Annotated in this window: 35 protein-coding genes (2 of these 35 only partly in view); 17 read left to right on the plus strand and 18 right to left on the minus strand. The window is 43.2% G+C overall.

Annotation, left to right across the window (positions count from 1 at the left end):
- On the plus strand, positions 1-1,083 hold the 3' portion of the coding sequence (locus FN961_RS25995; RefSeq protein ID WP_143562665.1) for a helix-turn-helix transcriptional regulator. It extends 1,341 nt beyond the left edge of the window; only the last 1,083 of its 2,424 coding nucleotides appear in the window; its start codon lies beyond the left edge, outside the window; its stop codon occupies positions 1,081-1,083.
- Between the two features lie 66 nt (positions 1,084-1,149).
- Here the strand turns inward: FN961_RS25995 and FN961_RS00905 are convergent, their stop codons facing one another.
- The 9 genes from FN961_RS00905 to FN961_RS00945 all read right to left on the minus strand — a co-directional run bounded on the left by FN961_RS00905 (position 1,150) and on the right by FN961_RS00945 (position 14,284).
- Complete coding sequence (locus FN961_RS00905) at positions 1,150-3,261, minus strand: TonB-dependent receptor (RefSeq protein ID WP_143562666.1); 2,112 nt, start codon at positions 3,259-3,261, stop codon at positions 1,150-1,152.
- A 27-nt stretch (positions 3,262-3,288) separates the two neighbouring features.
- On the minus strand, positions 3,289-4,371 hold the full coding sequence (locus FN961_RS00910; RefSeq protein WP_143562667.1) for an S-methyl thiohydantoin desulfurase family protein: 1,083 nt from the start codon (positions 4,369-4,371) through the stop codon (positions 3,289-3,291).
- On the minus strand, positions 4,371-5,984 hold the full coding sequence (locus FN961_RS00915) for a hydantoinase/oxoprolinase N-terminal domain-containing protein (protein WP_143562668.1): 1,614 nt from the start codon (positions 5,982-5,984) through the stop codon (positions 4,371-4,373). Before FN961_RS00915 ends, FN961_RS00910 begins: the two co-directional genes overlap by 1 nt.
- 204 nt (positions 5,985-6,188) lie before the next feature.
- Entirely contained in the window at positions 6,189-6,617 is a 429-nt protein-coding gene (locus FN961_RS00920) for a nitrate reductase cytochrome c-type subunit (RefSeq protein WP_143562669.1), read from the minus strand.
- Positions 6,618-6,643: 26 nt separating this feature from the next.
- Positions 6,644-9,127, minus strand: coding sequence for a nitrate reductase catalytic subunit NapA (napA, locus tag FN961_RS00925; protein WP_143562670.1), 2,484 nt, complete (start codon positions 9,125-9,127; stop codon positions 6,644-6,646).
- An 88-nt stretch (positions 9,128-9,215) separates the two neighbouring features.
- Positions 9,216-9,470 (minus strand): chaperone NapD, encoded by a 255-nt coding sequence (locus FN961_RS00930; protein WP_143562671.1) that lies wholly within the window; start codon positions 9,468-9,470, stop codon positions 9,216-9,218.
- 369 nt (positions 9,471-9,839) lie between these two features.
- On the minus strand, positions 9,840-11,006 hold the full coding sequence (locus FN961_RS00935; RefSeq protein WP_143562672.1) for a lipocalin-like domain-containing protein: 1,167 nt from the start codon (positions 11,004-11,006) through the stop codon (positions 9,840-9,842).
- A complete protein-coding gene (locus tag FN961_RS00940) occupies positions 11,006-13,531 on the minus strand; it encodes an ABC transporter permease (RefSeq protein WP_143562673.1) in 2,526 nt (841 codons plus the stop codon). The genes FN961_RS00935 and FN961_RS00940 overlap by 1 nt, the downstream gene beginning before the upstream one ends.
- A gap of 36 nt (positions 13,532-13,567) precedes the next feature.
- Positions 13,568-14,284, minus strand: coding sequence for an ABC transporter ATP-binding protein (locus FN961_RS00945; protein WP_143562674.1), 717 nt, complete (start codon positions 14,282-14,284; stop codon positions 13,568-13,570).
- Between the two features lie 645 nt (positions 14,285-14,929).
- On the opposite strand from FN961_RS00945, the gene FN961_RS00950 reads away from it, so the two are divergent.
- Together FN961_RS00950 and FN961_RS00955 are read left to right on the plus strand one after the other, a co-directional pair.
- Positions 14,930-16,168 carry a diguanylate cyclase gene (locus FN961_RS00950; RefSeq protein ID WP_143562675.1) on the plus strand — a complete coding sequence of 413 codons (1,239 nt, stop codon included), beginning with the start codon at positions 14,930-14,932 and terminating at the stop codon, positions 16,166-16,168.
- A 264-nt stretch (positions 16,169-16,432) separates the two neighbouring features.
- Positions 16,433-16,849: a BLUF domain-containing protein gene (locus FN961_RS00955; RefSeq protein WP_143562676.1), complete on the plus strand. Its 417-nt coding sequence runs from the start codon at positions 16,433-16,435 to the stop codon at positions 16,847-16,849.
- 272 nt (positions 16,850-17,121) lie between these two features.
- Here FN961_RS00955 and FN961_RS00960 read toward each other — a convergent pair whose 3' ends face one another.
- Entirely contained in the window at positions 17,122-17,559 is a 438-nt protein-coding gene (locus tag FN961_RS00960) for a GFA family protein (RefSeq protein WP_229814587.1), read from the minus strand.
- Between the two features lie 483 nt (positions 17,560-18,042).
- On the opposite strand from FN961_RS00960, the gene FN961_RS00965 reads away from it, so the two are divergent.
- From FN961_RS00965 to FN961_RS00980, 4 genes are all read left to right on the plus strand, one after another.
- Positions 18,043-19,425: a Na+/H+ antiporter NhaC family protein gene (locus FN961_RS00965; RefSeq protein WP_143562677.1), complete on the plus strand. Its 1,383-nt coding sequence runs from the start codon at positions 18,043-18,045 to the stop codon at positions 19,423-19,425.
- 214 nt (positions 19,426-19,639) lie between these two features.
- Positions 19,640-20,230 (plus strand): RNA polymerase sigma factor, encoded by a 591-nt coding sequence (locus FN961_RS00970; protein ID WP_229814588.1) that lies wholly within the window; start codon positions 19,640-19,642, stop codon positions 20,228-20,230.
- Positions 20,227-21,297, plus strand: coding sequence for a FecR family protein (locus FN961_RS00975; RefSeq protein WP_143562679.1), 1,071 nt, complete (start codon positions 20,227-20,229; stop codon positions 21,295-21,297). Before FN961_RS00970 ends, FN961_RS00975 begins: the two co-directional genes overlap by 4 nt.
- 232 nt (positions 21,298-21,529) lie before the next feature.
- A complete protein-coding gene (locus tag FN961_RS00980; RefSeq protein WP_143562680.1) occupies positions 21,530-24,370 on the plus strand; it encodes a TonB-dependent receptor plug domain-containing protein in 2,841 nt (946 codons plus the stop codon).
- Positions 24,371-24,452: 82 nt separating this feature from the next.
- Here FN961_RS00980 and FN961_RS00985 read toward each other — a convergent pair whose 3' ends face one another.
- Positions 24,453-25,922, minus strand: a complete 1,470-nt coding sequence (locus tag FN961_RS00985; protein ID WP_143562681.1) for a DEAD/DEAH box helicase — start codon at positions 25,920-25,922, stop codon at positions 24,453-24,455.
- A gap of 295 nt (positions 25,923-26,217) precedes the next feature.
- Here FN961_RS00985 and FN961_RS00990 point away from each other — a divergent pair, with 295 nt between their 5' ends.
- Positions 26,218-26,421, plus strand: coding sequence for a DUF3565 domain-containing protein (locus FN961_RS00990; RefSeq protein WP_143562682.1), 204 nt, complete (start codon positions 26,218-26,220; stop codon positions 26,419-26,421).
- A 148-nt stretch (positions 26,422-26,569) separates the two neighbouring features.
- A complete protein-coding gene (locus FN961_RS00995) occupies positions 26,570-26,917 on the plus strand; it encodes a DUF3622 domain-containing protein (protein WP_143562683.1) in 348 nt (115 codons plus the stop codon).
- Between the two features lie 571 nt (positions 26,918-27,488).
- Here the strand turns inward: FN961_RS00995 and FN961_RS01000 are convergent.
- Positions 27,489-29,489: a PKD domain-containing protein gene (locus FN961_RS01000; RefSeq protein ID WP_143562684.1), complete on the minus strand. Its 2,001-nt coding sequence runs from the start codon at positions 29,487-29,489 to the stop codon at positions 27,489-27,491.
- A gap of 1,181 nt (positions 29,490-30,670) precedes the next feature.
- Here FN961_RS01000 and cydD point away from each other — a divergent pair.
- Together cydD and cydC are read left to right on the plus strand one after the other, a co-directional pair.
- Entirely contained in the window at positions 30,671-32,479 is a 1,809-nt protein-coding gene (cydD, locus tag FN961_RS01005) for a heme ABC transporter permease/ATP-binding protein CydD (RefSeq protein ID WP_143562685.1), read from the plus strand.
- Positions 32,476-34,251 (plus strand): heme ABC transporter ATP-binding protein/permease CydC, encoded by a 1,776-nt coding sequence (cydC, locus tag FN961_RS01010; RefSeq protein ID WP_143562686.1) that lies wholly within the window; start codon positions 32,476-32,478, stop codon positions 34,249-34,251. The genes cydD and cydC overlap by 4 nt, the downstream gene beginning before the upstream one ends.
- A gap of 139 nt (positions 34,252-34,390) precedes the next feature.
- Here the strand turns inward: cydC and FN961_RS01015 are convergent, their stop codons facing one another.
- The 5 genes from FN961_RS01015 to FN961_RS01035 form a co-directional block, all read right to left on the minus strand.
- Positions 34,391-34,567: a helix-turn-helix domain-containing protein gene (locus FN961_RS01015; RefSeq protein WP_143562687.1), complete on the minus strand. Its 177-nt coding sequence runs from the start codon at positions 34,565-34,567 to the stop codon at positions 34,391-34,393.
- A 122-nt stretch (positions 34,568-34,689) separates the two neighbouring features.
- Complete coding sequence (gene putA / locus FN961_RS01020; protein WP_143562688.1) at positions 34,690-37,869, minus strand: bifunctional proline dehydrogenase/L-glutamate gamma-semialdehyde dehydrogenase PutA; 3,180 nt, start codon at positions 37,867-37,869, stop codon at positions 34,690-34,692.
- A 323-nt stretch (positions 37,870-38,192) separates the two neighbouring features.
- Positions 38,193-38,768, minus strand: coding sequence for a TIGR04211 family SH3 domain-containing protein (locus FN961_RS01025; protein WP_143562689.1), 576 nt, complete (start codon positions 38,766-38,768; stop codon positions 38,193-38,195).
- Between the two features lie 258 nt (positions 38,769-39,026).
- Positions 39,027-40,295 (minus strand): inorganic phosphate transporter, encoded by a 1,269-nt coding sequence (locus FN961_RS01030; RefSeq protein ID WP_143562690.1) that lies wholly within the window; start codon positions 40,293-40,295, stop codon positions 39,027-39,029.
- A gap of 24 nt (positions 40,296-40,319) precedes the next feature.
- Positions 40,320-41,000 (minus strand): TIGR00153 family protein, encoded by a 681-nt coding sequence (locus FN961_RS01035; RefSeq protein ID WP_143562691.1) that lies wholly within the window; start codon positions 40,998-41,000, stop codon positions 40,320-40,322.
- A 288-nt stretch (positions 41,001-41,288) separates the two neighbouring features.
- On the opposite strand from FN961_RS01035, the gene FN961_RS01040 reads away from it, so the two are divergent.
- Positions 41,289-42,791, plus strand: coding sequence for a CYTH domain-containing protein (locus FN961_RS01040; RefSeq protein WP_143562692.1), 1,503 nt, complete (start codon positions 41,289-41,291; stop codon positions 42,789-42,791).
- 51 nt (positions 42,792-42,842) lie between these two features.
- Here FN961_RS01040 and FN961_RS01045 read toward each other — a convergent pair whose 3' ends face one another.
- Positions 42,843-43,637, minus strand: a complete 795-nt coding sequence (locus FN961_RS01045) for a potassium channel family protein (protein ID WP_143562693.1) — start codon at positions 43,635-43,637, stop codon at positions 42,843-42,845.
- A 714-nt stretch (positions 43,638-44,351) separates the two neighbouring features.
- On the opposite strand from FN961_RS01045, the gene FN961_RS01050 reads away from it, so the two are divergent.
- The 5 genes from FN961_RS01050 to FN961_RS01070 all read left to right on the plus strand — a co-directional run.
- Entirely contained in the window at positions 44,352-45,497 is a 1,146-nt protein-coding gene (locus tag FN961_RS01050; protein ID WP_143562694.1) for a tetratricopeptide repeat protein, read from the plus strand.
- 120 nt (positions 45,498-45,617) lie between these two features.
- Positions 45,618-47,375: a LamG-like jellyroll fold domain-containing protein gene (locus FN961_RS01055; protein WP_143562695.1), complete on the plus strand. Its 1,758-nt coding sequence runs from the start codon at positions 45,618-45,620 to the stop codon at positions 47,373-47,375.
- A complete protein-coding gene (locus FN961_RS01060; protein ID WP_143562696.1) occupies positions 47,375-48,841 on the plus strand; it encodes a LamG-like jellyroll fold domain-containing protein in 1,467 nt (488 codons plus the stop codon). Before FN961_RS01055 ends, FN961_RS01060 begins: the two co-directional genes overlap by 1 nt.
- Entirely contained in the window at positions 48,838-50,241 is a 1,404-nt protein-coding gene (locus tag FN961_RS01065; protein ID WP_143562697.1) for a LamG-like jellyroll fold domain-containing protein, read from the plus strand. The genes FN961_RS01060 and FN961_RS01065 overlap by 4 nt, the downstream gene beginning before the upstream one ends.
- 78 nt (positions 50,242-50,319) lie before the next feature.
- On the plus strand, positions 50,320-57,671 hold the beginning of the coding sequence (locus FN961_RS01070; protein ID WP_185972679.1) for a DNA/RNA non-specific endonuclease. The gene runs 8,359 nt beyond the window's last position; 7,352 of the gene's 15,711 nt are visible here — the first part of the coding sequence; it begins with the start codon at positions 50,320-50,322; its stop codon lies off the right edge, out of view.

The following is a 57,671-nucleotide window of genomic DNA, read 5'->3' on the forward strand; positions in this document are numbered from 1 at the left end:
CAGGGGGCGGTAGAGGAGGCTGAAAGGTATTTAGCCGCTGCGCGTGCTTATTATCAACAAGAGTTAGACGCGGATTACGGTGAAGCTTTTCTTGATATTCATCAATCCCATATCTCTATGTTGAAAATGGAACCAGAGGTCAGTTCAGCGTATCTAACGCGGGTATCGACCCGAGTACAGAGTGTATTCAGCCAAGATAAAAGCATTCGGGTGGCAATGTTGGCGGTGAAGCGTGAGTTGGCATTTTATCGAGGATTAATTCCCTCATTGGCGGTGATGGACAAGCTGGTGCGAGAAGTTAATCACAGTGAGGCTTGGTTTGACCTTTATGCCGCTGTCTATACGTTAGCAGCCAAAACAGCCTTGCACTACAACAAGCCAGAATCACTAGAGCTGTGGCTAAAGGCGGCAGGGGAACATAGTCAAAAGCACCGCCTAGCCCACTTAGAATTGCTGTTGAATTATCTGGCTCGTTTAGCTCAATTTAGCCATCCCACGGTTAAGGATAAGTTTGAGTCATACATTCATCCACTGCCGGATGATCCTATCTCGTTACCTTGGCGTTTACTGCAACTACACCTTGAATTACAGATGCAGTCATCCAGTTTGCGGGATGAGTTATTAACGCAAGCCTTACAGTTTTCAGAATCCCAACAGCATGGTTTATTAGCCTGCCAATGCCGTTTAATGTTAGCGATTAATCAAGGTGATGAAGTGAAGTTGACCCATGAGGTTGCCATTGTTGAAGCGAGCGGTTATTTGCAATTAGTGTGGCAATTGCGAGCTTGGATTCCCAAAGATCAATTAACGGATATATTGAATCGACATAACAGAACACGCTTAATTCAGGAACCCAAAAAGCAGGAGAAAAGCACTTTACTCTCTGTTAAAGAAACGGCGGTAATGGCCTTAGTATCGTGTAAAAGACGCAATAAAGAGATTGCCATTGAACTGGATATTTCAGAACAAACAGTGAAATTTCATCTGAAAAGTGTCTATAAAAAACTGGGGGTGAGTAGCCGGAAACAGGCTGTAACTGCACTGGCAGCGAGCTTGGCGAGGAGTAAAAAGCTGGAAGCATAATAGCAATCGATATTAGCCTCCAGAAAGGGAACAACGTCCTTGTTTTCGATAAAGCAAAAGGTCTTTTTAGAATTTGTACTCGACAGATGCACCTATCTGACGGCCAGGGGTATAAGCTCGAATGATGCCGGTTACGGTACCCAATAACCCATTAACGTATGAAGCATTGGTCGTGGTGTACTCGTCGGTGATGTTTTCTCCGTAAACGGTAAAGCGCCAATCTTGCCATTCAAGTGCAGCGGTCAGATTCACAAACTGCTTAGCACCTACTTCCAAAGGCTCTTGTGTCGTTCCAAGGAAGAAATTGCCCTGTGCTCGGTAATCTAAACGAGTATTGAACAACCAATCCCTGCCTAGCTCCTTTTCATAATTTAACCCAAGATTCAAAGTATATTTAGGGGTCGCAGGGGCTCTTTGTCCTGTGTCTTTTACCTTAGAGTCAGTATAACCCCATGCAGCATTAAACCTAAGCTCATCGGTTAGCATGACAATGGTTTCGAGTTCTAAACCGCGGATCTCTGTTTGGTCTATGTTCGAGGTTTGTCTAAATGGTGCTGTTGCTATGATGAAAGAAAGCTGCTGTTCAGAGTAATCAATATAGAAAAGTGCACCGTTTAGTTGAATACGGTTATTCCACCACGTTGATTTGCCGCCGATTTCGAAGTTTTGTGTAGTTTCAGCTTTAGTGAGGTTGCCAGAGTTATAAAATCCAGGTCTAAAACCATTGGCATAGGTTGCATAGATCATGCTGTCATTATTGATATCGTATGACAGTGATACCTTAGGTTGGAAAGAGTTATCAGATTGAGTTAGCGTGTTTTGCAACTGGCCATTTGAATTTGGTAAAGGCACGACTTCTTGCTGTTTTGGCGTTTTAAAACGGGTTGATTGATAGTCAACTTGATCATAGCGAGCCGCTAACGTCAGTTCGAGTTTATCGGTAATATCATAGTTTACCTGTGCAAATACGGCCTTAATAGTGTCCTCTTTGACATCAATTTGATCGAATATCGAATCGCCAACAACACCTACAGTGGATTCAAGTCGGATACGCAGTTGATTGAGACCATTACGTTTTTGATAGTAAGCTCCGGCTAACCAGCGTAGATCAGAATCGTTGCTTGAAGTGAGTTTAACTTCATGGCTGGTGACATCAAAGTTATCGACCAGATCTTGCAGGAAGATGTTAGCAGCGCTCCAATCTAGATCGCCTAGCAGATCTTGCTCCGCATCTTGGTAGGAGCTAATCCAAGTCAGTGTCATGTCATCGAAATCATAATCAAGTTTGAGCGAGGCATCCTTAAAGGTTTGGTTTTCGTTACCGATAAAGCTTCGCTCTGGGCCTAAGCCTGAAAAGTCATCAAGATCTGCGTGTTGAGCTGTTGCGAACTCCTCGCCTTTGGCCAGTAGATCTTGCATCACGGCGCCTTGTTCATACTTGGCGTAGCCTAATCTAAGATCGGCACTAAATTCATCACCAAGATACTGCCAGCGGGTTTTAATTCGCTTTGTATCATTAAAGTCGAGATCGTCACCATTGGATGAGTCAATCAAGCCATCAGATTTACGGGCGCCCACTGAGACTAAACCAAAGATATTCTCACTCACACCGCCGCTTATGTAGCCACTGACGGTTTTGTCATTACCTTCGGCATACTGAACTTTTATCTTGCCGGAAAGCTCTTCGGTAGGTGCTTTAGTGATGACATTGATTGCGCCAGCCATGGCTCCTGCGCCATAGAGTGCGCCTTGTGGGCCACGCAATACTTCAATACGCTCGATTTCGCCCATATCTTGATTGATGAAATCAGCTGAGCCAACTTGCACTCCATCAACGACATAAGTTACTGGTGGCAGTCCTTGTTGGGTGCCGGTAATGCCCCTCATTGTGATAAATGATGCCCCGGCTCTGAAGGTTTTGCGAAATATGACATTGGGTGTCAGATTGATGAAATCATTAACTTGTTCAATCCGAGCTGATTCGATATCAGATTCACTAAAAGCGGTCACGGCATCGGGGATCTCTTGCAGCGATTCAGTGCGTTTACGTGCGGTGACTTGAATCACTTCAATACCTTGAGTCTCGATCTGATTATCAGCGTCTTCCACATCAGCCCAAAGGACACCAACAGGCATGATGGTCATACTAAGAAATAGGGGGTAATATATTGTTTTCATTTTATTATCTCTCCATCTTACATATCATTATTTAGTCGTTGTTGGTAAGTAGTCTGTGTCTAATCCAAAGCAACGAGGGCCAAAAATGGCAAGGGCTTCAGGCGTGCGCATTAGTTCGGGGACACTGGTTGCAATGACACATACCCGTTGACCGAAACGTATGGTTTCTGCGGTGATCGGTTCGGCATTGTCACTATCAACTACCGCTATGATGTCTGGCACAGTGGCTAGAAATGTGTCTTGGCTTTTAGCGCTTAAAAACTCATTTTGAAAGCTCAAGTTGACCTCTTTTTCTCCATCAAAGGACTGCACTAAACAGTGCCCAAAAGAGAATCCATCCCTTGTGACACGCTCAACATCCACCACTTTTCCCGTCAGCAGTAATCTAGCGGGTGAGTAGTAATCAGTTTGGTTGAGGGCAGAAAGTAAAGCTTGCACTGCGTTGTCGCCATTACGACCCAAGCGTATGGATTGACCTAATTCCAGCGCGAGAGTCATGGTGCCGTGTACTCCCCATTTTTTAAGTTGTTTACCATTAAGGGGATAGCAGGAGAGCATGGCACTTAATCCCATTTCACCGACGACGCTACGGGCAAACTTTTCCGCTTTGGCGGCGCTGTCTGTGTCAATGACCACTTGATTATTATGTTCATCTGTCATAACGACTGGCGAAATATCACAGCCATATACATTGAAGGTCACCATCTCTAAGCCTGGAAACGCTCGGCCCATGCCATCGCAGTTAACCAAGGGCAGGCCAGTTCGCGCTGCTGCAACCAAAGGCAAACAAGAGTTAACGCCACCAATCTCTATGGGCATTAAGGCGTCTATGGGTTTACCTAGACGTGCTTCCATCGCCTTAATCAACAGATCGATATCATCCCCAGAACAGGCTTTTTCAATCAGAACTGTCGGCGCACCAATCATGGCCACTGAGATAATGACGGCGTCATCATCGAGTTCTTGAGCTGAAATAATGCGAGGTGCACCATAGGTTTTAATGGCCTCTTCTGCGAGTAAACGACCAATATAGGGATCGCCTCCTCCTCCTGCACCGAGTAAAGCGGCGCCGCGGGCATAATCTTCCAAATCATTTAGCGTCAGGTTCATTAGCATGCCCTCTGGCTGGTTAAAAATAGTTGGCCTGTGGCACGAATACGAATTCGAGTGGCTTGACCTTTGATATAGCTTAGTGGCATCTCCTGTATATCAAGTATTGACACTGTGTCAGGAATTGCCCCTGCGACTATGGCTGCTTTGATGGCCATCTGTTTGGCCAGCTCAAGACTTTCATCACGTTGCAGATCGTCATAATCAAAGATCTGATCAATATCACCACTGACCATGCCGATGCTGGCGCCGATGGCATTAGCGACTTCGGCATACTGTGGTCGGATGATTTCTGAGATACCAGCTGGGGTTTCATGGACTAAAATATGGCCGCCGCCGACTAAGATCAGTGGCACCTTAGCTCGGCTGGTTTTTATCTCATCAATGCCTTGGGAGATGAGTTTGTTTATGGCTTGGTTAATGGGCGCAAGTTGGGCTGCTTTTAACGTTACCAGTTCAGGTTTAGCCTCTTTAATAAATGCGGGATCGCGGGTTAGTGCGCAGTCAGTCGCGGTTAATATCTCTCCTCCAAAGCTGATGGCTTTCTCCTTTAATAGGTAGCCAACAGATTGCGGGCCGACCGTGCCTTTTACGGGGTCACAGATGCTGCCACCGCCAAGCCCGGTGGCGATAATATCTGGCATCCGAAAGTTGGTTCGCACCCCGCCAATATCCACATGCATGCTCGACTCGCGTGGAAACCCTTGCATCAACATACCGATATCGGTTGTGGTACCGCCAATATCAGCGACGATAGCCTCTTGTTGTCCACTGAGAAATGCCGCGCCTCGCATAGAGTTTGTTGGCCCAGAGGCAAAGGTCATGACCGGAAACTGACGCACTGCATCAGCAGTCATCAGGGTGCCGTCATTTTGGGTGATATAGAGCGGAGCTTTGATATTGAGTTTAGCCAGCGAGGTTTCAAACGCGTTAACAACACGCTCTGCCAATTTGGCTAAACTGGCATTCATGATGGTGGAGTTTTCACGTTCAATAATACCGACTCGGCCAATTTCATGTGACATGCTCACTGAAATATCTGGGCAATGTGTCAGCAAATACTGTTTTGCCCTTAGCTCAAACTCTTGGTTGATAGGTGAGAAAACAGCGCTAATGGCAACAGATGAGAGTGAGTTGGCCAAGATATTTTCAATCACAGGATCCAGTAACACCTCGCTGAAATCACTGTTCACGGCGCCGTTGAAGTGATGGCCACCGGGAAACATAAATACTTGCTGTTTAAAGCTATCGAGCATGGATTGAGGCCAGCCAGTCAAAGGTGGCAGTGCTTTGGCTGTTGGCAGCCCGAGTCGTATAATAGCGACATCATTGAGTTCACGGCGTTGCACAAATGCATTGGTGAACTGGGTGGTGCCTATCATACAAAAATCAATCTCTTCACTACTAAGACCCGCTTGTTGAAGCACGTCTGTGACAGCATTTTCAATGCCTTGATAAATATTGTCCGTGGTTGTTTGCTTAGTGCTGGCGAGCACATGATGGCCACAGATTAATACCGCATCGGTATTTGTTCCGCCGACATCGACACCAAGGCGTATGACATCATCGGTCAGCTGTGTTTTGTTTGGTTTAGATTTTTGCTTGTTGCTCATTTGATGCTTCCTTGTGTTTTATTTAACATATCAGAAGGCTTGATTTAAAAATGAGCAAAAAAGAGTGGTTTTTAACTTAAAACGAGTAGTGAACTTTTGTGGGATAGATGAATGGTTCAGATTGATTACTGCTATTCAGACAAATAAAAAAACCACCTAAAAAGGTGGTTTTTTAAATAAAGTCTTTGCTTTCAGACTCGCAACTTACTTATTAGAAAAGGTATTCTCAACCAATTGCAGCTTGTTCTCTGCCATTGGAGCATGACATTGAGTACATGAATAGTATTGGTTGTTAAGGCTGCCTTTATCATCTTTGACATGGGAGATGTCGATAGGCGTTGCTTTACGCTTCTTGGCTTTATCCCAACTGTGGCAAGACATACAGCCGTTTCGTTTCATGGTGATCTTGTAATCGGCCTTATGAGGGATCATAGGAGGCTGATGAACAAAGTCACGCTCGATTGACGCGCCACGCTTTGGATAGATAGGCATTGCATCGGCAGCCCTAATATCCGTGATCGCAGATTGACCCAAAGAGCTGACATTGACGGGGTCAGCTTGTGTATTGGTTTGCTGACCAGAGCAGGCAGCTAGCGCCATGATAAGCGCGGCTGCAGTGAATAATTTTTTCATTGTTTGTTCTCCGCTGTTTAGGCTAATTAAACTTTCATCACTTTGACTGGGCACTTCTTAAAATCTGTCTCTTTCGAGAGCGGATCAGTCGCATCCAGCAGCAGCTTGTTAACTAGCTGACGCGCATCGAAGAACGGCATAAACGCCACGCCTCTTGGCGGCTTATTACGCCCCTTAGTTTCAACACGAGTTTTCACTTCACCACGAGGTGAGGCAACAATCACTTCATCGCCACGCTTAAGGCCGCGGGCCTTGGCATCTTCAGGATGAAGGAATATCTGTGCATCAGGATATGCGCGGTAAAGCTCAGGTACACGGGCTGTCATCGAGCCTGTATGCCAATGTTCAAGTACACGACCGGTGGATAACCATAGGTCGAACTCTTCATTCGGCTCCTCTGCTGCAGGCTCATAAGGTAGGGCGAAGATCACCGCCTTACCATCGGGCTTACCGTAGAAGTTAAAGCCTTCACCGGCTTTAACATAAGGATCGCTACCTTCAACAAAGCGACGTAGCGTCTCTTTACCGTTCACTACCGGCCAACGAGCACCGCGGTTTTCATGGTAAGTATCAAAGTCGGCAAGGTCATGGGCATGGCCGCGGCCAAACTGAGCGTACTCTTCGAACAGCCCTTTTTGGACATAGAAACCAAAGGCTTCAGCTTCATCATTAAGCTCGGCTTTACACTCAGAGCTTGGGAATTTATCCACCACTCCGTTAGCAAAAAGCACATCATAAAGGGTCTTATCAGCGTACTCAGGCTTCTTAGCGATTAACTCAGCTGGCCACACTTCAGAAACCTTAAAGCGCTTAGAGAACTCAACTAACTGCCATAGATCTGACATCGCGCCTTCAGGAGCTTTCACCTGCTGGTGCCACATGTGAGTACGACGTTCGGCGTTACCGTAAGCGCCTTCTTTCTCAACCCACATAGCGGTAGGCAGAATAAGATCGGCAGCCATAGCTGACACTGTTGGGTAAGGATCTGACACCACGATGAAGTTCTCAGGATTACGGAATCCCGGTAAAATTTCTTCGTTGATATTAGGGCCGGCCTGAACGTTATTTGTACACATGGTCCAGTAACAGTTCAGCTTGCCATCTTTAAGCATACGGCTCTGCTGTACGGCGTGGTAACCGGGTTTTGGCGGAATAGTGCCTTCAGGTAGTTGCCACAATTTTTCAGTAATCGCTCGGTGCTTAGGATTGGTGACAACCATGTCGGCAGGTAGGCGGTGAGAGAAAGTCCCCACTTCACGTGCAGTACCACAAGCCGAAGGTTGACCCGTTAACGAGAACGGACTGTTGCCCGGAGTTGCAATCTTACCCGTCAACAAGTGAATGTTGTAGAGCATGTTGTTGGCCCAAACACCACGAGTGTGTTGGTTGATGCCCATGGTCCACAGACTCATCACCTTGATCGACGGATCGGCATAAGCTTTGGCCATAATCTCTAATTTTTCAGGCTCTACACCACTCATCTCTGAGGCATATTCGAGAGTGTAAGTGCTGACAAATTTTGCGTATTCATCGAAGCTTATTGGCGTTGATTTACCACTGCCTGGATTTGCTGCTTTTTGCTCTAGCGGATGCTCAGGACGTAAGCCGTAACCGATATCTGTGGCGCCTAAAACAAACTTAGTGTGTTTGTTTACAAAGTCTTTGTTCACTGCATCGTTTTCAATGATGTAGTTGGCAATGTAGTTCAGAATAACCAGATCCGATTGAGGACGGAACACCATTGGGTTGTCGGCTAGATCGAAGCTACGATTTTCAAAAGTAGAGAGTACGTGTACGCGACTTGTTGGACTGCTCAAGCGGCGATCTGACAGGCGAGCCCAAAGAATGGGGTGCATCTCTGCCATGTTGGCGCCCCACAATACAAAGTGGTCAGCCGCTTCTAAGTCATCGTAACAGCCCATCGGTTCATCAATACCGAAGGTGCGCATAAAGCCTGCGACAGCAGACGCCATACAGTGACGAGCATTAGGATCTAAGTTATTGGTGAGGAAACCTGCTTTGTGCAATTTAGACGCGGCGTAGCCTTCCCACACAGTCCACTGACCAGAGCCAAACATGCCTACCGCGGTTGGTCCCTTGGTGTTAAGTGTGTGCTTCCACTTTTCTGCCATGATATCAAAGGCGCTATCCCAACTGATTGGGGTAAATTCGCCCTCTTTATCGTACTTGCCATCTGTCATACGTAAAAGCGGCGTGGTGAGACGATCTTTTCCGTACATGATTTTTGATAGGAAGTAGCCTTTAATACAATTAAGGCCTTTGTTGACAGGGCTTTCTGGATCGCCTTGAGTGGCAACGACTTTGCCATTATTGGTACCAACCAAAACGCTACACCCTACGCCACAAAAACGGCAGGGTGCTTTGTCCCACTTGATGTTGTCTTTCTGCTCAGCGGCTTCAACGATTCTCACTGGCAGGGTGACACCTACTGCGGTTGCAGCGGCAACTGCAGCGTTGGCTTTCAGAAACTCGCGACGGCTAATGCTCATGGTGTTCCTCACTCTTTTTGGTTTCTTGCTTCAAATTTATTGATGTGCGTTGTTATTGTTGTGACTAGCTTCCAGTATTTGAATGGGGCTAGTTTTCTGCTATCGGTTCCACTTGGTGGTAGATCAGGCTGCTATTTAATACGCCCTCTAAGGCGTTAATCGCTTCGACGTTATCTAAGATGGATCGCTGAGTATCTCCCTCTAAAGTGATCACAAATTTTCCTTCATAGGTCACGGCGTGAATCTCTGCGCCTTCAAGAGCACGTATTTTGGTTTCAACTTCTGAGACTGCTTTTGGAGTCGCATGTACGACTAAACTGGTGACATGGTATTCCTGACTCATCTCGTTTTACCTTTAAATAGAAGTGGTAGGCGGCGGTTGGGGTAATGCTTTAGGAGTGCCACCTACCAAAATTATCATCGAGTTTAGACCTTGCACTTACTGTGGGTATACCCAATAGGAGGTATTAAAGGCATTAGTAGATCAAGATCAACGTTTTGTGGGTGACCGAGTTCACGTTTTGACTTTTATTGTTTCTAGGAGACTGAACAGCTTGATTAGTTGATGAAATGCTTATTTAACAAACAGGTTTTATCATGTTTAGACCGTTTATTGAGCATGTTGAGCATGATAGTTATTATCATTTAGAGGTGGTGGAACTAATTGGTGGTGATTCAAGTTAGGTATGCCTCCAGAACCTAGAACTTAGATTTAATATCCCGTGAGTTCCATATACCCTTCACCTTTGTGGCTGCCGGATATCAATACGGGTCCTTCCCAATAGGGAATGCTTAATGGCATTTTTGCATTTGGGTTAAGCGCGTCGATCTCAAGGTCTATGTTCTCAGAGGGGATATTGAGCTGCCATGAGGTTGGGTAACGAGTCGAGTCAATCTTGTGCCAACTTGATGCCTTTATGGCGATCTCTTTAGAGGCGATGTTACGCCCACTGCCGTTGGCAAACATGCGTCTCCCGCTGTAAAAATGGGTATCAGTGTCTGTTTGACCTCGAAGTTGGAATAACATCAAGGTTGAGCCATCATCTAGCCTAAGTGCAAACCAGTCCCAGCCAGCTTGCGTCTTATTTAAAAATTGTGAACTCCACTCCCTGTCGAGCCAAGCCTTACCCGTGACTGATTGTGATTCGCCTTGTAGTGTCACCTGACCGGAGATTTGAATAAAAGGCTGACTATAGTAATGGGAAGCCACTGAGCCATCAGCACTTTTTACACTGTAACCTTGCTCACCTTGTCGCTGATAAGGCGCGCTTGAATCCAGCGTCAATTGATAACTAAATTGGTCGCCTGCCACTGCTAAGGTTGCCGGAAACAGCATATTGCCCGTGCCAGTCCACTGCCAGTCATCTATTTTGATGGTGAGCGGTTCGGCAGACACATCAGCAAGTTGAGGATGTTGTCTCGACCACCTTTCCTCGGCGAAATGTTCATCTTTGGTGGTCACAGCCGCATGGGTCATATAGATCTGTTTACTGACCCAATCGCTCTCGGTCACTTTTATTGCTGCAAGGGTTTCGATGGGGATTTTTGTGCTGTTTTCTGGCGTGAGAGCAATGCGAAATTGGGTCCACTGCAGGCCGAGTTTCTCACCTTGGGCTGTTTCTAAATTGGCGGTTAAATACCACCACTCTTGCCGAAAGTCTGGGTGTGACAAGTGATCTTGAGGAAAAACGATGGCTCTGTTTTTATCGACTTGAGTGTATGTTGCGTCACCCTCTGTTTGGTCGTTGTTTTGAGTTGGCCCCATTAATTTACCCATAGAGATAGACTGGTGCGAGGTTTGAGGCTCTGAGCAGGCTGAGAGCATTAAGAGTAAGCCCAAGTTAAGCCCCAAGCCAATGGTTTTAGTCAGTTGAATCATTACAACACCTCACTTTGCAGGCTGGAGATAAGCGGGTTTCGAGTTTGACGATACAGGGGAAGGGCGACAGCTAGCAAACTGGCAGTGAGCGCTAGTGCGACGACTTGACCATAGGCAAGCCAATCCCACTCCATGGCAATGGACCAGCCAAAGGCCTGTAAAGTGATTTTGTGGATCAATAAGTACCCTAATATCGCGCCAGTAGGCAGGGCGATTAAGCAAGTAAACAGCACAATAATAGCCATCTGAGTGAACACCATTTGAGTCAATTGAGTTCTATTCACCCCTAATGTATACAGGCGAGCCATGGGAGCCATCCTGGCCTGAGTTAGCATAAAGCAGGCGCTGAATAGACCGATAGCGGCGACCAGTAAGGTTAAGGTATTGAGCACTTGGGTGATCGAAAATGTCTTTTTAAACATAATGATGGCTTGCTGCTTTATCTTAGCTTGACTGTATATCATGGCATCAGGGAGCGAAAACTTATCCTGCAGAGCCTGTTTGAGTTTATCTGTGGAGCCACTTGTGCCGATGGCCAGACTCAACGGTGTATTAGGAAGGCCAAGACGCTGCCAGAGCGTTGGCGAGATAAGGATCTCGCCATAAGGGTTACCGTAATCATAAAACACCCCGCCAACCGTAAATTGCCTATTGGGAATTGCCTCTAAGGTTAGGTTGTCACCTAATTTTATATTGAGCTTTATTGCCAAAGGTTCACTTATCATCAGTTGCCTACCTGCCATTAATTCAGGCCAGAGATCATCTAGAGATGATTTTAGTACTGTGGTCTCTCTGAGGGAGGTTTCATCACGGCTGACCAGATTGATGGGCAACTTCTGCAATTGGCTTTTGAGATACCACTGCTTGTATATGGCATCGACATCGTTACGTTCGGCTAAGAAGGCTTCAACTTCGAGCATCTGATCTGAGGCTGGCCTGATATAGAGCTCGGCATGTAATCGAGATTCAAGCCACACCTTAAGTGTACTTTCGAAACTGCCGACTAAAGTGTTCATCGAGATATTTGCAGTGAGAGCTAGCAGCATTGCCATCATGGCCAGTGAAAGGGGAGCAACAAGCTCTTTAGTTTCGGCCACCTGATAATGGAGTAATCCTTTGAACCTAATCTTGCGCTGCAGTTGGCTCAACAGCTTAAGCAGTAGGGTAACCATCATAGACAAAGACCAAGGCAGAGCCAGAGGAATGGCGATGATCACTAATCCCATCAGTGCCATGCTGTAGCGATAATCCTGACTTAGGGGGATCAATACGCAAGCGATTGCGGCTAATACTAAGGCGACAATGAGCTGATATTTTTGAGTTTTTGCTGTACTGCTTATTTGAGTGAAATGATTGGCGTTACCTGATAAAGGTTGATGAATAAGCTGCAGTAATAGTGAACCGCAGGCCGCTACAGCGGCAAAAAGAGTCAGGCCAAGGGCCTGAAAAAACCAAGACCACTGCCAGTTCCCTGGTAATATTTTAGCTCCGTAGAGTTGCTCCAAAGTGACTGAGACCATAGGCTGCAGCCAGTGACTTAACTGCAGGCCTAAGATAAACCCTGCGACTGAACCTAGGACGACTAGTATCAGCAGTTCAGTAAATAGGGCTGACATTAAGGCAACCTTGTCGATACCAAGCTGCTGAAGTTGGGTCAGTAACCTTTGGCGTTTCAGTAAACTGTAACGTACGCCGTTATAGGCAATAAATAGGCCGACCACAAAGGCTAATAGGCTCATGGCGGTTAGATTAAGGTGAAAGCTTTCGGTCAAAGCAGTGAGGCTGTCGCCGTTATCACTTTCAATTAGATTACCACGCTGGTTGAGCAAGCCCTCGATTTGTGATTTTTGCATTGAGACATCACTAAACATGGCGACATAGCTTAGTTGTCCTCTCTGCTTGAGGATCTTCTGCGCTAAAGAGATGTCCATTAGGATGCTGGAGCCTAAATTGGTGTTGTCATCAAGGGCGACAATTTTTAGTTCAACACCTGAGAGTGAAAACTCGGCTTTTTCACCAAACTGCTCAGCCATTGACTGACTCATCATGACGATAGAGGCGCCGGATAATATCTCACCAAGAGGAATAGAGGTCGAGAGCAACGCTGTCTGTTTTTTTTCATCATTGTTTGAATCGCTGGCTTTACTAGTATCGCTGCTGACTGACAGAGATGTTAGCGCGGCGATCAGATCGCTTCCCTGTACTCGCCATCGTTTGCCATCTGCGCTGGTGGCCACGCCTTCAATGACAGGCAAGCTATGATTAAATCCGGCTGCACGCAGGTCAAAATAGATTGACTCATCCAAGTGTTTCTTACCAAGGCTGGGAATAATGTTCCACTTGGCTTGTTGGCTTAAGAGCTCAGTGGCTGAGCTATAGCTCTGAATTGCATTTTCATTCGTGGCGCGCACGCCAGTTAGCAACATGACAGCCAATATGATACCAATGCTGATAGCGCCAGCTTGCAGTGGTGCCTGACGGTAGTGTGCAAGAAAAACCTGTAAGCTGAGCCAAAAGTTGGTCATAGACAAGTGACCTTGGGCTGGGTGTTGTTACTGGCCCTATTCATTAATTTTTCCCTTATTCAGATGCCACCTGCGCTGCATAAAGTTGGCACACTCTAGACTGTGGGTCACCATCAAGATGGAAGTTTGATGTTCTGCAGCCAGTTCACACAAGAGCTGCATGACTTCTAAACTGGCTGTTTGGTCTAGGTTCCCCGTGGGCTCATCAGCTAAGATGAGTGGTGGTTTATGGGCTAAAGCTCGGGCAATCGCGACCCGTTGTTGCTGTCCGCCAGAGAGACTTTCTACATGGCGATTGAGTAATTCAGTCAGACCTAAGGCGTCGGCTAAATGGTCACACCATGGGTTCCAGTCTTGGCCATTAAGCCTAAGAGGAAAGGCGATGTTATCGTTAACATTGAGAGGTGTGAGCAGATTAAATTGCTGAAATACAACGCCAAGGGATTCTTGTCTAAACCGACTCCACTGTTTGTCTTGCCAATGGGTCGTGTCCTGATCGAGTAAAGTGAGTGTGCCGCTACTTTGGTGATGATTGGACGTTGAGCTTGAATCAGCAACTGAATCGGGTCGCTCGAACCCTGCGATTAGGTTGAGTAGGGTACTCTTACCACTCCCGCTCGCGCCAGTTAGGGCGATGGTTTGTCCCTTTGGGATAATAAGGTCGAGAGTATCCAGTACTTTGTGTTGCTGACCACCATCGATGAAGGTCTTGGTGATCCCTGAGAGTTGCACTAAGTGTTCGAATTCGGTCATTTCAGCTTCATTCCTTGTGCTAAATTCAGCAGTTGGGACTATCAATGTAAATGCACGATTAGAATAGCGTATTTTGCTTTATTCTTGGCTATATATACTGATTTATTTACAGTTTGGATCAACTTACTTGAACAATCGTTCCAATGGATTGGTGATTTTGCTCGCTTACTATCTAATGTATTTACGTTAGATGAAGGAGGTGTCGATTGATGCTTGGTTGAAGTCTTTTCAATGAGAGAGCCCAGTTCTCCTTGAGATTGACGTGTTTCATTAGTTGTAATCAATCATTGGGTGAGATGTCTAGTGACATCAAAATCAATGATGAAAATGCCAAACTAAACTTTTGACTGAATTTAATTTACTGCATCTATTAAGATTTAGAGTGTGTTATTTTACATTAGCCATTACTTAAATGGTCTTGCTTTTTGTCATAAAATTAAAGTTTATTGATGTTTCTCTCTGGCATATTTCTTTGGGCATCAATTGTTTGTGTTAGTGCGATATTCTGTAGCCTTGTCGCATTGATTTACAACTTAACATTTATAAATAACTGATTTTATTATTTATAGGAGTGTGTGATCACTCATAGAATCTAAGGCTGCCTTTTAATGTTAAAACGAATGTTTTTATTTAAAGGTAAAAGTTATGACGTGTAAAATGGATGAGAAGAGTAATTTGCAAGATTATTTTTTGAAATATAATAATACTTATTATTTGTCATTCTCAGGTGATATGGAAAGAAATTTTTTGAGTTACTACTCTAAGAATTACATGAGTTTCAGAAAAGCAGGTTGGTTCATAGCGCTATTTGTTATTCTTGTTGTAGGTACCGCTGATTGGTTTGTCATGCCATATGAAGAAGCTGTGTCGGTTTCAAAAATTCGTTATTGGATAGGTATTCCTTTCTATATCATTGCTGTTATTTTTATTTTGTCATCGTACTTTGAAAAATATCAACAAGAGTTCGTTGGAATATCTTGTATGTTTGTCATGCTTATTCAATTAACTATGTTAAGTATTGAAACTGAACTTTACGCAATATTCTATTTACCCTGTTTTTTACTTTTGGCTTTATATATCGGCTGCAGTGCTCGAATGTTGTTTTATAGAGCTGTGACGGTTGTTTGTTTGAATTTAATTGCCGTTGATTTTGTTATTATGTATATACATAAAGAAGAAGCCGCCGTTATTATTTCTTATAATATTTATTACTTTTCAGCGGCAATATTAGCGCTTTCTACTAATTACTTTATGGAGCGTGCTGTAAGGCAGCGATTTTTAAGTGAAATGATTATTCTTGAACAAACTGAAGAACTCAATCAATTAAATGAGAAATTACTCCGCCAAGCGACAGTTGATATATTAACTGGGCTAACCAACCGCCGAGGTTTAGAATCTGCACTTGAAGTTGAATGGAGTCAAAAGGATACTGATATCATGGAACTTAGTATCTTATTAATAGATGTAGACTTTTTCAAAAAATACAATGATGGATATGGGCATTTAGCGGGAGATGATTGCCTGAAGTTAGTGGCTCAAGGTATTCGTAATACATTTACCCGCGCGGTAGATATTGTCGCTAGGTATGGCGGCGAAGAGTTCATCGTTGTATTGCCTAATACATCTCAAAGTTCGGCTGAAAAGCTAGCCAAGTTAACTTGTGAGAATATTGAGCTGTTGGCTTTGGAGCATGAATACTCTGATGTATCAGCATATGTGACTATCAGCATTGGTGTCAGTACGGTATTGCCGGAGGAGTGCATTACTCAAGATAAAGCGATTAACTATGCGGATACCGCGCTGTATGTAGCTAAAAATCAAGGACGTAATGGTTATTCAGTCTATGACCCAGACTGTGAGGGAACACGTGAATTCAATCGTTAGCTTACGCCATGAAAATTCATTTGCATGGCCAGTTCAAAACGCTATCTCTCCTTCTTTAGAATAAATCATTTCTTGTTGTAAATTATCTCATTATGGGGGGCTAGTGCGGGGTAGCACTTGCTCTAATGGCATCTGATGAGTTTACAATGAGGAGTGAGTAAGCAAAAAGTACCAAGATAGATCATACTCATCTTTAAGGCTTAAGCACTACAAGTTGCGTAGTTGAAGAGGTTGAGATGCTCATATCAAGAAAGGAAAAGGCTAATGCCAACTGTTCAACTTATTTATGCTAGCTCCGTGAGCAAAGACTTAACGGTGATGGAGATAAAAGAGCTGGTTAATGAGGCTCAAAGGGATAATGTTGGTTTTGGTATCACGGGTTTTCTTTGTGCTAACTCACAGTATTTTTTGCAATGTATCGAAGGAGAGAGCCGTGCTGTTAATGTCCTTTTCCAAAAAATATCTAAAGATGTCAGGCACCACTCGGTTGCTATCATCAAGTACAGTGAAATAGAGGTCATCCAATTTAGTGACTGGAGTATGGGGGCGGTTCTGGACATAGACAAACATATGGATGTGGTGACTCAATTCTCCCCCGACGGGGTGTTTAATCCTTATCTGTTGTCTGGTGATGATAACCTGAATTTCATTCTTGCCTTCTCACAAATTCGGAGAGGTTAATGGAAGGGGTGGGCTGAATACCTATTCCTTCGTTAACTAACCTGAACTCGGGATAATGAGTGTCCAGACGTTCTGAAGTCTCCTTTTTAAATCATTAGCTTAATAGATTTTTCGTTTCTCATGTATCTGACAGTTTTGCTCGATTCCAAAATTATTGTTTATATCAAGGCGAGGTTTCGTACGTAATAGCTGGCTATTACTAGAAAGCTCAACACAGATAGGGGCAATAATAGGTGTATTGAGCGGCGCAGCTTATCCCGAGTTCAGGTTAACTAACCCCTTGAAGCTGAATAACGCGGCGTATCATCTTTTATCTTTAACCACTCGAGCTGGCTCGCTGTGTGAATATGGTATTGAGCAGGTACCAGATTTGGGTCATCTAGTGACGCGATGCTCAATGTGTAGTACTTCGGGTCACCGGTATCGTGAAAGCTAATACTTGAGCCGCAGGTTGAGCAAAAGCCACGTTTCCTCGTCTCTGTTGAGGCATATTCAGTTGGCTTACCAGCAAGCCATGTGATTTGTTCTACAAGAAAATGCATCCAACTGCCAACAACGGAACCGGTACTTTTCTGGCACATTCGGCAGTGGCAATGGCCTGCATTAAACGGCATAGCCGATAGACGATATCTGATTGCTCGACACTGGCAGCCGCCTTCAATTGATGATTCTGTTTTATTCATTGAATTAACCTCTAATTGGTATTGCATGAAATAAACTCACTGATTTACTCTAATAAGCCATAAGAATAAGCAAAGTCGCTAAAGGAGTGTGAATGGGTTGTTTTCTATATTCGATAAATAAATTATTAATATAATCAATTTGTTGAAGAAAACTTTTAAATCGTAGATTAATCCGTCAATATAGTGAGTATACCTTGTTGATAAATAGACAATTAACTCACGTAGAAAGTTAATATCACGCCTTTGATAAAATATATTAATTTCAATAGTTTGTGTTTTTTTCACAAATGATAAGAAAAAAATATAGAGAGATAAATATTTATTCTTGACTCAAAGGGCAAACGGGATTATTTTTTTGCGCGATGTTTTAACCTGACAGAATAAATTGTATTTTACCTTCAGGTGATTTTCTATAATAAAGCAGCAATAAGTTTGGAGTGGACACGAGTGTTCACATCTAAGTCTTGTGATTAATTTGCCATTTAGGCTCTATTAAAAGGACCTTAGCGCATGTCTGAACCGACAGCATTAAGTCTTATTCCACCTGTGGTGGTCCTGGTGTTAGCAATCATGCTACGCCGCCCAATCCTGTCGTTAATTATTGGTGCTTTAGTGGGACTCGTTATGCTCGATCCCGCGAATCTGCTCACCAATTTTACCGATATCTCTCTTTCAGTGATGTCTGACGAAACTATTGGCTGGCTTATACTGGTCTGTGGTGGCTTTGGTGCCTTGATCGCTTTACTGGTAAAAACCGGTGGGTCGATGGCATTTGGTCGTCATGCACTTAAGCTAGCAAAGGGACCTAAGTCTTCATTGTTCATGACCTTTGTTTTAGGCACAGTGATCTTTATCGATGATTATCTTAATGCTTTGACAGTCGGCTCAACGATGAAGCGTGTGACCGATAAGTTTAAGGTCTCGCGTGAGATGCTGGCCTATGTGGTCGATTCGACTGCTGCGCCTATTTGTGTGCTTGTACCACTGTCTACTTGGGCTGTGTTCTTTGGCGGCCTGCTGGTTGATAACGGCATTGCGCCAGAGGGGCAGGGGATTGCTGTGTATATGCAGGCGATTCCTTACATGCTATATGCATGGTTAGCGGTAGCTATGGTGCTACTGGTTATTTTAGGGATAGTGCCAGCTTTTGGTCCGATGAAAAAAGCCCAGCTAGCGGCGTCTCAAGGTGAGCCTGCATTAAAGCAGATGGATCTGGATGAAGTACAAACTTCCGATGAATACGCTGTTAAAGCGATTGAAGATGAGTTTAAAAATGCCGATGATGAAGGCAAGCTGCATAACTTTTTTGTGCCGATTATCCTGCTCGTTGGGTTTACCGTCTATTTTGATATCGATGTATTAAAAGGTTTGGTCGCCACTTTAGCGATAACTTTACCTTACTACGGTCTGCAAAAGCTGATGCCATTGTCTGAGATGATGGAGCAGATGATCGATGGATTCAAAAACATGTTACCGGCTATTGGCACTGTGATTGCGGCATTTATTTTTAAAGATGTTTGCGATAGGTTGATGTTGCCACAGTATGTTATCGACAGTCTGAGCCCGTTTATGACACCTGAACTGCTGCCTGCAGTGGTGTTCTTAAGTATGTCGATATTGGCATTTGCAACGGGTTCAAGTTGGGGGATTTTTGCTGTTTCAATTCCGATTGTCATGCCGTTGGCTCAATCGGTCGATGCGAACATTCCTTTGGTCATTGGTGCGTTACTTTCTGCCTCTTCATTCGGTAGTCAAGCGTGCTTCTATTCTGACTCGACGGTATTAGCGGCTCAAGGTTCTGACTGTAATTTAGTGAGCCACGCAGTGACTCAATTACCCTATACGTTAATTGCGGCCTGTTTTACCTTTGTCGGTTTCCTTCTATTGGCTTAGATGTATTCGTTTTAGATTACATTTTTTAATAAAGCAGAGCGCCAGCTCTGCTTTTTTTTGGGCCAAAGAACAGGCTCGAATGCTGACCGGTCAGTTAAGTTCAATGAGCTAAATTAGCGGGATTTAATGAAATGTATGTTAAGTTATGGTTAAATTTATGGCTTAACTATGCTTCAAAGGTGCTTCTTTGGTGGTTGCTAAAAACAGATCAAATGTGTCAGACATATTTGTTAATTACTCGAATAAGCTCAAGCGAGTGATTAGTAAAATTGTTCAACCTGATGATATTGAAGATATTGTACAAGATACTTTTGTTCGCAGCTATGAAGCTGAGTTAAAGCAAGAGATCAAGTATGTCCGTAGTTATATGCTTAAAACAGCGAAGCATTTGGCGTTGAATCATGTGGCTAAATCCTCCCAAAAATACAACGATTCCATTGAAGAGTTTGCCGAGCCACCAATGGAACTTATCTCTGTCTCATTTGAGTCTGAATTTGAAAGCAAAGAGCGCTTTTTGTTTTTCTGCCGAGCAACTGACCAGCTATCTGGGCCCGTACGAAAATGTTTCATCTTAAAAAAGGTGTATGGTTTAAGCCAAAGCGAAATTGCAAAATACCTGAATATTAGTGAAAGCACCGTCGAAAAGCATGTCGCAAAGGGTTTACTTAAAAGCGTGCAGTATATGGAAGAAATGAGTGCTGTGAGCACTCAAAGTGGTACATCAGGTAATGTTGCAGCCTCAATGGAAAGATCACCAAGTATTGATGGCGATCAGTCCAATATAAAAGAGTTTATTAGCCGATGAGTACAATCAAACAATTTTACCGCAAAGAAGATATTCAAGAGCAAGCATCCTTGTGGGTAAGCCGAATTGATAGAGGCTTGTCTGAAGTTGAAATAGAGTCACTGTCTCAATGGGTTGCCCTGAGTGCAGCGCATCAAGAGGCCTTGTTTGATATGGCTTCATACTGGGATGATTTAAGTGTTCTTAATGAATTGAGTGTACTTTTCCCGCTTGAACAATCGAATGCGAAATCCAAATGGCGGATGCTTGCCATTGCTGCCAGTTTTATGGTGTTCTGTTTTATCGGCGGTCATTTGATTTTTAATAGTCAGTTTTCTCCGTTAATACAGGGAGAAACACAGGACTATGTGAAGACATTAACCACTCCAATAGGTCAGCAAACAACTTTTTCGATACCTGATGGCACGCGAATTCAATTAAATACAAACAGCGTCGTCGAGGTGAAATACTCATCTAACTACCGCCAACTTACCCTTGTTAGAGGCGAGGCTAAATTTGATGTGGCTAAAGATAAATTAAGGCCCTTTAGTGTCACCGTTGGTGAGCAGTCATTTACAGCATTAGGCACGGTTTTTAATGTGCAGAAAAACAGTGAACTTGAGATGGAGTTAGTGGTTACTCACGGCAGAGTGTTAGTGACTTCTGCAGATAAGAGTATCGAGCAAATCACGGCATCACTCAAAGAGGTGTCGGATAAAGCCTTACCGGGTCTATTGGTGTCGACCGGTGAAAAAGTGGTGATTATCGAAAATACCCACAAAGCCGTTGAAAAACTGCCCCTTGATAAATTGCAGCGGGACTTGGCTTGGCAACAAGGAATGTTGATTTTTGAAGGTGAGCCTTTGTCTGAGGCGTTAGCAGATGTGAGCCGCTACACCGCAATCCAATTTGATATTGTTGATCCACAGTTATCTGAATTAAAAGTCGCAGGTTATTTTAAAGCGGGAGATATCGACGGCTTATTGGCGTCCCTAAACAGTAATTTTAACATTGTGCATCGTAAAGATGCTGAAAATATTATTCATTTAACATCTAGCGATGTAAAAAATACCACCTCTATTGAATAGTTTATATTTATAAATCAATTGAATACTGAGGTTTTTACTTTTATTGTTGCTATTGGGATTGATTGTTTGTTGCTTATAGTTGGATTTTAATTTGCTTAATTGTTTAAAAATTAACAAAAGCCATAGAGGATTTTCCATTCTGAACTGTTTATTAATAGTGCGTGGGTGGCAAACGTTAGTTTGCCCGAAGCAAATCACGATATCGCAAACATGTAACTTGATACTTGTGTCTATGGTGTTGCTTTTTACACCGTTTGCTTTAGCCGATGGTTTGATTCGCTTTGATATTAATAAACAACGAGCTGATAAAGCCATTATTGAGTTTGCTAAGAGGACTAATCAAACGATTGTATTTTCATTTGATTTAACTAAAAACCATGAAGCAAATAAACTTAAAGGTTATTACTCAGTCACTTCCGGTTTAAAAAAATTATTAGACGGTACCGGGTTAATCGCTGTTGTTAATGTTTCTGGCCTATTGAGCATTCAAGCTGATGAACAGGATAGGACAAATACAACAATGAAGAAAACAACAATTGCAGCGCTAATTCCTCTGGTGATAGGGACGACAAGTCAGGTCGCACTCGCCGAAGAGACAGTACAAGCCGAGGATGAAATTGAATCAATTTCGGTGATCGGTAGTCGTGTTCCAGGTCGTAGTTCAAATGAGTTACCGGTTCCTGTGGATATTCTGACAGCGGAAGATTTGGCCAATACAGGTCAAACTGAAGTTGGACGCATGCTACAAGCTATTGCTCCTTCGTTTAACTTTTCAAGCTCGGCAATCAGTGATGGTACTGATGCATTACGTCCTGCAACACTGCGTGGTCTAGGTCCTGATCAAACCTTAGTATTGATTAATGGCAAACGACGTCACCAAGCGAGTCTTATCCACATTAATACATCGGTGGGCCGAGGTACGGCGGGGACCGACATGAATGCGATTCCTGCATCAGCAATCAAACGTATTGAAGTGTTGCGTGATGGCGCAGCGGCTCAATATGGTTCGGATGCTATCGCGGGTGTGATCAACATCGTGTTAAAGGATGCTGATGAGGGCGGTAAAATTGGTGTTTCTTACGGTGAATATTCAGAGGGTGATGGTGAAACCACCAATATTGATATCTCTAAAGGCTTTGCACTTGGCGACAGTGGCTTCTTAGATGCGACATTGAACCTTAGAGATCGCGGATCAACCAACAGAGCTGGATTGCATGGCTCTTGCCAATTTTCTGGATGTACCGATGCTGCCAATGGCGCTAAATTGGCGGGTGATCCTCGTGAGCTGACAGCAGATAGAAATACATTCCGAATTGGCGACGCTAAATCTGAGCAGATAGGGATAGTTGTTAATACCGGTTATGAGTTGGGTGAAGGCGAACTGTATGGTTTTATCACTTATTCAAATCGTGATAACGAATCAGCGGCTTTCTTCCGCCATAATAATAACAATGGTGGTAATGCGCCTTTGCAGGACGGTGATGCGACAATCCCTGCGGGGTTCCTGCCTAAAATAAACTCTAAAATCAGTGATGTGTCATATAACTTTGGTTACACCACTGAGTTTGATAACGATGCCTCATTAGATCTGTCGTACACTTATGGTCGTAATAAGATTGACTATACAACCAGCGACACGATTAACTCATCTTATGCTAACTCACTGCTTTACACCTCTACGATGACAGCAGATGAAATACGTTCTGCAGTGCCTCGTGAAGGGTTTGCTTATGGTTTAGAGCTTTCTTTGCAAACCATCAACCTTGATTACACTAAGCAGTATGATCTGTTTGGTTTGGCGATGGGTGCTGAAATAAGAACTGATGAATATCGTGTTATGCCAGGTGAAGAGTACTCATATCGTGATTATGATACCGAGTCTGGCGTGAGTTTGTACGCGACTGATCGCAGTGCCGGTACGCAAGGTTTTGGTGGAATAGGACCGATCTCTGCGGTTGATGAATCACGTGATGTGATGTCATTTTATGCCGAGTTAGAGGCTGATATTACTGAAGACCTGTTGGTTAGCGGTGCGGCACGTTACGATGATTATGAAGGCTTTGGTGACAGTACTAATTTTAAATTGGCGGCAAACTGGACAATTACAGATGGTATTTCATTGCGAAGTGCAGTGAGTACAGGCTTCCGCGCTCCATCGATGCAACAGCTGTATTTCAATAACATTAGTACGCAGTTTATTACCGACCCTGCTAATCCTACTGGTGATCAAATCGCGGTTCAGGTCGGTACTTTTAGAAATGACAGTGAGTTGGCAAAATCGGTCGGTATTCCTGAGCTTAAAGAGGAGGAGTCCACCAACTTCAGTGTTGGAGCTGTGTTCGATTTTGATTCTGGCATTAACCTGACTGTCGATTACTACGCAATCGATATCGATGATCGTATTGTGATCAGTAATAAGTTAGGTTTTGGTTTAAATGAAAACTTAGACAATGCGCTTAAAGCAGCAGGTGCTGGCGCAGGTCAGTTTTTCTTAAATGGTGCTGATACGGAAACGAGAGGCGTGGACATCATCGCGACTTGGAATACGGAAGTGTTAAGTGGTGATCTGAAATTAACCTTCGCAGCTAACTTCACTAAAACAGAAGTGACAGACATCTTCACTCCTCCAGGGAGTGCGCTTGATGGTATCCCACCGGAAGACATTTTTTCTGAGCAGGATATCTCTATCATTGAAGATTGGCAGCCAGAGAGCCGTGTTAATCTAAATGCTTTATACAAAGTGGGTGATTGGGACGTGAACTTAGGTTTTAATCGTTATGGTGAATACACTGTGACCGATGGCGATAGTCAAACCTATGGTGCAGAGATTTTGACCGATCTTAGGATTAATTATCACATGACCGATAACCTATCATTCAACATTGGCGGTAATAACATTTTTGATGTTTACCCTGATAAAAATGAAATAGGTAACTCGAGAACAGGGGTTATTGTTGACGCTGATGGCAATGAAATTGTTAACAGCCCAGGGGTATTTACCTATTCACGTCGTTCAGCACCCTTTGGATTTAATGGTGCGTATTTCTATGCCGGAGCTGAGTACAGTTTCTAGACTAGAAATATAGATTGTCGTCCATAAAAAAACCTAGCAATCGCTAGGTTTTTTTGTGGGTAAACACATCATTAAATGTGTATTACTTTCCCCAAATACTGCTATTTGATGTTGGCTTTGACGCTGGAGAGCTTGACGATGCTTGGCTCGAAGGTCTGCGTGAGCGGCTATGACTAGGGTTCTTGTCATTAGGCTGATGACCGCGTGCGGCTTCACCACTACGTTGTCCATCTTTGTGCTCAGTCTTAGCTTCAGTGTTTCTACGCGGGCGTCTGTTACTGTCAGCATCGCTGCGAGGTTGATTACGATCGCCACGAGACGGGCTATTACCATTACGGCCATTGCCTCTGCCATTAGCGTTGCGTGGACCACGGTTTTGACCATGCTTGCTAGTATCGAGATCATTCTCAGGTAAGATTTGAGTTGGCACAAAGCCCTCAATCTCTTTACGTGGAATGTTCTGTTTAATCAAACGCTCAATATCTCTAAGCAGTTTAGTTTCATCACTGCTAACAAGAGAGACTGCCTGGCCGTTAGCACCAGCACGGCCAGTACGGCCGATACGATGAACATAATCCTCAGGCACATTTGGCAGATCAAAGTTGACCACGTTTGGCAGTTGATCAATATCAATACCACGTGCTGCGATATCTGTTGCAACTAACACGCGAACTTCGCCACTCTTGAAGTTAGCTAGCGCTTTAGTACGTGCGCCTTGGCTCTTGTTGCCGTGGATAGCAGCCGCGGTAAGGCCACTTGCTTCTAAGTTCTTAGCGATGCGGTTAGCGCCATGTTTAGTGCGGCTAAAGACTAACACCTGCTTCCACTCATTTTGCTTGACCAGATGTATCAGTGCAGCAGTTTTCTGCTTCTGATCTACCGGGTAGATGTATTGCTCAACGGTTTTCGCTGTCGCATTACGTGGTGTTACCGATATTTCTACTGGGTTGTTAACCAAGCCTTTGGCTAAGTTACGGATATCATCAGAGAAGGTCGCAGAGAACATTAAATTCTGGCGCTTAGCTGGCAATACCTTAAGAATTTTCTTGATGTCATGAATAAAGCCCATATCTAACATACGATCGGCTTCATCGAGAATAAGGACTTCAAGTTGGCTGAAGTTGACGGCGCGCTGGTTATATAGGTCGAGTAAACGCCCTGGTGTAGCAACGAGTATGTCGACGCCTTTACCTAATTTTGAAATTTGTGGACCAATACCCACACCACCGAAGATGACGGCAGAGGTAAGCGGTAAAAACTTACCATAGGTTTCTACGCTTTCAGCTACTTGCGCTGCTAGCTCACGAGTCGGCGTTAATACCAATGCGCGAACTTGTTTAGACTGTGCTCGGTTGCCTTTACTCAACAACTCTAAAAGTGGCAGAGTAAAGCCTGCAGTTTTACCTGTACCTGTTTGAGCTGCGGCCATTACATCTTTGCCTTCCAGTACAGCCGGAATGGCCTGAGCTTGAATTGGCGAAGGCGTATCGTAACCTTTTTGGGCAACAGCTTTTAATATTGGGGCTGATAACCCCAGGGCGGTAAAACTCATAGATTGGTCTCTCGGTGCATAGAACAGCAGAATTAGGGTGCCAGTGACTCTGGCGGGCGTGTATCTTACAGGATACGAGTAAAAAGAGCTATTTATTAAGCATAAAGTCGGCCGGCTAACTTTATCGGTGGATTTTCATTTACCATGGTTGTGGTATGCAGCCCTGTTTACTCTCTATTGCGTGAAATTAAGTTAAATCATTTTGTTTAAACTCTGTACGTGTTACTCTCCCGCTTTGGCGTTCTGGATCTGGTTATCAACGCGGCGATATTTTCGTCATTGGTCTTTAAATGTTATGAAACAAGCCATTGCAAGCTACCTTAAAGATGATGATTATCAGTGGGTTGCTAAACTTACGTGCGGGCATAACCAGCATGTTAGGCATACGCCTCCTTGGGTCGTTAGGCCTTGGGTGATAACAGCAGAAGGCAGAGCGTCTATGCTTGGATATCTCCTTGATTGCAAAAAATGTGATCTCGGTGAGCCGAAAGACACTTAGTTATATCTGGTAATGCGCCAAGCCAACATTATTTACTTTTATCCCTTAGAACGATTAAACGTTAGGGGATAAAGATAGCAACAACTGTTTACTTAACGCTTACCGAGATAGGTTGGCGATGAGACTTTATCTGTAGGAAATACGTAACATGACACAAACTAAGAAATTCGACTTTCGCATCGTTCAGGACAAGGACGTATGGGCCGCTGAAATTACCCGTCGTATGACAGCGAGAAAGACGATCGTTTCGAAAAGAAAAACGGGCTTTGCAACAGAAGCTGAAGCAACAACTTGGGGTGAGAAAGAGCTTAAATCTTTCCTAGACAAGTTAGTAGAGCGTAACGAGCGTAAAGCTAAGCAACGCGAAGTACGCACTGAAGCGACTGCTGCTAAAGATCTTGCGGCTGATGTATGGCGTGAAGCTCGTGATATTGCCGATGGCGATAGCAAAGATTACTCTAATGAAGACGATTACGAGTCTGATGAAGCTAAGTAATTAGCCATTCAGTAACCTAGTTTATCGTTTATTATTAGTATAATAGAAGGCCGGTTGAGCAAACGCTTATCGGCCTTTTTTGTGTTTTGGAAACACAGAATAGTGAACTTGTGGGATAACAAGTTTCAAGTATCTTTTTGGTTGGGTTCATTGGGTTGGTTTGGTATTTAGTTTATTTGTTGAATACCATAGCTGAATTGGCGTTTATTGCTTGCAGCAGGCCTTATGTGTAAATACTTCTATGACACGGCGCCACTCTCTATTAACAGAAAGGGTCCCTATAGCCTCTACGACAGCTTCCCTGCTGTCGAAGGTCATAGCCGCATTCACACTAGATTGTTTATTTTTTTGATTGAAGGGATCTTGGTAACACTTGCTTTAGTTGCTGAAATTATTATGGATTATCTAGTTATTTAATGAATTGTTATTAGCACACTTGATTCATCATTACATAAAAAAATCCGATGACTTGTGGTCATCGGATTTTGATTTTTAGTGTAGTCATCAAGCGCTTCGTAAAAATGGATCGGCATTACGAAAAATACCGATGATTTTTATATCAACTACAAATTTATATTTTATTGCTATCCGTATTAAGGTATTGATTACATGTAATGTTAATCGATCTAAATGGACTCCAACCTATGCTGTTTTTGGCTCTGGCTTTAAGGCTTATATAGTTGGGACTGTAGCTGAAAGATTTGAAGAAGTTTGCATTTGATCCTGAGTAAATCCTTGAGCTTCCCATATAAACTTCATACAGGGTTGGTGAATTACTTGCGTTAACTGTACCGGAAAGCCACATTCCTCCCTCCTCTGGAAGTCGTTTCAAATCTAAATCCTCTCCTTCTGGAGAGATGGGGATATCACCACCGCTGAAACATTCAGCGTAAGCTGTGAAAGAGTTCACTACTGGCACCGATGTTGTCCCTGCTACAGTTACATTTCGATTAGTACTCGCACCATTACTGTGTCTGACAGATATTTGATAGGTACCTGCACTGGCATAATTATGATTCATCGTTTTACTGCTTGCCAAATTGCTAATGCCTGATGTGCTTCCATCGCCCCAGTAGACAGTGAAATCCTGATAGCCGGTATCAGCTGACTTAACACACGCTCTTAAGCTAACGGGCATAGTGACAGAGCTACTGGACACTGATGGTCGAATGATGGAGGAAAATGCTGAACTGTGTGGATTGACCAAGTCTGTAAAATACAGATCTGTACGGTAAATCTGCCAATATTGCTCATTGAAATATTTAACCTGTGCAATAACACCTGCGCGGAAATCAATATCCAATACACCAGCAGAAACGGTTTCATTACCGCCTATGTTGTCACCATTACCACACATATTACCGTAGTACCCAGAGAGTTTAATGGGCAGAGAAGGCTTGATACCGACTTTAGCCCAAATTAGCCCCCAATATACACGTCCCTTAATCGCCACTTCAGCCCAGGGTTCAATGGTTGCTGATGCCATCAATTGATATTGAATGTTATCCAGTTGCAGGGTGCCATTGTCGGCGAATGAGCTTGACACTTTTGCACAATTATTTTTATCACAGGCATACTCATAGTGACCGGCAATATTTAGTACTTTCTCTAATCCTACGTCTCCGCTGGCACTCAGTGTTAGGTTGCCGGTTCCTGCTCTAATGGGTAATTTAACATCATATTGAACAGGAACAACGCCAATCATAAACCATCCATTAGCAATTGTTGGTTCTGCAATATTCCAGGTATAACCGTTAAAAGTATGGGTTGCTTCACCGTGTATGTTGATGTCTCCGGTAATCGCATAATCAGCCCTAGCTTTAAGCTGCTTCATGCGAATTTTATAAGGGATACAAAAACTTCTCTTATATTTGTAATCTAAAGTAGCCTTACCATTTCCGGAAGTGGTTGCGTTAATTTCAACATCCACAAAAGCATTACCGCTACCGAAGCGTTTGGATTTATCAAACGATTCATTAAATGACTTGGACCAGTTTTTACTTTTGTGCGTCCAACCAAAACAGCCTTTCGCATCGAACTTCTCATCTCCAGCCTTAACGCCTTGAATATTTAGTGATTTATATTGCTCCAACTGAATATCCTGCCAGCCACGTTTCGCAACCAGCGCATTCATACCGCTGAGCGAATTTACACCTGCAGCATCTTTATCAACAACGATGACATCGAATTCATCATCCGCTGACTGAAGCTCTGACATACAAGGTTGTGCTGCTTTAACGCAGGGGACTGGGCTGCGATCAAATTCACCAATAATTTCATCCCTTTCATTAAGCGGTAAACCGGCATAAAGATAAGCACCATTTGCACCAGTAGCAGAATACAAAAAGTAAAAATCAGACTGTTGTGGTGTGCCATTTCCATCCGTATAGCTGATTTGTTTAAGCTCATATCCATTACCTGACATTAGGACAATAGTGTCGACGTCACTGCCTTTTGCTGGGCCATATAAGTCTGCTGCACTAGTATTAGCGAGAGCTATTGGTGAAGTAACAACAAGTCCCATTAGGCTAATTTGCCTAAATATTTTTTTAAAATTAATTTGTATATTCATATTAAAAGTTCATCCTTGGTTGGACTTAACAAAAAATATTTAACCCAGTAAGTTTTTTGCTTATAGCCAGTGTAAATTAACGTCTATAAATAGAGGTTATCCGGCAGGTGCTTTTTCAATAAAAATAAATTCTATATAAATCAACGATCCTATCTATTAGTTCAAATCGAAAATGTTGAACGCTAAATGTTATCGATACGAACGCTACGGAATACATTTGACCATAAGTACCTAAAGCATGTTTATACGTATGCACTTGATAAGTACACATCCAAAGATATTCTTTCTGGAATGATTAGAATAAATTTAGAAACATATAAACTTGGGTTGTGAAATTAACGCTCACCAATAACTTACATTTATTCCATGCAAAAAAAATAGTACAAAAGAGCCGTAAATAACAAAGTGGAAAGAACCGTATATAATTACTAGTACAATAGGGTTGGAGAGGGGGAAAGGGAAGGGTGATTTAATGGCAAGCTTGTGTAATAAATAATAGCACATATATAAATATGGATGTATATGCTCTTCTCTATACAATTAGGGAAAAGTAAGATTCAGTTATATTCATAATTGATTTGTTTTTGTATGCTTCAATACAATTGTTGAGTTGATTGCATTGTCTGTAAACTCATAAAAGGTCTTCGTGTTTGCTAAAGAGCCAATAAAGCTTTAATCGAAGAGACAAATAATCAAGTGTAACTCGCGGTTGCGAGCTTCGATTTCAAGGCGAAGTTTCACCCTGAAACTCTTTGAGCGGGAGGTAAGGATACTGCACTGGCCGTTTAACAAGGATGTTATTGGAAATCGCAGAGCGTATATGGGCATATCACTCTTTCTCAAAGAATGATTGCACGCTTCCTAATAGAGGCAATAGATAACAATTTAAGGTGCGACCTCAAATGATCAAACCCAATACCAGTCTCAGTCAAAAGCCAAACCTGAAAATGTAATCAGCTTTCATTTGAGGGCTAACCGTTTTTGAGGAACGCTAGACAGTTTCGCTTACGACTTGTTCCCTCTTTTATTGATCTAGCTCAATTTCTGTGAATCCCTTAACATTTACAAGCATGCTAGTTTATTACTTAAGCTATGCCTGCGATACTGGCCTCATTCACATTGTTTAAGATCTGCTTCTGCACTTATGGTGACGAGCATTTCTTTATTCTTGCAGGAACTGCATGGAAAAATCCCTAGAGAAAGTACTGACATCTTGGCTAAAACAGCAGAAAGGTGCCTGTGGTTTCTACCTTAATTTAACTGTTCTGTTTGGCTTATTGACTGGTCTTGCATTGGTTGTTCAAGCCTATTTTATTGCGACCATTTTGCATGGGGTGATTATTCTTGAACTGCCCAAGTCGGATTTTACTCAAGAGTTTCTCTCTCTCTTAGGTTTGATTGCGGTGCGCGCCTTATTGGCTTTTGCCAGAGAGCGGGCAAGCTTCGAGGCGGGTAAACGTCTGAGGACTCATATTCGCTCGGCCGTGCTTGATAAGGTCAACGAGCTTGGACCCGCTTTTGTTAAAGGCAAGCCTGTTGGCAGTTGGGCCAGTATCGTATTGGAACAGGTAGAAGATCTGCATGACTTTTATGCTCGCTATTTGCCGCAGGTATTACTGGCGGGCTTTATTCCGTTAACGATCTTAGTGGTTGTGTTTCCAATTAACTGGGCGGCTGGGATTATTTTGCTCGCAACAGCGCCTCTTATCCCTATGTTTATGGTGCTAGTAGGCATGGGCGCTGCGGATGCTAATCGCAAAAATTTCAGTGCCTTGGCTAAATTGAGTGGTCACTTTATGGATCGGTTAAAGGGCTTAAGTACCCTCAAACTATTTAACCGGGGCAATAGCGAAGTTAACGAAATTGAGTCGGCTTCGGAAGAGTTTAGAGAGCGAACCATGTCGGTGTTGCGCATGGCATTTTTGAGCTCTGCGGTGCTTGAGTTTTTTGCTGCAGTTTCGATTGCAGTATTGGCGGTCTATTTCGGATTCAGTTATCTAGACCATCTCAATTTTGGTCATTACGGCACTGAGCTAACCCTGTTTATCGGTTTGTTTGTGTTGATTTTGGCTCCAGAGTTTTATCAACCTTTGCGTGATATGGGGACGCATTACCATGCCAAAGCCCAAGCAATTGGTGCAGCTGAAGAGTTAATGGCATTACTCTATTACACACTTGATGATGGCGATATGGTGCAAACAAAGCTTAATGACGCCGATCTGGGGGATGTCTCTGCTGGGCTAGCCATCGAGGCAAAAGAGCTGACAGTAACGAGTTTAGATGGTGCGCGATTACTCGGCCCAATAAGCTTTACCCTTAATGCGGGTGAGCATTTAGCTATTGTGGGGCCTAGCGGTGCGGGGAAAACCAGCTTACTTAACGCTTTATTAGGATTCTTGCCTTATAAAGGCTCGCTAAAAGTGAACGGTGTAGAACTCGGTCAATTAGACAAAACGAGTTGGCGTCGACATTTGGCGTGGTTGGGTCAAGAGCCTCAACTGTTTCATGGCACTATTCGTGACAATGTGGCAATGGCGGAGCCATCAATGAGTGATGAGGTTGTCAGGCTGCATTTGGCCCAAGCTAAGGTGCTCGATTTTGTTGAGCAACAAAGCCAAGGTTTGGATTATAAAGTGGGTGATCAGGCGTCCACTCTCTCTGTTGGGCAAGCTCAGCGTATTGCTCTAGCACGTGCATTAGGTCAAAAGGCTCATCTATTTCTACTCGATGAACCTACAGCCAGTCTTGATAGCCACAGTGAACAAGCTGTGCAGCAAGCGCTGCGAGAGTCGATGGCAAGTGCGACTTGTCTGATGGTCACTCACAGATTAGATCAACTGCATCAGATGGATAATATCTTGGTGCTTGATAACGGAATTATCGCTGAGCAGGGCAGTTTTGAGCAGTTAGATAGGAGAGAGGGGTTGTTTAAGCAGATGCAGCAAGAGGCGGTAGATCACGTCACTAGTCTAGATGAGGTGAAATCATGAAAGTGCTGCTTCCCTTTATAAAGTTGTTTAAACATCAGTGGTTGATGATGTTTACCGGCCTGCTGTTAAGTGTGATAACCCTGATGGCTGGCATTGGCTTACTGTCTCTTTCCGGTTGGTTTCTATCTGCGGCAGCGGTGGCGGGATTATCGGCAACAACGGCGATGACGTTTAACTATTTTACGCCGGCTGGAGGCGTTCGTTTTCTCTCGATTGCGCGAACAGCGAGTCGATATGGTGAGCGCTTAGCAACCCATGAAGCGACATTTAAACTGCTGACGCAGCTTAGAACTTGGGCGTGGCGCAAGCTGTTACCACTGAGTGCTAAAAACTTACAGGGCTTAAGGCAAGGTGATCTGCTCAACAGGTTGGTTGCTGATATCGATACCTTAGATCATCTGTATCTTAGGCTGTTAACGCCGATGGCGGCTTCGCTTATCATGCTTGGCGCTTTGTATCTATTTGTGGCTTGGTTTGATGCTGATCTTGCCCTATTGCTGTGTGGCACTCTGTTGGCAGTGTGGATATTGCTGCCGCTGTTCTTCTATTACATGGGCAAAAGGCCGGGCGTTGAGATGCTTGAAAACAAGCGTCAGCTGCGAGTGCAGTTACTTGAGTTTGTTCAAGGGCAAGCTGAGATAAGCCTGTTTGGAGCAACGGATAGGTTTAGGGCTGAGCTGAGGGCGACAGAAGGCGCGTTGTTTGCCAGTCAATCTGCCATGGCCAACGTCACAGCCTTGAGTCAGGCGATGTTAGTCCTATGTCATGGTGGGGCAGTGATATTGGTATTTTATGTGGCAGCATCGGGAGTCGGCGAGCATGTGCCACCTGGGCCGATACTCGCGACGATGGTGTTTATGACCATGGCTTGTATCGAGATGTTGATGCCGATTGCGGGGGCATTCCAGCACCTTTCATCCTGTGTAACGGCGGCAACTCGAGTCAATGAACTGGTGGAGCAGGAACCGGGTATCGTCTTCACACAAGACAGCACACTTAAGATTTATCATGGTGATCTTAGGGTCGATAATCTCTCGTTTAGTTATGATGACAAACATTCAGTATTGAATCGCTTGAATCTGTCCATAAAAGCCGGCGATAAGGTCGCGTTACTTGGACAAACGGGTTGTGGTAAGTCGAGTTTACTCGCTTTACTTACTCGCGAATGGGAGCCTCAAGACGGTAAGATCTTTATCGATGGCAACCCGTTAAATAGCTATAGCGAGGCCTCTCTCAGAGAAGGGATCACCTTAGTGAGTCAGCGTATTTATCTGTTTAGCGGCACTTTGCGTAGCAATTTAATATTGGCTCAACCTGACACAGAACCGCAGTCCACAAGAGCATTGCGACGAGAAGCGCAAGTGGTGAATGACGCGATCTTAATCGATGTGCTTAATAAAGTTGGTTTAACAACCTTAACTCAGGGAGAGGCGCCGCTTGATGCTTGGATTGGCGAGGGGGGAAGGCAGTTATCTGGTGGTGAGCAACGACGCATTGGTGTCGCCAGAGCCTTATTGCGAGATGCGCCAATCCTGTTGCTGGATGAGCCAACAGAGGGATTAGATAAGCGCACAGAGCGTGAAATATTAGCCTTGTTGTTTGAGTTTGCTAAAAACAAAACGGTATTAATGATTAGCCATAGATTAACGGCGATGGAACAGATGGATTGCATTCATCTTATGGAAGAGGGGAGCATTGTTGCGTCCGGAGGTCATGCTGAACTCATCGGGAGTAATCAATATTACGCAAGCTTATACAGGCAGCTGGTTTAATAGAGTGGACTAATGGCTTAAAAATGTTATCGATGAGAATTTAGATTGGATGACATTGCGCTGTTAGGTATAGCTATAGGTTCAGGATGTGAATTTAAGGGGGGAAGAGCTTTCCTCCCTTATATCAATTTCAACATGATTAACCGAGGCGCTTCGCAAAATCAAGGTAGCGCATAACCTCCTCTCTATTGAACCGAAAATCACTTTCATCACCTATATTGGTCAACAGGCTTTCTCTCGCATAGCGCTTGATAGTGGCTTCTGGCTTACCCAAAATCTCACAAACCTCATCTAGCCCTAAGATATCATCACTCATTTTACTCTCCAATTTAGCGGCAGAACTTAAAGATAGTTCAAGTATAGTCATTGTGAGTTTTATGCAGAGAAAAAAAACCAGGCACATGGGCCTGGTTTTTGATGTTGGATTAAAGAGGAAACTTAATCGTCACTATCACCCAGTGAAAGGAGGGTTGCATTGCCTCCGATCGCAGTAATGTTGTTAGTACGCGTCTTCTCTGTCACAAAGCGTGTCAGGTAGTGTGGACCACCCGCTTTAGGGCCTGTGCCAGATAAGCCTTGTCCGCCAAACGGTTGTACGCCTACCACAGCACCAATCTGATTACGATTGATGTAGGCATTGCCGACATTAACCTTACTCGCGATTTGAAGAGCATGACCTTCATTACGGCTGTGTATGCCTAAGGTTAGACCGAATCCTGTTGAGTTGATCTCATCGATCACCTTGTTTAGATTGGCTGCTTTATAACGAATAATGTGCAGAATTGGCCCAAAATGTTCTTTTTCAAGCACCTTGATTGAATCAATCTCTATCGCAGCCGGTGCAACAAAATAACCGTTTTGCGTACCTGCGGGCAAAGAGAGTTGCTTAAGAAGAGTACCGACCTGTGTGATGTGGTTGATATGCGCATTAAGGTTGGCTTGGGCGGCTGCATCAATGACAGGCCCTACGTCGGTTTTAACAAAGCTTGGATCGCCAATAATCAGCTCTTCCATCGCCCCTTGCAGTACATCAAGTACACGATCGGCAATATCTTCTTGAAGGTAAAGTACCCGTAGAGCTGAACAACGTTGACCGGCGCTAGTGAACGAGGATGAGATCACATCGTTAACCACTTGCTCCGGCTGTGACGTCGAATCGACGACCATGGCATTTTGGCCACCCGTTTCAGCAATAAGCGGAATAATCGCGCCTTCACGGTTTGCCAATGTACGGTTAATTAGTTTAGCTGTGCCAGTAGACCCGGTGAAACACACGCCGCCGATACGTTCATCAGAAGTAATCGCTGCGCCAACGGTTGCACCAGTACCCGGTAGGAACTGTAGCACCTCTTTTGGAATACCCGCTTGATGTGCAAGTTGAACTGCGCGGAAACCGACTATCGAGGTTTGCTCAGCAGGTTTTGCAACAACAGTATTACCAGCTGCGAGCGCGGCAGCGACTTGACCAATAAAAATGGCTAATGGGAAGTTCCAAGGACTGATACACACAAAGATGCCACGACCTTGAAGAAACAACTCGTTGAGTTCACCCGTCGGGCCCGGAAGCAGCTCAGGGTGTGCCATCATCTTCTTAGCTTGCACTGCATAGTAGCGACAGAAATCAACAGCCTCACGGACTTCATCAATCCCGTCTTGAATGCTCTTACCGGCTTCGCGTGTACACAGTACGATAAGTTCTTCACGGTTTTCTTCAAGAAGATCAGCTAGCTTTTGCAGCGCAGTAGCACGGACTTCAACAGGGGTGTTACACCAGCTGTTAAATGCTGATTGTGCACCTGAAATTGCCTGTTCTATGGCTTGGTTGTTAGCGAAAGTGAGTTTGCCGACAAACTTAGTGGTGTCGAATGGGCTGACAATCTCATTCATTTGACCACTTAAGAGCTCACCATTCACCAGTGGACCTGCATTCCAAGTGGTGTCTTTAAACTTTTCGAGTGCAGCAAAAAATGGCGTAGATTCAGAGATGATGTTCATGTTGAGGCCTTTGGAGTTTTTACGTTCGTCACCGAATATATCAGCAGGCAGTACGATTTTACTGTTAGCCAGAGTCTTGTATTTCTTGATGGTCACTAGTGGATGGATAACAAGTGATTCAATCGGTGTCTTAGGATCCACAAGCTTATGAACAAATGACGTGTTTGCGCCGTTCTCAAGTAGGCGACGTACCAAATAAGGCAGTAGATCTTTATGAGGACCAACAGGAGCATAGATACGCACAGTGCTAACGCCACCTTCTGCTAGCAAGGTGTCATACAGTTCTTCACCCATGCCATGCAGGCGCTGGAATTCGTAGAGCCGATCGCCAGACATATCAGCAATGGAGGCAACGGTTTGTGCATTGTGGCTGGCAAACTGCGGATAGATAGCCCCGCGGGTGGCGTCACTTAGCAAGTAGCGGGCACAGGCTAGGTACGAGATGTCTGTACTTGCTTTACGAGTAAATAGCGGATAACCGCCTTCACCGTTTTCTTGTCCCCATTTCAGCTCGCTATCCCAATAGGCGCCTTTCACCAAGCGGACTGGGATCTCATCGCCTTGATCTTTAGCAAGGCGAGTTAGCCAACATAAGACCGGCAGAGCGCGTTTAGAGTATGCCTGAACAACAATCCCCAATAGACCCCAGCCTTTGGCTGCATCTGAGTTAAATAACTTCTGGAATAATTTAAGCGATAGCTCAAGTCTATCCATCTCTTCGGCGTCGATAGAGATCCCCACTTTAACGCTACGAGCCTGCTTAATAAGCTTTATAAGCGTATCGTACAGCTCTGTGAGGGTTCTGCTTTCATTGGCGACTTCATAGCGAGGATGAAGGGCTGAGAGCTTAATAGAGATGGTTGGGCGAGGTGACTGTGTTTCATCATAGCCCTGCTCGCCTAGAGAGGCGATAGCGCTTGAGTAATCCTCGAAATATTTGTGTGCATCTTTCTTTGTGAGTGCTGCCTCACCTAACATGTCATAACTGTGGGTGTACCCCAGCTTACGTTTATCGACACTATTTTTTAGCGCTTCTTTGACTGTACGGCCAAGGACGAATTGTTTACCCATGATCTTCATGGCTGCCAGCATCGCTTGGCGAATGACAGGCTCACCGACGCGATTGACGAGCTTGTTAAGCAAGTTGCTTGGCTTACCGTCAATGCTTCGGTCTAGCTTAACTATTTTACCTGTGAGCATAAGGCCCCAGGTGGAAGCATTGACCAAAATTGAGTTACTTTTACTTAAATGAGCATCCCATTTTGCGCCTGAGAATTTATCTTCAATTAGGGCATCAGCCGTGGCGGCATCAGGAATACGCAATAACGCTTCAGCAAGACACATCAGGATAATCCCTTCCGTTGTCTCTAAGCTGTATTGTTGCAAGAAGGCATCAATACCGACCGTTAGGCCTTTTTTATCGTATTGTCGAACCTTACTGACTAAATCATGGGCGCGTTGAGTGACGCGAGAGATTTCATCATCACTTGCTGGAACAAGCTTGATTAGTTCAGACAAATATTGCTCTTCATCGACAATATAATTTTTGGTGATAGCTTCGAAAAGCTTATCTAGATTAGCTGAGTCATAACGACCCGTCAGCACTTCACTTGCTTTGAACATAGTGACCACTTCCACCTGTAGCTATATAGGTACAGTTTGCTTGAAGAAATATCTTAGTTAGTACGTTTAAAATGCGCGTTAACTAAGAGCAATAAGATGCAATGTTATTTTTTTGTATACAATATAGCATCCGTAATTCGGATTATACGATCAAAATGTGACGAGCGACACTATTGCGAGTCTGAATGTGATGTTTGCGAGTACTGGTCGGGGCAGAGTGTGATCAGGGTCTGTTTTTTAAGGGGCGGTGAAGGGGGCATTTACACGAAGGCCCACATATAAAATGCAGGCCTTTTTGTTGTGTCTGAATGAAGCGAGTTTTTCTACCAGCGATTTTTTTGTTTACGTCTTGGTCGTGGTAAATACACTAAGATAACACCTATCAATAAACCAATTGCAGCAATGATGCCGCCCTCTTGCCACATCTGAAAACGCTCATTTTTCTGGATGTTAGCAAGCTTGCTAGTGGCTCTGTCACGTTCCTGACTGGCTTGTGCAAGTGATTTCTCTGCTTGAGCCAATAACGACTTAATTCGCTGGAGATCTTGCATACTGGTGTCGCTTGATGCGGCCACTTGTTCCAACTCAGCCTTGGTTTTTGTCAATTCGGCTTGCACTTCCGGCAATAGATTGCGGAAGCTTTTCTGAGCACTGAGCATCTTAGTCTCAACCCAGCCTTCACGACCTTTGTGATCGACTATTTTAGTGTAGTTACCTTGTGTTTCACCTAACGCAGAGATCTCTTGTCCAGCTTCTATGCTGCCAAGGATACGGAATTGCGTACCAGGACCGCCATGAAGAAAGAGAAAAACGTCATCAGAGATATAACGGGTTTGGCCAGCAGCCAAAAGGCTTGGGGAGAGTAATATCAGTCCCACTAGAGCAAGGATTCTTAACACTATAAATACTCATCAAAATAATATAGCCACATGCTAGGGATTTGCTGAGCTTTTTGCAAGACTTAGTAGCAATAGTTAGCTGCAAGAGTTCTGTTAGTTGATGGGTGAAGCTTAAATTATGTTGAAATTGGGTGGGAGGTAAGGAGGAAGTTATGGAAGTAACCAATAACCTTGAATTTCATTTCAGTTTATGAGGCATTAAAAAGGGAAGCCAATTGGCTTCCCTTTTTGTTTATCATACTTCGTCTAAGGCTAAGTTTAGTTAAAAATGCCTTTAATCATAAAGAAGAAGATAATTGACAGTGCGGCGCCTGCAGGTAAAGTCACAACCCAAGACACAACAATATTTCTGACCACACCCATGTTAATCGCAGCGATACCACGGGCCATTCCGACGCCTAATACAGCACCAACGAGTGTCTGTGTTGTAGAGATCGGTAGTCCGGTGCCGGAGGCAATGACAACAGTCGAAGCTGCTGCAAGCTCTGCGGCAAAACCACGGCTTGGTGTTAAGTGAGTAATGTTCTTACCGATGGTTTGCATTACGCGCTTACCAAAGAGAGCAAGACCCATCACGATACCAACGGCACCAAGAGGTAGAATCCACCAAACTAATGGCGATTTGCTCGCAATATTACCACCACTCTCAACCACTGATACTACCGCAGCTAGAGGACCAATAGCGTTAGCTACATCGTTAGAACCGTGAGCAAATGCCATACAACATGCGGTCAGTACCATTAAGATAGCAAAGACTTTCTCAACATTATCAAATTGGTTTTGACGGCCTGCACCTGGGTTCATCTTAAGACGCTTAATCGCAATCATACCGACAAAGCCAACAGCAATTGCAATTAACGTTGCTAAGCCATACGCCTCAGCTGTGCTGAAGTTTATGCCAACATGCTTAAGACCTTTAGTGATTGTCACGAGAGACATCATAAAGCCCGCTAGTGCCATATAGAAAGGCACATAGCGTTTGGCGTTAGCCAGTGGATTGTCGGTATTGAATATGAGTTTTTGTACACTCTGGAATATCAAAAAGGCAATAAAGCCTGATATTGCAGGAGTCACAACCCAAGAACCAACGATTCCAGCGACCTTGTTCCACTCAACAGCCTCAGTACCAACACCTACTGCCGCGAAACCAACAATGGCACCGATAATAGAGTGAGTGGTAGAGACGGGCCAGCCGAGTGCAGACGCAACGATAAGCCAAATACCTGCAGCAAGAAGTGCAGAGATCATGCCGTATACAAGCAGTTCTGGCGAATCAACAAAATATGCTGAATCTATGATGCCATTACGGATTGTACTGGTGACTTCACCACCGGCTAAATACGCACCAGCAAATTCGAAAATCATCGCAATGATGATCGCTTGTTTAATCGTAATAGCGTTTGAACCTACTGAGGTTCCCATTGCATTGGCTACATCATTTGCGCCAATACCCCATGCCATTAAAAAACCAAATGCGGCCGCAATAGCAATAAGCATTGGGCCATTGGTGACTAATACATCAACCATGTTGTTACCTTGATAACTTTGTTGTTAGACGCGAGCTAGCATTAGCTCTAAGCGGGAACCTACACGTTCAGCAAGATCTGCTAAATCGCCTACCCACTCAATTATCTTATAGAGGAACATCACGTCTATAGGGTTCATATCGTTTTCGATAGCGAACAACTGGCGACGGATCTTGATTTGAAGATCATCCGTATCTTCCTCGATTTTATCGAGTTCAGCAATCATTTTAGCAACCAGGTCAACTTCACGACCGCGGAAACCAGTTTCTAAAAGATCATCGAGTTCATTAATAGCTTGTTTTGCAAGTGAAACTGCATCAAGGCAGCGAAGCAAGTAAGCGTTGAAAGGGTGTTGAATTGCTTCTGGGATCAGAAGCTGACGACCGATAATACGGCCAGATATGTCCTTCGCTTTGTTAGCGATCTTATCTTGCTGGGTCAAAAGCTCCAGTAAGTCGGTTCGTTCGACTGGCATAAACAGGCCACCGGGAAGGGTGAGGCGTATTTCACGTTTGAGTGAGTCCGCTTCTCTTTCCGTTGCACTTATCTGCTGTCGAAGTTCAATTGCACTTTCCCAGTTGCCTGAGACTGTAGCATCAAAAAATGGCACTAGGATCGATGCGCATTGGTGTACTTTATCTATGTGCTCTTGTAGAGGCTTGATTGGCGATTTTGCAAACACGCCCAAAATAGAGTTTACTGGCATTGCCGTGTACCTATTTAGATTATTCCACTGTTGGAAAAAGCGGGCGCATGTTAACCCAAGCGACCGCGTATTGAAACTGTGTATTTCAAATAAAAACTAACCGCTTTTATTCTAAAGGGTTGTACCTGAACTGCAAGTCGCAATCCTACTGGGAATTTGTGACAGTAATATTACACTGAATTAATTCGATGAACTTTTAATTAATTTTACATGAATCTTTAATGACGCCGGCTAAGTGCAACTCTGGTATTGTGCTTAGTATTAGATAATAGAGAGAGCATTCGTTCGATGAACACCGAGATAGAACTTAAGTTATTTTTCCAACTAGAACAACAAGAAACGTTAATAAATCTACTCGATAACCTCCCGCTTTCTGAACAACAATGGTGTCGAAATCTCTCTAATGCCTATTTTGATACCGCGGATCTTCAGCTTAGACGTTGGGATATGGGGTTAAGGGTTCGAGGCTGTGATGGTGCCTTAGAGCAGACCATAAAAACAGCAGGCAGCGTTGTTGGTGGTATTCATTCTCGGCCAGAATTCAATGTAGATATCGATAAAACCTTTCCAATTCTTTCGCTTTTTCCTGAAAAAATATGGCCAGAGCAGGCGATAATTTCATCGGTACAATCTGAGTTGACCTGTTTATTCAATACAGACTTCTCTAGACGTACTTGGCATATTTATGTTGATAAAAGCCTGATTGAGGTGGCATTAGATATAGGGAAAATAGAGGTCGAAATAGCCGGTGAACGACGAGTTGAGCCTATTTGTGAGTTAGAGTTTGAACTCATGGCGGGTGAAGCATCATCCTTGATTAAACTGGGTTTGCAAGTGGCAGAGTCTTTGCCTGTTAGATTAGGTAAAGCGAGCAAAGCACAGCGTGGTTATCGCTTGGCCTCACAAGCCAGCCCGCTCAGTTTAGAGGTATTAGAGTTTATCTCTCTAAGACCTGAACAAGATTTGAAACAAGCTTTCATTACATTATTGGCTACCGGACTTGAGCGCTGGCAACTGCTTGAAGCGATGATTTTAGAGTCAGACTCAACAATGAATATACAGGCGCCGTATCTTTGCTATCGCTTAAGAGCTTGTATCCGTTTATTGCGTTTTACCTTGGCTCAATTTGATCTCCTTAATGGGCCATTGACAGCAAAGTTTGACTGTATAGAAGGTCATCTTGATTTTATTGAAACCAGTTTAAGTTGTGTGGAGATACTTCAAGAAAACAGCATGTTGATCGCAAAACTTCCTCAACATAAACAGTTGAGTGATTTAGTGACGGTTCAATTACAACAGCTTTCAATCCCTCAGCGAATATCGATGATGTTACAAGAAGTCAGCTATGGCAGCTTGCAGTTGTCATTGGTTGAGCTCTTGTTTGACGTGAAATCGGGTCAAACAGCTATCGATAAAACCCTTTCTTTGCAAAATTTTGCAGATAAAGTGCAGGACCGATCTTGGTTGAGAATAGTTGACTTGATGCCATTGAATATCGATTTAAGTAGTGCTGATTACCAAACTTTCGCCCGAGCACTGGATGAGAGTGTGTTTGTTGGTGTTGCTTACGGCGAGCTTTATTCGGCTAAATCACGAGATCTGTTTAGGCTGCCTTGGCAGGATTTGACTCTCGGGATTAGAACCTTGGCAGCCTATCGTCAATTGGGGGAATTGAGCCAGCAAAACGCTATCGACATCTCGCAGTGGTTGACTAACAAAGAGGAGAGTCTGTTGTTCGCCATGGAACATTCCAGACGTATTGCGTTAAAGAACGAGCCTTACTGGCGTTAGCGCTATCACTTCCCAGCTCCAGAGGGGCTGGGATACTGTTTTTTAGCAGAGTTATTTATCCCTTTGGCCCAGATCATTTTTTAGCTCATCTATCTGCTTTAAGAGCATGCCTTGATTGGCTTCCATTCTCTCTAAAGCCTCATGCAACTCACTGCGTATCTCTTTACTTTGGCTTTCAAATTTCTCAGCTTCATCGGGGGAGATAAAGATGGAGGCCATATAACCTGAAATGACCCCGAAGAAACTCACGCCACAGATGATCACCACACCACCGATGACATGTCCGGACGTCGTTACTGGGTAATAATCGCCATAACCTACGGTTGAAATAGTGACTAGAGCCCACCAGATAGCGTTCTCAGCTGTTTGAATATTGGCACCTGGTACACCACTTTCTACGATGAGAATTAGTACAGACGAGAAGGTCAATATGGTTACCATGGCAACGAGTAAGCTGGCTAAGGTTGCTTGATTACGTTGCTTCACCATCGGAAGGATAAAAGACTGGGCCATGCGAATTAAACGTATCACACGTAAAATCTGGAATAATCTAGCGAACCTTAAAGGTTCAATAGCGGGGATGCTGGCAACGAAGTCTATCCAATTATGTTTAATGTAATGGACTTTTTTATCGGATTTGAATAAGCCAATGAAGAAATGGCTGAGGAATATAATGCAGATGCTAAAGTCGATTGCGGTGAGTAAGCGTTTTGTTTCAGGGTCGAGAGTCATGAAGCTCAATACTAAAACCACAATGACAGAAAGGAGTGACAGGACCATCATAGCGAGTTGAAAAGGGGTTAACTCCTCTTCTGTATGGGGGAACCATTTTTTTCTTTCTGCCATATTAACATCCAATTGTTGTATCTACTTGTGAATCATATCTTTTGCTAGAGTCTACTTGTTTTTATCACCAAAGTGGATCAAGTCATATAAAAATCGTTTTTTGATTTCAGTCTCCTCTAAGATACTAATGACTATTCGTCGAAACACTTCAGTTTAGGTGCTCAGTAACGTCGTGTCTCTTGATGTTGTAGGTTACAGATTTTGCTAAATTCATTGGCTTTACTCATTGGATCGGGATTTGGCGAATGGGATGCAGCTGTATCGGAGTGGATATAAAATAATAGAACTAGTCATTATGAGATTAATGACTATTTAGTTTTTGAATTTATTGGGGATAAGCGATTATCTGAATAAAACTATGGTCTATATTTTTTATAGGAAATAACCGTCTCTAGATAAAAGTATCTCTCAAAACTTTCTAATTATATTTTTTGAAACAAGAATGTAAAACATAGATATCACTACTTTTATGTTAAAACACATGATTAAAATCTATTTATAAATAAGTCTAAAGTAGTATTAACAATGCTTTTAGTTAAAAATTATCAATACATTTAATCTTATTAATTGTTGTTTTATAAGTGAATTTTTTACACAGGCTTGCAGTTGTTGCGATTTTATGAATTAGGTTGTTTTTTAGTGCTTTATTTTGATTGATTGTTAATCGATTCTATAGTAATTTTTATATTAGCAATCTTGGACTTTATGAGCTATATGGATATTACAAGGAAGATAGAAAAGCTTGAGCTTTTCCTACAACAAGATCAAAAAAATTTAAATCTAAATCTAGATCTAATCCATCTGTTATTAGGTGCAGGATTTATTGATAAGGCCTCAGTGTATCTTGACTCTGCTTTGTTGATAGCTCCAGACTCTTCTCAGTTAGCTTATGTATCAGCTTTAATATATTGCCAAAAAAATAATTACCAGCAGGCATTGATTATACTTATTCCTTTACTCAATAAGGAAGGTGAATCTGCTCAGCTCTTATACCAGTCTGCTTACTGTTATCTTCAATTGAATGAACCAGAGAAAGCGCTGGAGTTGCTAACAAAGGCAATAAACTATTCTCAAGATAAAGAAATAGTTTATCTGTTAGGGCGTACTCAGTATCAACTTAAGAAATTTGATTTAGCCTTGTCGACACTGGTGTCTCTCGCTGAAAAAGAGAGTTCATATGCACCTGTTAACGGTCTGCTTTCACAAATATATATAGATATTGAACAATGGGATAATGCTCAAGAGTATGCTCTTAAAACATTGGATTTGGATGATAATAATACCAGTGCAAACATAGCTATTGGTTTTATAGTTCTTCAGCTGAATGAATACGATAAAGCTGAGCAATACTTTTCAAAAGCTTTAAGCATAAAAGAGGAAAGTAGTCGCACTCATCTTGGGTTAGGTACGATTGCTGTTTTCCAACAAAGATATACTGAAGCTGAGCAGCATTTACATAGGGCTTTAAGTATTCAAAATGACCTACTTCCATCAATTAATTTATTAGGTTGGCTATATATTTTAACTGATAGATTTAAGAAGGCTAGAGAGATTTTTGAGAAAGGGATTGAGGTTGACCGAACTTATGCTGAAATGTATGGAGGTATAGCAGTTATAAGTGTGCTAGAGAAAGATGAAGCCTCAGCTCGGAAAAACGTATCTATAGCGTTGCGTCTAGATAAAATGAATTATTCAGGAAACTTTGCAAAAATCCTACTTTTACAAAATTCTCAACAAATATCTCAAGCTGAAAAAGTTTGGGGGGATTTAATGAGTTCTCCAATCGATGTGAGTGGGAAAACCTTCGAACAAGCTATCATTGAAAAGATAAGAGAATATTTAAAAGTTACTCTACATTAAGTAGTATTGATTTAAGTAGTATTGATTTGAATTAAATTATAAAAATTCTTCTTTATGAGGAAGGGCAGCTTTTGTCTTAAAAGCTGATATTTAAATAAGGGTTAAAGGAAAGACTCTACTATGAAAATAAATATAGCATTCGCTATTGGCTTAATGGCTGTAGGTGTATCTTCACCATTACTCGCTGATAGTATGAAAACCAGTTATTCGTTTAATCAAGCTAATGGTTATCCGGGTAATGGAGAACAAAGCAATAATGGATATAAAGGTTACTTCCCTTTGTCTGGTAATGGACAATTTATTACAGCTGGTCGTTCAGGATTAGCTTTAGCTCAAGATGTCATGGTTGTTGGAGGAATGGCTCCCTTTAGTAAAGATATTCCGCTAACAATATCGTTATGGATTAAACCAACTCAAGATGCGGCAAGTGGAACCATCTTATCAAGAAAGCATAGTGAAAGCGGCACAGGTTTCAGTGTTGCATTTGATGCTGATATGAATCTTGAATTCAGTCTCGTTGATGAATTTGGTGGTGCTATATCGGTAGCTAGTTTAACACCCATTACTATTGATGGCATGTGGCATCATCTAGCGGTTTCATATAAGGGGGATGCAGATGCTTCTAATATGGGGTTGTATATTGACGGTCAAGTTACAGAGTTAAGACTGTCTTCAAATAGTCTTAGTGGGCAAGTTGAAACTTATCACCCACTTGTTATTGGTGGAAGCTCCTCATATACCCAAGCACTAGCAGCTGAGATTGACGAAGTATATTTAATTCCTCAGGTTTTCAACGCAGAACAAGTTACTTGTTTGTATCAGTTAAAAACAGACTGTGCTTATCGGCCGACAACAGGACAAGAAGGTCCTAGAGGGCCGATAGGTGATATAGGTGAGCAAGGCGATAGGGGCGCAAGTGGCGTGAGTGGTTTGGCTGGCATTGCTGGACTTAAGGGAGAAGCAGGGTTAGTGGGGCCAATAGGGGCTAGAGGTGCACAAGGTCCACAAGGTTTTACTGGCCCAACAGGCATTGCTGGTACTGATGGTTCTGATGGTACCGATGGCTCCGATGGTACAAATGGAGCGTCCGGGGCACAAGGTGCCGTTGGAGACAGAGGACTAACGGGACCACGTGGTCCTAAAGGAGTGCAAGGTAATATTGGTGCCAAAGGAGCTCTGGGTAATCGTGGGCCACAAGGTGCTGTTGGTAATAAAGGGGCCGCCGGTATAAAGGGAACTCGAGGTGGACAAGGGGTGGTAGGCTATACCGGTGCTGCAGGAGGTCAAGGACCAAAAGGATATAATGGACCAAGTGGGCCGCGAGGAAATACGGGGTTACAGGGAGCGCAGGGCGCACAGGGAAATAGAGGGGCTGTAGGCCCTCGTGGATATAATGGGGGTAATATTGCAGGTTATACAGGTGCTACAGGTGCTGACGGTGCTACAGGTATTCGCGGTATCCAACCAACTGCTGCTGAGTGTTTAGAAGACTGGTACGGGTTTGCTGTCACTCCCCCAAAAAGTGATGTCATGTCGTTAACCTCTGATTTTGATAGGGCGCTTAAAGGTGAGTTTACACACACTTCCACTGTTCAAGAAAATGAATTAGATGGCGTGATAGATCCCGATTTCATTATAGAGCGTGCTGTTCGTACCACTAGCAATGGTCTTGTGCATATTGATTTAAACATATTAGCAATCGAAACAGATGAAGAGGAGAAGGCGTTTTTCTTAGCATTGGATTTGAGCGATCAAGCGGTATTTGATTTTGTTCTGGATTTGTATAGCCAGAAAAATCTTGATAATCGTTATGCTGTCGAAATTCCAAATTTGTTAGTAACTCCATCGCCATTGCAGCCTGAACAGAGGACTAAATAATGAAAAGGATTATTCACTCACTAGCCACTTTGGCTGTATTGGGTTTGTGTACCACTCATGCTACAGCATCTAACTGGGATGCGCATTGGTCTTTTGCTGGCCACGGTAATGACAGTTTTCACCATGAACATAATGGAGTTTTTCCACTCAGTGGTACAGGTAGTTTTGAAATAGGTAAGCAGAATCAAGCTCTCTATTATGATCTTTTACAGATTGATTCTTTAAGTATTCAAAAATCAACGGATCCTTTTTCTCTCTCTCTTTGGGGCTTGAGAGAAACAAATTATTATTCAGAAACTTTGTTTTCTAAACAAGCATCTGCATACAGTTCAGGAATGTCAGTAGAGCTTGATGATAACAATTCGATTGTTGTCGATATTCGTAATGGTCAAGGCGGCAGTATTAAAGTCAGGAGTATTGCTGCATGGGACGATATGAATGATTGGCATCATTTAGTCGTTACTTATAATGGTTCTATTCAAGCTAATGGCATTAGTTTATACCTAGATAATCAACTGCTTGAACTAGATATCGTTAATGATAATTTAAGCGGTGATATAGCCAGTAATGAACCTATGGTAGTCGGTGCTGATAGTGCGAATAGTTTTTCAACTTTCAATGGCGCAATTGATGAGGTCTATCTGGGGAGTCGTGCATATAACAGCAGTGACATTGAATGTTTGTTTGCGCTGCGGGATAACTGTGTCGTGCCTGATACTGGTGAACCACCAGTGGTGGCTCCTCAAGGTCCTAGAGGTTTTGAAGGACCTACTGGGCCACAAGGTTTACGTGGCGCAACGGGGACACAAGGGGTAATAGGTCAAAGGGGGGCGGTAGGCGACACTGGTATTCGTGGGCCACAAGGGGTTGTTGGGTCAACGGGAGCTATTGGATTGAGAGGCTTGACTGGAATCTCTGGAAATCCAGGTGTCGACGGTCGTGACGGTCGCGACGGTAGAGATGGAAATACTGGTTTAGTTGGGATAACTGGTCCTGATGGCTTGGCTGGAAGTAAAGGCGTTAGAGGGGATACTGGTTCAGTTGGCCCACAAGGTGATCCTGGACCTCAAGGTTTGAAAGGTGCTACTGGTGTCAGGGGGGATACAGGTGCAACAGGAGATGCTGGGCCGCAAGGATATTCAGGTGCAGCAGGTGTTACCGGTGCTGATGGTGTGCAAGGAGATAAAGGTTCAACGGGTGCTCTAGGAGCTACTGGACCTGTGGGACCAAGGGGATATGTCGGACCAGCAGGTTACAAGGGGCCAACAGGCTACCACGGTGTAGTAACAAATGGCTCTTCTGGTGCTGAAGGGGCCCGGGGAGGAAGAGGCCCTATAGGTTATAGTCGGTATTTTTCAGGTGGTGGCGGTGGCGGTTGTAATTACTGCGCTAAAGGTATGAGTACGGTTCAGCTGTATAAAACAACGAAAGCCAGACAAACAGTTCAGGATGGGGTGGCAAAATGAAGCTTAAATTACAATTTTTAGCACCAGCATTATGCATGTTGGCAGCTGCAAGTGTCACCGCCAATGAATTTGGTGCCTATTACTCATTTGAAGGTCAGGGCAATGGTTTTAGAGATACATCAAGTAATGACAATAATGGCTACTTTTTGAACTCGTCTGGTGGGAGTTACACTTTAGATGGTCGCAACGGGGTGGCTTTAGATAAAGATGTATTGGTTGTAGGCACTATGCCATCACATAAGAAAGATATGCCTTTTACCATTTCAGCTTGGGTTAAGACTTCTGAGCTGCAAGGAAATCATCCTTTGGTTTCTAAGTTGGCAGCAGGGAGTAATCAAGGGTTTAGTATCAATCTTTCCCCACAAGGACTGATATTCAATCTTATGGATCAAACCGTCTCCGGTATATCTGTGTCTACATCTGGCTTGCCAGCTTTAACTGGGTGGACACATATTGCAACGACCTATAGTGGTAGCGGTAAAGCCTCTGGAGTCAAAGTTTATGTTAATGGCTTAGAGCAAGAGACGACTGTTTTGACTGATAACTTGGAGCTTCAGACTAATACTTTTGCTCCACTTTATATTGGTGGCTCGATCAGGGAGCCTGCACCTTTTCCTGGAGCTATTGATGAGGTGTTAATTGCGCCAAATGCTTATTCGATAGGACAAATTGGTTGTCTAGCTACGTTTGGCAGTGATTGTGCTACTGCAATAGGTTTAGGGCCACGAGGTGAGCAAGGGACGGTAGGACCAAAAGGCCTTCCGGGCCTATTAGGTAATGCAGGAAGTCGAGGAATACAAGGACCTGATGGTGAACAAGGTGCAGTGGGACCTGCTGGAGAGGTGGGTTCTCAAGGCGGACGTGGCGCAATTGGTCCTATAGGTGCACAGGGAGCGGTAGGGGCCAGTGGTGCTAATGGCAGCAATGGTGTTAATGGTAGTGCAGGTGCGGCAGGTGCCAAAGGTCCACGAGGAAGAATCGGTCTTGCAGGGATTCAAGGAGATATAGGTGCAACCGGTGCAACGGGCCCTAGAGGTGTAACAGGGCTTCGTGGTGAGCAAGGTGATACAGGACCGAGAGGAGGGCAAGGTGCTCAAGGGCCAAGTGGTGCTAGAGGTGTAACTGGGTCTGTAGGAGCGACAGGTCGAAGAGGAATTGATGGTCCAATAGGGAATCAAGGTGCACGTGGAAGCACCGGTGGACGAGGTGCTGTAGGACCTACATCATCAATTGGGGGAAGTAGAGGAAATACTGGTCTTTCTGCTGTTCAATACTACTCAAGTTCGAGCTTACATACCCTGAGAACACAAAAGGCTGGAACTCCGGGCGCGAGAGGTCCCCAAGGGTACCAAGGATACAGAGGACGTTGTATTTGCCAAGGTAGTCGCTGTTATCTTTAAGCTCAATAGATATTAATCATAACCAATCAGGGCACTCTTCGAGTGCCCTTTCCCACAAGGATTAAGGGAGTATTCTGAATGTCATCACTCATCACATCGGCAGAGCTTGGATTGTTTGGCGCACATCATGCTAATAGTAATCTATTAGGTGGTACTGCTTTAGGGCAGCGTCTAAATCAAACGGCTATAAATCTCGCAACAGGAAACCTGAGTGTACAACGCCAGGATCAGCTTGCGATGGCAATAGGCCAAAATAGCCAACTTGTTCAAACTTATAATAGTTTGGGGCAAGATGTTGATGGTGATAATTGGTGGCTTGGAAGTATTGCTCGTTTGACATCAATACCATCTGAGCATGAATCAGGTAGCACAATTATTCGGAGTAATGGTGATGGTAGTCAAAGTGAGTACATTTACGATACAAACCGTGGATTGTATGTTGCGACGGATGGAAGTGGATCACACGACACTCTTATGTTTGATAGCTTACAAAATGTATGGATTAGGCAGGCGGATGCTAATAATAAGGAGATTTACGACAGTCAAGGGAGGCTAACGAGAAAGCAAGACCAGTATAATAATATCATCAGCTATTCCTATCAAGCGGACAAATTGATTCAAATTACTGATGCATCTGGACTGGTGACACATATAGATTATATCAATCATTCTACAGGAGCTCGGATAAGCGCAATTCGTACATCTTTGGATGGTACAGAGCAAACATCTGCAAGATTTGATTATGATAGTTTAGGGCGTTTAGAGCGCGTTAAATATGATTTAACTCCTTCTGATAATAGCATTACAGATAATCAAGTTTTTAGTACTCGTTACACCTATGACGCTGACAGTCAGCGCCTTGCTAGTATCACTAACAGTGATGGCAGTAGCTCTCGTTTTAGTTATAAGCAGCATGCTGGGAGAAGCTCTGATTTTATTGCAGAAGGCTCTTGGGTGTTGGCTTCAATGACAAATGGCGAAGGTCGTACTTTAACCTTTGATTATGATGCGGTTACCCGAAGTACAGATGTCGCTGATGAGTATGGTCAGATCACAAGTTATCGGTTTGACGCGGGTGGTCAGCTTTTATCGATCGCGACTCCTCCTGTTGATGGGACTCGCCAGCTTACTTTTTTTAGTTATGACGCCGATGGTAATTTAATTAGTAAAAAAGATAGCGCTAACCAAGTGAGTCATTATCAATATGATGATAGAGGTAATCTATTAACCAGTATTGATGCCAAAGGCAGAAGGATTGACAGACGGTACAATCTTGAAAATCAGCTTATTGCTGAAATTCGTTATCGAGATCTTGATCATGATGGCATTGGCGCGGGTGTGCCAGAAGAACCTTTGGTCACACGTTATATTTATGGTGATGATAAAGAACTGCGTTTTGTGGTTAATTCAGACGGCTCTGTAAATCAAATAAAATATAATAGTTTAGGTCAAAAAGTTGAAAGTTTTACATATCAAATAGCGACCTATAATACGGATAGTTTAAGTAAAAATTCTGATGTTAGTTTAGGCCAAATAAGTATATGGGCAGAAGCACAAGATATTAACGATGCAGTACATATGCGTTTTGAGTACGATTTTAGAGGTCAGTTAAGTCAAGTACACCAGTATGACAATAATGTGATTAAGAGTTCGAGTTATTTTATTTATGATTACGCTGGACGCTTATTATCACAGACCGATGGAGCTGGTGCTACTAGCAATTTTGTCTATGATGGTATGGGACGACGGATTAGTCGTCAAAATGGCTTGGGTGATATTACATTAATTTCCTATGATGATGCAGCTCAACAAGTGTATACGCAATATGCAAATGGGAGATTAAGTACTTCTGTTTACAACAGAGCTGGTGATCTGATTGAGCAATATGACACTTTGGGGAGTACCAAGCAGAATCGTCAAGGTTATATGTATGATGAGTTAGGTCGGTTACGTATCTCTGAATCGGCGAATGGTGCACGTTCTTATTATTTTTATGATGCAAATAACCGTAAAATTGGTCAAATTAATGGTAATGGGCAACTCTCTACTTGGTCTTATAATAAGCAGGGAGCAATCATTCGTTTTACTCGTCATAGTAATACCGTTGATCCACGACAGTTGTCTTCGGGGCAAGGTTCGATTAATGAAGCGTTATGGAATTTAACATCTTTTATTCAACAAGCTTCTAGTGATCAAGACAGTAATGAATACCGTATTTATGACAGCTCTGGCCTATTAAGGTTTTTACTGGATGCTGAAGGCACAGTAACTGAACATACATATGATGGGCTTGGAACATTAACTCATAAAGCAACCTATGAAAAACAGCTTCAGATGGCGGATGTCCCTGCTGATATTACTGAAAATCAATTAATAGCTTTATTGTACGATTTGAAAGTCGCAAGTATTAATAATGATGTTATTACGACAGGTCGAGATCCCGTTCAGCCTTATCAATATTTAAATCATGCTCAATTACAAGATCGCTATCTAGATACACAAATTGTAGGAGTGAGTAAAACTGGTGGTTTTGAAGCTCGTAATCCAAATCAACCTTATGGATTTATCAATAGTGCCGATCATCCATTATATGTTGAGCAGGATTCATTATCAGATGTTACACAAACTCGTTTATCAGATGGCCGCCAAGCACTTAGCTGGGCACCTAATAGTTTAGTTTGGCCTAAAGTCGAACTGGGTTATAGAATTTTACATAATAATGATCAGTTTGAATATTTACCTGTAACTTTTAGTAATGGCGAATATTCTGTTGAATTACCTCAACTAGATCGCGATGAATATGAATTCACTTTCTTATACAAGGATAGTTATAATCAAGTTCGCACTCAGTCAGGTGGTGCTTTTACACAGTTACGCGAAACAGACCCAGCAAATAAAACCCTCCAAGTCAGAAACTTTGAATCCCATTGGACGGTAAATGCTGGAGTGGGAAGCAGTTTAAGTGGAGTAATACCTGCCCACCTATATTCAAATCTAGAAAAAGTCACCGCTGTGGTGTATCAGACTGACTCAGAAAGTGTGCGTACAGATCTGAATAATTTGGACTTTATTACTCAAAGTGACACTTTAGCCTCTGCTTACCCCTCTTACCAAGGCCAAGTGAATCTTAGTCTTGGGCAAGCATTGTCATCAGGGCGTTATCAGATCCATTTGATGCTAGAGAATAAAGATGGAACGAGTTCTAATTTAGCTCCTTTTCTTTATGAAGTAGGTAGTCAGAGCACGGGTAGCCTAAGTCAAACGTTGAACTGGCCACTGGAAACATTTGATAATGTGGATGGAGCTGTGAACAGTGCTCGTTACCGCAGTGGTCATCGTAATACAGGGTGGACCACGGTAGATGTTACGGTTACAGATGGACAATATCAAGTTCAGCTAGACGATTTGGCATCTGGAGAATATTACGAAGTCGAGTTACTGCATGAACAAGGAAGTCTTAATTATACGGGAGTGGTTGAAAACCGATTGAGTAGCACTTTCCTGTTTCAAGCTAATGATGTAGATGGGATGATTGAAGCTTTCAGTCATAGAGATCGCATAGTCGAACAACAGGTTGAAGGTAGTGCTATTAACGGTGTTTACACTGAGGCTGAAGCCGCGAATATAGATTATGTACTTGCTGATGTTTTTGACAAAGCCAGCGGTGTACTTATTAGCAGTGCTTATACTTATATGAGTGCTCAAGGTGGCACTCTGGGGCAAATTAATCTCAGTACAGAAGCACACCTCAATGATGGACAGTATCGTATTGAAATAAGGGCTTACCATAGAGGAACAACAAGTCAAAGCTCTACTAAAACATTTGACTATGAGATAGGCCAACAGCAAGAAACCACGCGTCCAAGTGTTGTGACTATTAAGCTAGATGATTTACCAGCAAATGCAGATCCATATTACTTCTTTCCACAGTTAAATGGTGCTTCTTATGTCAGAGGGGAAGTGAATGCAGATAATGAATTGACTGTAGCGGTTAATGATTTGTTTGCTTATGACAATCGAGAAGTACCAGATGGCTTATTTGATATGTTTGTTCAATATAGGGACAAACAAACTGGCGAAATGCTAGATCGTTTTTTCACTCAAGTAAAAATCAATTACGAGTCCCATGATTCAATTGTCACTGATTATGATAATCCACTAGTCGCCCCAGCGGGTAAGCATGAGCAGTTTTATCATGATTCTCAAGGAAGGTTAATTGGCAAGATTGCAGCAGATGGAGCTGTGACTGAATTTAAATATGACAAAGCTGGACGGTTATTAGAAGAGGTTCGGTACTCAGATTTGAGTGTATATGGTAGTAGTCAGAGTTTTGAAACATGGGAGGCTACTTTAGCACGGTTAACCCCATCTTCTTCTGATCAAATCACTCGCTTTATCTATGATGATATTGGTCGGAAAATTGCTGACATTGATGCCGAAGGTTACCTCACTTCATACAGTCACGATGGTGCTGGACGAGTATTAAGTCAGCAACGCTATGCAGCTAAAGTGAGTGATGTTACTCAGCCAATCGACAGCCTACTTTCACTTTTGGCTGGAACACCATCACAAATCACCCGATATACTTATGATGCCCTGGGGCGAATCACACAAGAAACCAAGCATACTGGGTTAGTAACAACTAACACTTACGATAACAATGGCGCTATAACATCTCAACTTACTTACGACTCTCACAATAGCAATTACCAACAAGGCATTACACGCCAATATGATACTTTAGGTCGTATTACTGCAGAGTTAGATGCAATAGCAACAGAGAAGCTTCGTACAGCGAGTACTACCGCACAGAAAAATGCAGTCTGGCAACAATATGCCACATTCTATACTTATGATAACGCAGGTCGCGTTATTCACAGTTATCAAAATCATGCCCAAATAAAAAATACTCAAACGGGTGTCGTCGGTACAAGTCAAATCGATAATTGGTTTTATTATAATGCCGCAGGACAGCTGACATATACCGTTGACGACAAGGGTGTTGTTACTGAAAAAGGTTATGATTCTTCTGGTCGAGAAACCCAATTACGTCAGTACTTTCAAGCTATAAGTACGCAGGGGTTGACTGGAGGAACACAAGCTACACAAGTGAGTCAGCAGTTAGTGTTGTCTAGCTCAGACTTAGTGACATCGTCTACCTATGATAAGAAAAACCGTACTCTTACCACTACAGATATACAAGGACTGACAAGCAGTCTAACTTATGATGTTTATGGACGCATAGCCAGTCGATTTACCCCTGACAATATACAAGGAGAAGGGCGTCAAGTTAGTTATCAATATGATGGTGTTGGTCGTCTACTCAACTCTTCAGAGTTAGCTAATGGGCTAGTGAAGACCGTAGAACATACTTATGACGCCTTTGGTCGTCAAGTTGAAAGCTTTAGTTCCACAGGAGGATTAGTAAATCGTAGTTTTGATGGCCTAGGTCGTGAAATACAGCAGGTTAATGCTGCAGGTAGCGTCAGTCAAATAAGCTATGATGCTTTTAGTCGAGTACTGCTTGAGCAAGATGCCTTAGGGCGTGTTGTTCAGTATGTCCATGATGATGAAACCAATCGTATTACCTTAATATACCCTGGGAATATTCAAATCCAGCGCCAGCATGATGCTTTTGGGAATTTGTTAAAAGTCACGGATGGAAAAGGTAATATAAGCGAATACACATATGACGAATTAGGTCGTAAACTTTCCAGTGAACATAAAGATTCGGCTGGTTTAGTGTTGAGCCAAACAAGTCGTCAATTTAATACTCAAGGGTTAATCGCTGAGCAGACAGAAAGTAATGGCAGTGTGAATCGTTACTATTATGATGAGAGTAATAATAGTGTAGAGCAAGTACTTGATGTAAATGGTTTACAATCACGCACACTGTATATTTATGACGCCTTGGGACGGCAGGTTGAAGTCACTCAAGCTGATGGGGTTAAGACTCGCTATAGTTACGATGACTTTGGCCAGATGATAGAGCAAGTTGTTAATGTGGGGGGAGTACAGCAGATCATAACTCGTTACAGTTATGATGCTAAAGGCAATCAAGTTAGCCAAATAAAAACCGATCAAAATGCAGTACAACAGATGGTGACACATTTTAAATATGATAGTCACAATCGTTTAATAGAAAAAATTGAAGATCCCTCTAATCTAAATCGCCAAACAAAATACAATTACAATGCAAATGGTCAAATGATATATAGCCAGACCAACGGTGGTTTGGAAACATATCAAGTATTTGATGAACTAGGTTTAAACCAATTACTGTTTAGTGTTGATCAGTCTGGCAAAGTGACAGAGTTTAGATATGATGCAGTAGGTCAAAAAACATCAGAATTAATCTATGCTAAAGGGATCAATACGAGTGGGTTAGCTGATGCTTTATCGAGTGCATCAAGTCCGCGTACTGAATTACAACAGAGACTTCACGATAGGCCCATTTTTGATAGTCGTCCAGATGCACCTCAAGGCCAATTAAGCGAATTAAATGATCATGATTTAACGTTATTTGATGATAAAGGTAATCAGCTTTTTACCATCAGTAGTAATGGTTATCTTACTCAATACTATTATGATGCAAATGGTAATAGTATTGGGCAAAAACAATTTAAAGATAGCGTATTAAATCTGCTCCACTTGAATGGAGACTCAGAAGTTACTCTAACTGATATTCAAACTTTGCTCGCTTCACAAACTCAGGAGATGACTTTAGAGTTTTACAGCCAACGTAAAATATTTGATGGATTAAATCGTCTTCAGTACAGCATCGACAGTAACGGCTATGCGACTCAGTACGAATATAATAGTGCAAGCCAACTTATACGTACCACGCGTTATGTGACTCAAGTTAATATATCAAGTAGTGATTTGTCACAAGCTTTGAGTGCTAGTGATCTCAACTTAACCCAAGCGCAAGGTGACACACTAACTCAAACTCTATACAACACTTTAGGTTATCAGCAGTTTACTGTTAACGGACAAGGGTATGTCACTGAATATGTATATGATATTCAAGGTCGAATTACTGAGACATTAAAATATAAGCAAGCTGTAACTGTACAAAATTACACTGACTCTGCAAGTTTACGCGGACAATTGAATCCTGCATCAGCAAGCAGCGCTAAGGCTTGGTTCGATAATCTAGGGCGTCAGAAATTTAGTTTAGATCAGCAAGGTTATTTAACGGCCTTAACTTATGATGGACTTGGTCGCCTTACGCGTACTGAGCGTACCAGTGTACCAGTGACTCTTGCTACAGATGCTGACGAGGCGGCGGTACGTTTAGCATTCTTCAGAGTTCCTGGGCCGACGAAGCGCTTTAATCAAATTGAAAACTTCAGTTATGACAGTTTAAATAGACTTATTAGTACAAATAATGGGCGAGGTCATGCACAAAGTTATGCTTATGATCTAAA

Source organism: Shewanella hanedai (assembly GCF_007197645.1).
GTDB classification, from domain to species: domain Bacteria; phylum Pseudomonadota; class Gammaproteobacteria; order Enterobacterales; family Shewanellaceae; genus Shewanella; species Shewanella hanedai.

Coding starts and splice junctions, on each gene's coding strand:
- FN961_RS00905 (WP_143562666.1), bottom strand. CDS start 3,261: ATGAAAACAATATATTACCCCCTATTTCTTAGTATGACCATCATGCCT.
- FN961_RS00910 (WP_143562667.1), bottom strand. CDS start 4,371: ATGAACCTGACGCTAAATGATTTGGAAGATTATGCCCGCGGCGCCGCT.
- FN961_RS00915 (WP_143562668.1), bottom strand. CDS start 5,984: ATGAGCAACAAGCAAAAATCTAAACCAAACAAAACACAGCTGACCGAT.
- FN961_RS00920 (WP_143562669.1), bottom strand. CDS start 6,617: ATGAAAAAATTATTCACTGCAGCCGCGCTTATCATGGCGCTAGCTGCC.
- napA (WP_143562670.1), bottom strand. CDS start 9,127: ATGAGCATTAGCCGTCGCGAGTTTCTGAAAGCCAACGCTGCAGTTGCC.
- FN961_RS00930 (WP_143562671.1), bottom strand. CDS start 9,470: ATGAGTCAGGAATACCATGTCACCAGTTTAGTCGTACATGCGACTCCA.
- FN961_RS00935 (WP_143562672.1), bottom strand. CDS start 11,006: ATGATTCAACTGACTAAAACCATTGGCTTGGGGCTTAACTTGGGCTTA.
- FN961_RS00940 (WP_143562673.1), bottom strand. CDS start 13,531: ATGACCAACTTTTGGCTCAGCTTACAGGTTTTTCTTGCACACTACCGT.
- FN961_RS00945 (WP_143562674.1), bottom strand. CDS start 14,284: ATGACCGAATTCGAACACTTAGTGCAACTCTCAGGGATCACCAAGACC.
- FN961_RS00950 (WP_143562675.1), top strand. CDS start 14,930: ATGACGTGTAAAATGGATGAGAAGAGTAATTTGCAAGATTATTTTTTG.
- FN961_RS00955 (WP_143562676.1), top strand. CDS start 16,433: ATGCCAACTGTTCAACTTATTTATGCTAGCTCCGTGAGCAAAGACTTA.
- FN961_RS00960 (WP_229814587.1), bottom strand. CDS start 17,559: ATGCAATACCAATTAGAGGTTAATTCAATGAATAAAACAGAATCATCA.
- FN961_RS00965 (WP_143562677.1), top strand. CDS start 18,043: ATGTCTGAACCGACAGCATTAAGTCTTATTCCACCTGTGGTGGTCCTG.
- FN961_RS00975 (WP_143562679.1), top strand. CDS start 20,227: ATGAGTACAATCAAACAATTTTACCGCAAAGAAGATATTCAAGAGCAA.
- FN961_RS00980 (WP_143562680.1), top strand. CDS start 21,530: ATGGTGTTGCTTTTTACACCGTTTGCTTTAGCCGATGGTTTGATTCGC.
- FN961_RS00985 (WP_143562681.1), bottom strand. CDS start 25,922: ATGAGTTTTACCGCCCTGGGGTTATCAGCCCCAATATTAAAAGCTGTT.
- FN961_RS00990 (WP_143562682.1), top strand. CDS start 26,218: ATGAAACAAGCCATTGCAAGCTACCTTAAAGATGATGATTATCAGTGG.
- FN961_RS00995 (WP_143562683.1), top strand. CDS start 26,570: ATGACACAAACTAAGAAATTCGACTTTCGCATCGTTCAGGACAAGGAC.
- FN961_RS01000 (WP_143562684.1), bottom strand. CDS start 29,489: ATGAATATACAAATTAATTTTAAAAAAATATTTAGGCAAATTAGCCTA.
- cydD (WP_143562685.1), top strand. CDS start 30,671: ATGGAAAAATCCCTAGAGAAAGTACTGACATCTTGGCTAAAACAGCAG.
- cydC (WP_143562686.1), top strand. CDS start 32,476: ATGAAAGTGCTGCTTCCCTTTATAAAGTTGTTTAAACATCAGTGGTTG.
- FN961_RS01015 (WP_143562687.1), bottom strand. CDS start 34,567: ATGAGTGATGATATCTTAGGGCTAGATGAGGTTTGTGAGATTTTGGGT.
- putA (WP_143562688.1), bottom strand. CDS start 37,869: ATGTTCAAAGCAAGTGAAGTGCTGACGGGTCGTTATGACTCAGCTAAT.
- FN961_RS01030 (WP_143562690.1), bottom strand. CDS start 40,295: ATGGTTGATGTATTAGTCACCAATGGCCCAATGCTTATTGCTATTGCG.
- FN961_RS01035 (WP_143562691.1), bottom strand. CDS start 41,000: ATGCCAGTAAACTCTATTTTGGGCGTGTTTGCAAAATCGCCAATCAAG.
- FN961_RS01040 (WP_143562692.1), top strand. CDS start 41,289: ATGAACACCGAGATAGAACTTAAGTTATTTTTCCAACTAGAACAACAA.
- FN961_RS01045 (WP_143562693.1), bottom strand. CDS start 43,637: ATGGCAGAAAGAAAAAAATGGTTCCCCCATACAGAAGAGGAGTTAACC.
- FN961_RS01050 (WP_143562694.1), top strand. CDS start 44,352: ATGGATATTACAAGGAAGATAGAAAAGCTTGAGCTTTTCCTACAACAA.
- FN961_RS01055 (WP_143562695.1), top strand. CDS start 45,618: ATGAAAATAAATATAGCATTCGCTATTGGCTTAATGGCTGTAGGTGTA.
- FN961_RS01060 (WP_143562696.1), top strand. CDS start 47,375: ATGAAAAGGATTATTCACTCACTAGCCACTTTGGCTGTATTGGGTTTG.
- FN961_RS01065 (WP_143562697.1), top strand. CDS start 48,838: ATGAAGCTTAAATTACAATTTTTAGCACCAGCATTATGCATGTTGGCA.